This window comes from Microbulbifer jejuensis (assembly GCF_047289955.1).
Lineage (GTDB): Bacteria > Pseudomonadota > Gammaproteobacteria > Pseudomonadales > Cellvibrionaceae > Microbulbifer.
In genome coordinates this window covers 1-57671 of record NZ_JBLBUB010000028.1, presented here as the reverse complement: position 1 = coordinate 57671, position 57671 = coordinate 1, and the positions used below count along the sequence as shown (strand labels likewise).

General features: G+C 50.6%; 25 protein-coding genes and 3 tRNA genes (1 of these 28 running past the window's edge). 10 read left to right on the top strand and 18 right to left on the bottom strand.

Annotated elements, in window-relative coordinates; translation table 11 throughout:
* From ACL7TT_RS16655 to ACL7TT_RS16625, 7 genes are all read right to left on the bottom strand, one after another.
* Positions 1-399 carry the 5' end (the start) of a slipin family protein gene (locus tag ACL7TT_RS16655; RefSeq protein ID WP_413397085.1) on the bottom strand. 774 nt of this gene lie to the left of the window's left edge, so 399 of the gene's 1173 nt are visible here — the first part of the coding sequence; the start codon lies at positions 397-399; its stop codon lies off the left edge, out of view.
* 397 nt (positions 400-796) lie between these two features.
* Positions 797-870 (bottom strand) — tRNA-Ile (locus ACL7TT_RS16650).
* A 120-nt stretch (positions 871-990) separates the two neighbouring features.
* Positions 991-1605 (bottom strand): HNH endonuclease, encoded by a 615-nt coding sequence (locus ACL7TT_RS16645; RefSeq protein ID WP_299947476.1) that lies wholly within the window; start codon positions 1603-1605, stop codon positions 991-993.
* A 189-nt stretch (positions 1606-1794) separates the two neighbouring features.
* Positions 1795-1866 (bottom strand) — tRNA-His (locus tag ACL7TT_RS16640).
* Between the two features lie 22 nt (positions 1867-1888).
* A tRNA-Asn gene (locus ACL7TT_RS16635) sits at positions 1889-1963 on the bottom strand.
* Positions 1964-2835: 872 nt separating this feature from the next.
* Positions 2836-3879, bottom strand: coding sequence for an RNA 3'-terminal phosphate cyclase (rtcA, locus tag ACL7TT_RS16630; protein ID WP_413397083.1), 1044 nt, complete (start codon positions 3877-3879; stop codon positions 2836-2838).
* 288 nt (positions 3880-4167) lie between these two features.
* Positions 4168-5397, bottom strand: coding sequence for an RtcB family protein (locus ACL7TT_RS16625; protein ID WP_413397082.1), 1230 nt, complete (start codon positions 5395-5397; stop codon positions 4168-4170).
* A gap of 212 nt (positions 5398-5609) precedes the next feature.
* Between ACL7TT_RS16625 and rtcR the strand changes: the two genes are divergently transcribed.
* Positions 5610-7217, top strand: a complete 1608-nt coding sequence (gene rtcR / locus ACL7TT_RS16620) for an RNA repair transcriptional activator RtcR (RefSeq protein ID WP_299947483.1) — start codon at positions 5610-5612, stop codon at positions 7215-7217.
* 184 nt (positions 7218-7401) lie between these two features.
* Here the strand turns inward: rtcR and ACL7TT_RS16615 are convergent, their stop codons facing one another.
* From ACL7TT_RS16615 to ACL7TT_RS16605, 3 genes are all read right to left on the bottom strand, one after another.
* Complete coding sequence (locus ACL7TT_RS16615) at positions 7402-10464, bottom strand: efflux RND transporter permease subunit (RefSeq protein WP_413397080.1); 3063 nt, start codon at positions 10462-10464, stop codon at positions 7402-7404.
* Between the two features lie 6 nt (positions 10465-10470).
* A complete protein-coding gene (locus ACL7TT_RS16610) occupies positions 10471-11616 on the bottom strand; it encodes an efflux RND transporter periplasmic adaptor subunit (protein ID WP_413397078.1) in 1146 nt (381 codons plus the stop codon).
* A 108-nt stretch (positions 11617-11724) separates the two neighbouring features.
* Positions 11725-13263, bottom strand: a complete 1539-nt coding sequence (locus tag ACL7TT_RS16605; protein ID WP_413397098.1) for an efflux transporter outer membrane subunit — start codon at positions 13261-13263, stop codon at positions 11725-11727.
* Between the two features lie 996 nt (positions 13264-14259).
* Here ACL7TT_RS16605 and ACL7TT_RS16600 point away from each other — a divergent pair.
* From ACL7TT_RS16600 to ACL7TT_RS16580, 5 genes are all read left to right on the top strand, one after another.
* On the top strand, positions 14260-15339 hold the full coding sequence (locus tag ACL7TT_RS16600; protein ID WP_413397076.1) for an efflux RND transporter periplasmic adaptor subunit: 1080 nt from the start codon (positions 14260-14262) through the stop codon (positions 15337-15339).
* On the top strand, positions 15336-18461 hold the full coding sequence (locus ACL7TT_RS16595) for an efflux RND transporter permease subunit (protein ID WP_413397074.1): 3126 nt from the start codon (positions 15336-15338) through the stop codon (positions 18459-18461). Before ACL7TT_RS16600 ends, ACL7TT_RS16595 begins: the two co-directional genes overlap by 4 nt.
* Positions 18462-18467: 6 nt before the next feature.
* Complete coding sequence (locus ACL7TT_RS16590) at positions 18468-19640, top strand: alpha/beta hydrolase (protein ID WP_413397072.1); 1173 nt, start codon at positions 18468-18470, stop codon at positions 19638-19640.
* A gap of 737 nt (positions 19641-20377) precedes the next feature.
* The gene (locus ACL7TT_RS16585; protein ID WP_413397070.1) at positions 20378-21052 is read left to right on the top strand and encodes a response regulator transcription factor; all 675 of its coding nucleotides are present in this window, start codon (positions 20378-20380) and stop codon (positions 21050-21052) included.
* Positions 21042-22301, top strand: coding sequence for a sensor histidine kinase (locus tag ACL7TT_RS16580; protein WP_413397068.1), 1260 nt, complete (start codon positions 21042-21044; stop codon positions 22299-22301). Before ACL7TT_RS16585 ends, ACL7TT_RS16580 begins: the two co-directional genes overlap by 11 nt.
* A gap of 147 nt (positions 22302-22448) precedes the next feature.
* Here the strand turns inward: ACL7TT_RS16580 and ACL7TT_RS16575 are convergent, their stop codons facing one another.
* The 6 genes from ACL7TT_RS16575 to ACL7TT_RS16550 all read right to left on the bottom strand — a co-directional run bounded on the left by ACL7TT_RS16575 (position 22449) and on the right by ACL7TT_RS16550 (position 43369).
* Positions 22449-22904 (bottom strand): hypothetical protein, encoded by a 456-nt coding sequence (locus ACL7TT_RS16575; protein WP_413397066.1) that lies wholly within the window; start codon positions 22902-22904, stop codon positions 22449-22451.
* Between the two features lie 353 nt (positions 22905-23257).
* Complete coding sequence (locus tag ACL7TT_RS16570; RefSeq protein WP_413397064.1) at positions 23258-24685, bottom strand: cytochrome-c peroxidase; 1428 nt, start codon at positions 24683-24685, stop codon at positions 23258-23260.
* A gap of 816 nt (positions 24686-25501) precedes the next feature.
* Positions 25502-31801 (bottom strand): Ig-like domain-containing protein, encoded by a 6300-nt coding sequence (locus ACL7TT_RS16565; RefSeq protein WP_413397062.1) that lies wholly within the window; start codon positions 31799-31801, stop codon positions 25502-25504.
* Positions 31802-32212: 411 nt separating this feature from the next.
* Positions 32213-32755 (bottom strand): hypothetical protein, encoded by a 543-nt coding sequence (locus tag ACL7TT_RS16560; protein WP_413397061.1) that lies wholly within the window; start codon positions 32753-32755, stop codon positions 32213-32215.
* A gap of 74 nt (positions 32756-32829) precedes the next feature.
* On the bottom strand, positions 32830-41451 hold the full coding sequence (locus ACL7TT_RS16555) for an RHS repeat-associated core domain-containing protein (RefSeq protein WP_413397059.1): 8622 nt from the start codon (positions 41449-41451) through the stop codon (positions 32830-32832).
* 1636 nt (positions 41452-43087) lie between these two features.
* The gene (locus ACL7TT_RS16550; RefSeq protein WP_413397057.1) at positions 43088-43369 is read right to left on the bottom strand and encodes a transposase; all 282 of its coding nucleotides are present in this window, start codon (positions 43367-43369) and stop codon (positions 43088-43090) included.
* A gap of 718 nt (positions 43370-44087) precedes the next feature.
* Between ACL7TT_RS16550 and ACL7TT_RS16545 the strand changes: the two genes are divergently transcribed.
* The 4 genes from ACL7TT_RS16545 (at position 44088) to ACL7TT_RS16530 (ending at position 55641) form a co-directional block, all read left to right on the top strand.
* Positions 44088-45167: an efflux RND transporter periplasmic adaptor subunit gene (locus ACL7TT_RS16545; RefSeq protein WP_413397055.1), complete on the top strand. Its 1080-nt coding sequence runs from the start codon at positions 44088-44090 to the stop codon at positions 45165-45167.
* Positions 45164-48268, top strand: coding sequence for an efflux RND transporter permease subunit (locus tag ACL7TT_RS16540; RefSeq protein WP_413397053.1), 3105 nt, complete (start codon positions 45164-45166; stop codon positions 48266-48268). The genes ACL7TT_RS16545 and ACL7TT_RS16540 overlap by 4 nt, the downstream gene beginning before the upstream one ends.
* A gap of 490 nt (positions 48269-48758) precedes the next feature.
* On the top strand, positions 48759-55151 hold the full coding sequence (locus ACL7TT_RS16535) for an RHS repeat-associated core domain-containing protein (RefSeq protein ID WP_413397051.1): 6393 nt from the start codon (positions 48759-48761) through the stop codon (positions 55149-55151).
* A gap of 4 nt (positions 55152-55155) precedes the next feature.
* Positions 55156-55641: a hypothetical protein gene (locus tag ACL7TT_RS16530; protein WP_413397049.1), complete on the top strand. Its 486-nt coding sequence runs from the start codon at positions 55156-55158 to the stop codon at positions 55639-55641.
* Positions 55642-56274: 633 nt separating this feature from the next.
* On the opposite strand, the gene csrA is transcribed toward ACL7TT_RS16530, so the two are convergent.
* On the bottom strand, positions 56275-56499 hold the full coding sequence (gene csrA / locus ACL7TT_RS16525) for a carbon storage regulator CsrA (protein WP_413397048.1): 225 nt from the start codon (positions 56497-56499) through the stop codon (positions 56275-56277).
* 893 nt (positions 56500-57392) lie between these two features.
* The coding region (locus tag ACL7TT_RS16520; RefSeq protein ID WP_413397046.1) for an integrase core domain-containing protein at positions 57393-57671 on the bottom strand (279 nt) is incomplete at its 5' end.

The following is a 57671-nucleotide window of genomic DNA, read 5'->3' as shown; positions in this document are numbered from 1 at the left end:
GAGTAGCTTTTCATCGATAGCATACGCCTCACTGATATCGATAATATCCAGCCGAACATCCTCAACATCTTTCCATACAGCACGGAATGACCCAGGTGGGATAATATCGACCAAGTGGCCATCCCGGTAGAACAAACCTACTTGATAATCAGTCAGTTCATAGGACTCCAGATACTCTCTCAGTATACTTGAGTGAGTATTTAGCAAAAATTTTGCCTTGGCCGCCGTGAAGACCACATCGGTCACATCGTATGTTTCAATTCGCACACCACCAGTCATCACCTGTACCCGGTGACGACCCGGCTTTAGAACCAACTCAAATCGATTCCGGCGGAATAACAATGCTCGCTCGTTATCCGCAATATCCAAGGTGTTCCACATTTTAAATAGTGATTTCATCATTCTTACCGCGTTCAGATTTCCTTTTCTCAATACCCTTATATAAAGAGCGAGGTCCACCCAGCAAAGCTGCGGTTGATTGCTTGTGCTAAACGGGATGTCAATACAGAGGTTTTCTTGGTTATTCTATGAGGCTCTCTTCCTGAGAACTTACTTGGCTCATGTAATAACATCTTGAAAACATGTAGTGACATCGCACTCAACAAACCCACCACCAACGGCAACAATACCGGCGCCCTATGTCAAAGATCCGGGCAATCGGTTTTGCAACCACTTGCCATCGATTAATAACCCAGAGTCATGGACCTCTAGTAGATTTCAATCAGGGATGATAGTCCTGTGGGGATTTGAACCCCTGGCTCTCGCCTTTACCAATGAGTCGTTTTTTAGACGACGGATACTTTGGCAGGAATTGAACCTGCGCCCGATCGATTATTAGTCGACTGCTCTACCCAACTGAGCTACAAAGTAGGTGTTTAGGCTTTTATCAACTTGGTACACAACACATCAGAGATGCTTGTGCCGTGCAGGCTGTCAGAACCGGCTCCGCTAACTTGATAAAACTTCCCAAACTCTTTTGTGAGAGGACGGCTACGCCGCTTCCCAACATCTTTGCCCGGTAAACCGGGACTGTAAGTACTCCATCTGATCACCTCGAATCAGGCGATTAGCCAAGTACATAAATTCAAATACATTTGGCACAAACGGAATGGCCATTAATTCCATACCTGCTTGTTCAGGAGTACGCCCCCCTTTATGCCCATTGCACCTGACGCAAGCGGCCACAACATTTTTCCAGCTATCAGGGCCACCCTGAACTCTAGGAATAATGTGGTCTCGTGTCAGACTACGGTCGTCAAACTCAAACCCACAGTACATACATCGATGTCCATCACGCCTAAACAACATTCGGTTGCTTAGTGCCGGAGTAAAACTCTTTTTCCCTGTTTTGCCCGTGCAAGCGATAATTGGAGCTAGCTTTAAATGGGAACGCTCACCGATTTGGTTATAGCCACCATTCAAACGAAATGACTCACTTCCCAAGCTCCACAACACCTGATCTTTAACATATAAAGTTGCCGCCTCTTCGCGACTTACCCATGCCTGAGGCAGTCCAGCTTTATTCAATCTAAGAATTCGAACTAGACTTGTCATTTCCTTTCTCTCTTTTTTATCAGGCGTCATCCACACCTTGTTATTTTCCACTCCTCGCACTTTCGCGGAATTTTTTCTGGAGCCCTCGGACTGGATGAAGCTATCCCACATGCATTCATTGATCCTGGAGAGGGCCAAGGATCTCGAACCCTCAACCCGGTGTTTGGAAGGCACCTGCTCTACCTATTGAGCTACACCTGCTAAACTTCTTTACCTCTTTCTACTGCTTTCAAATTATTGGGGTGATGCCGGGAATCGAACCCTGATCTCCTGGTCCACAGCCAGGCGCTCTACCACTGAGCTAACATCACCATTACTCTTCCCATCAAGGAACTGGCTGGTCTGGTAGGGATTGAACCTACGATCTTCCGGTTAACAGCCGGACGCTTTACCACTCAGCTACAGACCAAAAATTTATCTATTAAAAACTGCTTCTCTTCTGCAGAGCCTGCCCCGCGAAGTGTTTTGGGTATCCATACAGTCGCGGCTTACTTTGCTTCCTGCAAACAAAAACCCCGACCAGGATTGCTAGACGGGGTTTTCGAAAATTTCTTTTCTAATTATCCCGACTGGCCGCAGCCTTCCGGGATTTCCGAAGGACTACATACTTAATTTATCCATGACTTGTATTTGTTGATTACAACGATGCTCTGCCTGATCAAGAACTGAAAGTGTATTTACATTAAATGCACGCTCCCCCTGTCCACGATTTTGTAAAAACAAATTCGGGCATTGTTGTTTTGTTACATGCCTATTTATTTGCATATAGTTACTCACCAGAATACAGCTGCTCGTTCGCACCAATCTAAAACCTCATACCTTAAACACCTTTTCTCAGGCATAAAAAAACCCGGTAGTTTATCTCTACTGGTGAGATGGCCTACCGGGTTTAAAAGAGTTTACTATTAACTCTTAAATTCTCAGAAGGCCGTTACGCCTTCCACAAAGAAAGACGCGACTATGTATTGTTGCCCAATCCCTGCCCATGCATGGGAAACGCACAACGTTCCGAACACACGCTATGGTGCGTCATCGGTTGTTGCTGTACTTTTGTAGTGGCCTGTTTCATTGCGCTCTCAACTGTTTTTAAAGCAGCTCTGTTGATTAATTTACAGTTCCAAAAATTATTATCTTTAATTCCAGAAATTTAAAAACCAATCATTTGTTGGATCGCAATGTTAGGCTTCACAAAAAAAATGTCAACCTATTTTTAACAAAAACTTTATTTCCTTTTAAAATTCACAAACGAAATTTAATAATCCAACTTCCACCTAGTGCTTTTTAACCCTCAATTTTCTGACTGACTATAACATCCCAGTCATCATCACCATTCTCAGTGAGAACTATTTTCACATCAGCAATAGCCTTGATAACCTCAATATTGGTCAGAAGGTGCTGACTAGGCTTCAGTGTTTGAACGCACCCACCACCTCCCAGTGCCATCGGCAACACTAGCTGATCGGCCAAATGCTCCCCCACTGGAACACCTGCCTCCAGATAGCGCTTCAACTCTCTGATCGCACGACCCGCCACCCGCTCTGCGCTGACGTTACGCTCCCCCACAGACTCAAATACCTCAGTAACCTCTCCAACATTCACTCGAAGAGAGACCATATTCCCCGGCCCCGCTGAGCTGACGAGCCTTTGATTCAACGAAGACTCAGGCCAATAGCACTTTTTCTTTACTTGGCTTAACTCCCGTTCAGTAACATGCGAAGGGATACGAGCCGACAGCGCTACCGCCTCCATACTGATCACTTCGCCACGCTCCACTAGGGTCAGGGGCTGAATTTTATTCGCAGGATGAATCCTCACACACCAAGCGCCTCCGCCAGCTGGATAAAACCCATATCGTTCGAGATCAACCTCTACGCGGCATCCAATTCCTGACAACACCGGCAAAAAACATTGCTCAATGAAATCGAAGCTCGGCGCCATACCATTATGTGTCCCACCTTCCAGATACAACTCACTCATACCGCCCGCCAACAGCAACGGCATCAGAACTGTCTGAAACACCAAGGTGGTGCTCCCGGCAGAGCCAATCGCAAACCGGTATTCCCCTGGCTTAACCTTACCGGGCTCGAAAGTCACAACCGAAGAGCCAAGCTCATCACCTGTCACTGCTGCACCGCTAATTTCTTTTGCTGCGCGCAAGCAGGCAAGATGCTGTCGCAATAGTCCAGGGCGATTTCTTCCCGCGCGGATATTTTTAATCCGAACCGGCTTACCTAAACACATCGCCAGGGTCAGTGTTGTTCTGAAAATTTGTCCGCCACCTTCCCCTTGTGAACCATCAATTACAATCACTTTATCTTCCTTCAATATTTATCTGGTGGACGTGACGGGATTCGAACCCGTGGATAACAACAACTGGAGTATTACTTCCGGCCTGCAATAGACTTGGAAACGCCCGCCAGCTGACACCCGCGTCAGAGCATCGAGCCTGCATCCTCAACCCTACGCCAAGCGCTGATTGCGTTGTCACCCGTTTTACCTGGCCACCTGCATGTCAATCATTTTAGGTGGTGACACTCCCCCCACATCAGCACGCCCTATAATCTCTGCAACGCTTTTTAGCGTTCGCCATCCCCTGGCAAACTCAGTATTCCTTTACCCTTTCACACACACCACTTGCTTTAGGGTGTATACAACTTCAACAAGATCCTTTTGAGCCTCCATCACCTTTTCAATTGACTTATAGGCTGAAGGCGTTTCATCAATCACACCTGCATCCTTTCTGCACTCTACCCCTGCAGTTGCCTGACGATGCGTTTCCAGCGAGACCAACTTTTTCGCCTTGGTGCGTGACATCACTCGCCCCGCACCATGGCTACAGCTACAAAAGCTCTCTTCGTTACCCAAGCCTCGTACAATGAATGAACGTGCGCCCATGCTTCCCGGGATAATACCCATCTCTCCAGCGCGGGCACGAACGGCACCTTTTCGAGTTACCAGCACATTTTCCCCGTAGTGATGTTCGCGGGAGATATAGTTATGGTGGCAATTGACCGCTTCCATACGTGCTTCAAAGTCCATCCCCAGTGAATCCTTCACTGCCTTGATAACCCGAGCCATCATCACCTCACGATTAATACGCGCAAAGTTCTGAGCCCATTCGACCGCTTCAACATACTCATCAAAGTGATTCGAGCCTTCTGGCAGATAGGCCAGATCCGAATCAGGCAGACGAATATGCCAACGCTCCATATCCTTCTTCGCCATTTCAATAAAATGCGTACCGATTCGGTTTCCCACACCACGGGATCCACTATGCAGCATCAACCACACGTTTTCGTGCTCATCCAAACACATCTCGATAAAATGGTTGCCCGTTCCCAGTGTCCCCAAATGATTGATGTTATTCGTATTCTTCAGCACACCGTGCTTCTCTTTCAACACATCAAACTGGGCTGACAGTGGCGCCCATGCAGCCATCACATCATCAGGCAAATTAGCCCAGGCCCCCTTATCTCGACCCTTGCCCCGTCGACCACTGGTACGACCATGAGGCACAACACGCTCTATAGCATTACGCACACCCGCGAGGTTATCCGGCAGCTGGCCGGCTTTCAGGCTGGTTCGCACCGCCATCATTCCGCAGCCAATATCCACACCAACTGCCGCAGGGATCACTGCCCCCAGCGTCGGTACCACACTACCAATAGTTGCGCCTTTACCCAGATGTACATCGGGCATTGCAGCCACCCACCGATGAATAAAGGGCATCCGTGAAATATTCTTCAGCTGCTCTTTCGCCTCAGCCTCAAAAGGCACACCTACCGTCCAGGATTTGATTGGCACGCCGCCGTCCTGCATTACTTCGTAAGATTGCTGAGTCATGGTTCTATTCCCTTCATTCTCTGCTCTCATTTTTCTTACTATAGGCACAGCGAAAAGAGTGCCAACTTTTACATACAGCCCTGAAACACCTCCTATCTTATTGTTTTAAAACAAGTTTTATTTTTCTTTAGCGCTATTATTGACCTAATGGTCTGCTACCACAAACATCATATAACTATCTTTAAAGATAGATTGTTATTATATTAGATAGTATGAAAACAGTAGCTATCAGTATTCTCGGCACCACCATGGACCGGCGCGGCAAAGGCGAAAAGCGCTGGGATAAGTGGCGACCCACTATTTCAATGTGCCAGCACGACGACTTGCTAATTGATCGTCTCGAGCTGCTCTTTGATAACCACTCCGATAACCTTGCCAAGCAGGTGACAGAGGATATCGCGCGCGTCTCACCCGAGACCGAGGTCGTGCACCACCGCGTCAACTTCAACGACCCCTGGGACTTCGAAACGGTCTATAGCGACCTGCTCGACTTTGCCCGCGGCTACGACTTCAAGCCCAGCAAAGAGAAGTACCTCACGCATATCACCACGGGCACCCACGTTGCCCAGATATGCCTATACCTACTCACCGAAGCGGGCTACCTGCCCGGCCAACTGCTACAAACCTCTCCCGCCAAGCGCGATAGCAACCTGCCGGGCCAATACCAGATCATCGACCTCGACTTATCGAAGTACGACCAGATCGCCTCGCGCTTTCAAAAGGAACACCAGGAAGGCACGACCTACCTGAAAGGAGGCATTGAGACCAATAACGCCGCCTTCAACAAGATGATTGAGCAACTGGAGCAAGTCTCTATCCGCTCTAATGAGCCCATCCTGATCACCGGCCCCACAGGCGCCGGCAAATCCCAGCTTGCCCAGCGGGTGTATGAGCTCAGGAAACAACGTGGCAAGCTTGATGGCCGCCTAGTTGCCGTAAACTGTGCGACGCTGCGGGGTGAAAATGCCATGTCCGCGCTGTTTGGCCATAAAAAAGGCGCATTCACCGGCGCCGCCGCTGACCGACCAGGGTTACTGATGGAGGCCAATAAAGGGTTGCTGTTTCTGGATGAGGTCGGCGAGTTAGGACTGGACGAGCAAGCGATGCTACTGAGAGCAATCGAGGACAAGCGCTTCATGCCCTTTGGCTCAGACAAAGAGGTCAACAGCGACTTTCAGCTGATCGCTGGCACCAACCGTGACCTCACTCAGCAATCCCGCGAGGGGCTGTTTCGTGAAGACCTGCTTGCCCGAATAGACCTGTGGACCTATCAGCTCCCCTCCCTAAAGGAGCGGATAGAGGATCTAGAACCCAATATCGATTTTGAACTGGAGGCCTTTTCCAGCAAGTCTGGCTACCTGGTGAACTTCAACAAAGTGGCCCGTGAAAAATACCTGACCTTCAGCCGTTCACCCGATGCTACTTGGTCAGCCAACTTCCGCGACCTCAATGCCAGTATCACCCGTATGGGCACCCTCGCTGACGGTGGCCGCATTACCGCTGCCGTGGCCGAAGAGGAGATAAACCGGCTGAGACGGAAGTGGCAATCTGCCCCCAGCTCAGATCTGGACCCCGGAGCGCTGATTGTGCAGGTATTGGGGCCTGGCTGCACCAAAGAGATTGATTACTACGATCAATTGAAACTCGCCAGCCTTATAGAGATATGTCGTAACTCCAACTCCATGGCAGAGGCAGGAAGAACACTGTTCAATGTAAGCAGGAAAACCAAGAAATCCAGTAATGACTCCCACCGGGTGAAGCAACTACTGGCTAAACACGGAGTACGGTTTGAGGATATCAAAACGATCCTGAAACACTAATATTTTAACCGAATGGGGGCGGGCTACCCAACCCCCCAAATATGCAACTTGGTAGTAGGCTATTGAACAATGTTCGCTGTGAATGTAACGATAAGAGGTCGCAATCCGACATTTTATGGCCACTATCCCCAGTATTTTACAGATATGACGTAGCGAGGGTGGTAATTGGATAAATACTTGGCCACTATACATCGGCTTGAACTATTTTTGAGCGATCAATTGCGATGAGCATATAGACGTTGGGCACTACAAACAGGGTAAACAGGGTTCCGATGGAAAGCCCTGTGGCAATGACAAGCCCCATATTGAAGCGGGAGGCGGCACCAGCTCCAGAAGCAAGCACCAGTGGAATCACACCCAGGACCATTGCAGCGGTTGTCATCAGGATTGCGCGAAGACGAATTTTTAAGGCGCCAATTATTGCCTCCCTCTTGCCAACCCCCTTATTTTGCTGCAGTTCGGTAGCGACCTCCACGATGAGGATGCCGTGCTTGGAAATCAAACCCATCAAAGTGATGATGCCGACCTGAGTATAAATATTGATACTTGCTCCACCTACTCCGATGTTGATGAAGAATAATGCACCTGCAATGGACATTGGAACAGAGATCAGAATGATAATCGGATCTCTGAAACTTTCAAACAAGGCGGCAAGCGTAAGAAAGATAACGAGAAAAGAAAAGGCGAAGGTTATTGCAAAGGTGTTGGATTCTTGCTCATACTGGCGGGATTGTTGCGCATAATCAATCGTATAACCTTCTGGTAATTCAGCCTTGGCAAGCTGCTGGAGGGTTGAGAGGGCCTCTTCCAACTGCACACCAAGGTTTGGTACACCTGAAAGTGTCATAGAATTCTGCTGCTGGAAATGTGGAATAAACTCCGGCGTTACTGCAGTTTCCAGGGTGGCAATTGTTGAAAGTGGCACAAAAGAATCATTATCTGTGCGGATGTAGGTATTGAGGAGCTGCTCGGGATTAAGGCGATCATACTGAATGATTTGCGGAATGACCTTATAAGATCTTCCATCCAGGTCGAAATAATTTATGTACCCTCCACTCATAAGATTAGTCAGAGAAGAGCCCACATCTGCAAGAGTGAGGCCCAATTCTGCAGTCAAATCACGATCAATGATGATCTGCCCTTGCGGCTTGTCAATCTTGAGATCCTTATCAATGTAAATAAATTTTCCGCTAGCCCTGGCCTTTTCCAGAAAGTCGGAACCCACCAGATTTAGCTGATCGACTGGCAGGGTGGTTTTGATGACAAACTGGACTGGCAACCCACTACTACCGGGTAAGGGTGGGTTTTGGAACATCACATTTTTGAAGCCAGCAATACCCTCCATAGGCACTTGCATTGTATATTGAAGCTCTGTCGCCGTTTTATCGCGCTGATCCCATGAGGTCAACTGAACGCCTGAAAGGGCGCTACTCGCCAGAATAAGCTGAAACATCCCCTCTGTTTCAGGATATTTGGACGCGATGTCATAAATCTGTTGAGAGTAAAGAAGTTTTTGCTCCAAGGTGGCTGATGACGCGGGGGTTGATTGAACCAGAACAATACCCTGATCTTCCTGTGGAGACAGTTCTTTTTTTGAAGTATCGTATAGGAAAGGAATGCTAGCCAGTATGATGAAAGCGAAGGTCAAAACGACAGGCCGATTATCCAGCGATTTATCCAATAAACGCAGATAGAATTGTCTAAATTGATCATAGACACCATCCACTCTGCGCACCATCATAGAATCCCAGCCAGAAGGTTCCTGAGATCTGGGCTTTAATATTTTTGAGCTCATCATTGGGGTAAGTGTTAGCGCAACTATGGCCGAAACACTCACTGCGCCAACAACTGTGAACGCGAATTCCGTAAAAAGCGCACCGGTCAACCCACCTTGAAAACCGATAGGTGCGTACACAGCAACAAGTACCACCGTCATTGCAATAATCGGTCGCCCCAAATCCTGCCCTGCCTGAATGGCCGCTCGCATTGGCGTGCTTCCTTCACTGATGTGGCGTTCCACATCTTCAACGACGATAATCGCATCATCCACCACCAAACCAATAGCCAACACCAAAGCGAGCAGCGTGAGCAAGTTGATGGAATAGCCCAGCATCAACATAAAAAAGAAGGTACCAATCAGGGAAAGTGGGATTGCGACAATTGGAATGGCAACGGTGCGTGTGGAGCCTATAAACAGGAACACCACAAGGGTTACAATCAGCACCGCTTCAACTAATGCGCGGATCACTTCATCAATAGCAGCGTTAATGAAGAGACCCGAATCATAGACGATGCGCGCTTCCAGGCCCGGCGGCATAGTTTTTTGTACAACTGGAATGAGATTTCGAACCTCTTCTAACATAGACAATACATTTGCCGCTGGAGATGCTTTTACACCGATGTAAACCGCCTGCTTGCCATCGAAGAGAACGGCGTTATCATAATCTTCTGATCCAAGAACCACTGTACCGACATCACGCATGCGAACAATGGCGCCGTCGACCTGTTTCACTACGAGTTGACGAAACTGCTCAACATCCGTCAAATTGGTATTAGCAGTTAATTCAACCTGCACCATCTGGCCTTTGGAATTGCCAACCCCGGAAATAAAATCATTATCAGCCAGTGCATTAGCGATATCTGTGCCTGTTAATCCGTAGGCAGCCAGCTTATACGGGTTTATCCACGCTCGGATTGCATAGCGTTTTTCTCCTATGAGTTCAGCTGTCTGCACGCCTGCAATTGCCTGCACCTGAGGCTGGACAACGCGAATAATATAGTCCGTCAATTGGTTTGGATCGATAACCTCAGCGGTGAAACCAATATACATAGCATCAATCGTTTCACCAATTTCAATGCTAAAAACGGGGTTTTGCGTCTGCTGAGGCAACTGATCTATGACGGAGCTGATCTGAGCTGAAATTTCCGTTAGAGCCTTGTCTACATCATAATTGAGTTCCAGGTTGATGGTAATTGTGCTAACTGTACTGGCGCTAGTCGAGGTCATATAATCTATACCCTCAGCCTGCGCGATTGCCTCCTCTAAGGGAGTGGTAATAAAACCTGCGATGGTTTCAGCGCTAGCCCCATAGTAGGTGGTGGAAACAGTAATAACAGCATTTTCGGTTTTAGGATATTCAAGCACAGGCAATTGAAAAATTGCGCGCAAACCAAGTGCCAGAATCATCAGACTGATGGTTGATGCCAAGACAGGACGGCGAACGAATATTTCAGTAAAATTGCTCATCTCTCTCTAATGCTCAACCGGCTTTGGATCAGGGTCGTTCTTTGGCAATACCGAATTATCTATAGTGACAGCAGAACCATTGTGCAATTTGATCTGCCCAGCGCTGACAACTAACGCATTCTCCTCAACTCCTTTGATGACAACAACCTGATCTCCGCGCTTTGCTCCGGTTTGGATAAAACGTTCTTCAGCCAGATATACAATTTTACCGTTGGTTTTTCTCGCAGTCTTCTTGAGCACATACACTGTCACCCCATAAGAATGGTAAGTGACGGCTGTTTGAGGCAACGTTATCTCTTCTTTGGGGGCTGATATCACAAGGTTGACATCAACAAACATACCGGGAAGCAGTTTTTTATCAGGATTTTTGAAACGCCCCCGAATGAGCGCATTCCCGTTGTTGATATCAACTTCGGAGTTGATGGCTATCAGTTTGCCCTTAATGACTTTTCCGGGATAGGTGTCTACAGTTATCTCTATCTCCTGTTCTGCCTGCACAGTGCCCAAAAAGCGCTGCGGTATATAAAAATCAACGAAGAGTTCATCCAGTTGCTGCAGAGACACATAGGGTGTGCCTACATTGAGGTATTGCCCTACACTAACAAGACGGATACCCAATCGCCCATCGAATGGAGCTTTAATGTTCATTTTGGCAATCAAAGCGAGCTGATTTTGTACCTCACCTTCAAGATTCTTCAGGTTTGACCAATCCAAATCAATCTGCTGCTTGCTGACTGCATTGACTTTGTATTGCTCCAAATCACGCTCCAGCGTCTGACGTGCGTACTCTTCCTGTGCTTCCAGAGATAGGAGTTGCGCGATTTCTTGTGTAGTATCCTGCTCAATAAGGACGGTGCCTTGCAGCACGTCTTGGCCCGAGGAGAAATTGATGCGGGTGACATTACCAGCAACCTGAGGCGATAGGTCTGCTCCTTTTATGGCAACAAGGTTGCCGATGGCGGTAATTTTTTCAGTCCAGCGTTGCTTGCTGGCTGTGTATGTGGAAACAACCTCAATCTTGTTCTGTATTTCTGTGACGGCCCTGCCAGCGACCAAAGACTTGTATTGCTGAAAAGCATAAAGGCCGCCAAAGACAATACCGACGCAGACCAGCATAATCGTCATATTTAGTTTTTTTAAAGGTTTCTTCACGGTACTTATAGCTGGTCGACTATGTAAATTTATTTTCAGTTAAATAAATCAGTATGTAATACTAACGATGGCTACTCCCCTGTATGAGCGTAGGGGAGAAATTACTGTTTAAGGCCCTTGTATCCGGTTTGGTGCTGACAGTGGCCTGTTCCACCACCCTCCGCCCAGCGCGAAAAACAGCGCGACCGTATCTGAAAAGCGAGCCGCTTGTGCCTGAACGAGATTGATCTTGGCCTGCTGATACGTTTGAACGGCAAGCAACAGCGTAGTGAGATCAATTGCACCAAGAGTGTATTGCTGCTGCGTAAGTGTAAGGCTGCGCAGTGCTGAGCGCTCTGCAGAAAGGCTTGCTTTAAGCGTTAAGGCATCCTTTTGCACTGCACTAATGGCATTGGCGACATCACTAAATGCAGAAACAACCACTTCACGATAGTTCGCAGCGGCGGCATGGAAGGCTGCAATAGCGGCTTTACGCTCGCTGTTCAGTGTTCCGCCATCAAAAATCGTTTGGCTCAAAGAGGTTGTGATGGACCATACGCCAGTACCCGACGAAAACATTCGAGAAAACTCTTCAGATTCGGTGCCCACATCCGCCATGATCATGATGTTGGGCAGCTGGTTCGCCAATGCCACGCCAATATTGGCACTGGCTGCCCATAATTGAGCTTCTGCAGAACGGATATCTGGACGCTGTATGACAAGTTCAGATGGCAGGCTGAGAGGAAGCTCTCTTGGCAGGCTCAGGTCAGATAGCTCAAACTCCTGAACGACCTTTTCGGTTGGATAGAAGCCACCCAGAGCAATGATCAAATTTTTCTGAACGACCAAACTCTGCTCTAAGGGAGGGAGTGTGGCTTTGGTTTGCTCCAGTGTAGCCAGCTGCTGTAAGACCTGACTTTCATCTACACCACCCAATCTGAATTGTGTGCGAAGGATAAAGAGTTGTTGCTCCTGCACATTGATAATTTCTTTGGTTGCACGAATCTGCCCTTTGATTGATGCCTCCATGATAACGGCATTGAGGAGATTTGACACGAGTGCTAGATGGGCTGCCTCTACTTGGAATTGTGCGTACTGAACATTAGCGACTTGCGATTCAATATTGCGTCTAATACCACCCCAAATATCTAAGGTGTACGATAAGCTCAACGACGCGCTGTACACACTGAAAATCGGACTAATGTCTGCAATAACCTGGCTTGCTGCACCACCTTCCAAAGCAAATTTCTGACGAGTAAAACTCGTTGAACCAATGATAGTGGGATATAGGGCACCACCCGCGGCATTTGCGGTTTCTTGCGCTTGAACAAGGGTAGCTTCTGACTGCGCAAGCGTTGGGCTGTTCGCGACAGCAATACGAACATAAATGTTCAAGGGCTCTGAGCGGAACAGTTCCCACCAATCGCCAGGGACATCTCGACTGCTGGAAAAGGATTGTGATGCACCGCCCTGCACGTTCGAGGAGACCGTTGCCTCTGGATCATTACGGGTAAATTTGGCTGCGGGAGAAAGCTCTGGTCTCGTGAAGTCAGGACCGACCATACAAGCGGACAGCGTTGCAAAAATGATAAGTATATAGCTGCGGTAAACCTTGGGTGTAGAGCCTCTCCTTGTTCTGCTTCGAAACCCAGACCTGAAATTCAACATGATTTTCACCAGTAGTTCTAGGTACAATGTTTGTCAACAAAACTGTGTGTGCCGCCGTGCTTCGGCACGTACAATTCTGTTGATGTAGAGGAACTCTTGGTTAAATATCACCCCTTCATCATGCCCCCAGCATCTCTGGCCAATAACCGCATGAGTAACATTTGGCGGTTTTCTGGACAAAACCCTTTAACAGGTTGTTGAAAAACTATTTTTCGCCGTCTACTAACCCGAAGAGGGATATTCGGACTGCAAATCAAGTAGTTACTAGTAAAGCAGGAGGGAAGAATACCCCTCTCTCAGGATCGTATGAGGCATGGATGCCGATTACGAGCGTACAAGGATGTATTCACAGCATGTCCTGGGGGAGGGGTATTCTTTCCTTCCGACCCGGTAGTAAGTGCTTGATTTGTTGTGGAGCCTGTTAAATAACTCTAAATTGGTGCCAGGAACCATTCATACCTGACCTTATCTTATAGCCTGGATTCAGCAACTGTGGTCACGTAACATCAATCTCTTAGCGTCAGCCTGGCTGTTGATGACCTCGTAGAATACGATCATCAATAGCGCTCAGACCCACTGCTCAGGCGGAATGAAGGGCCTGCCATTATCAAACCTGAATCCTTCGACAGTAACAGAGCAGCATTGTCACCTTGGTTTGTGGTGTTACTACCAAGCAGGGCAGCACTATCTCTGGAGTGGCGCAAAAACCGAGTTTTAGCTTCCCTGCGCAACCGGAAACTGAGAGAAATCGGTTATGCAGGCTGGCGATAACACTCACACTTCATATTTCAGTTTCGCGCTGTCCAGAACTGTCTGCTGGTCACTGAAAAGCGATTAGCCACTTCCACTACCCTTTCCTAGACCATGCCAACCAGATTGCACTGAGATTTAGGCACAAACACAAGGGTGGATAGCCCTGGGTGAAATTCTCCTTTATTAACTCCTCCTTAACCACTGCGACGGTAGGCTAGGCCCCTGTTTCAGGAGTCTCGAACTATGATCTATCGCCCACTGATACTCACGATGATATTACTGACATCGGGGCAGGTGCTCTCCCAGCCGTCCCCCACTCCGGTCTTTGTCGCGGAGGTGAAACGTGTCGAATGGGTTGAGCCAATCGAAGCTTTGGGAACCCTGCAAGCCAATGAAAATGTGCTTATCACCTCGACGGTCACGGAAAAGGTAACCCGGATCAATTTTGAAGACGGCGACCGGGTAACCACCGGCGATCTGCTGCTTGAAATGGATGCTTCAGAAGAACAAGCACTGCTGTCCGAGGAGCGGTCTCGACTGAGTGAAGCGGAGCTGCAGATCAGGCGACTCAACCCGCTGATTGCCAAGGGCAGCGCTTCGGAATCGGCACTGGATGAGCAGTTACTCAAGAAGCAGACTGCCCAGGCACGCATGGAGGCCATCCAGGCGCAGATACGCCAGCGGCGAATCCTGGCTCCTTTCGACGGGATTATTGGTCAACGCAATATCAGCGTTGGGGCACTGGTGCAACCGGGAACTGTGGTTACCACCATCGATGACGACCTGACCATGAAGCTGGACTTTTCAGTGCCGGCGCGTTTTCTGTCGCTCCTGACACCCCATTCTGAGGTAACGGGAACCACCGCCGCTTGGCCGAACGAAGTATTCCGTGGCAGCCTGAGTAGTGTTAACAGCCGAATTGACCCGGTCACCCGCTCCATCTCCGTCCGCGCGATACTGCCAAACCCCGACCACAAGCTGCGCCCGGGCCAGCTGATGCGGGTGCGCCTGCTGCCACCGCCCAGGTCGGCGCTGGTGATTCCGGAGGAAGCGCTGATGAGTCGCGGCAGGCAGGAGTTTGTCAGGCGTATCACCACTAAAGACAAGCGCACAGTGGCCACACAAGTTGCAGTGACCATTGGCACCCGTCGCCAGGGCGGCGTGGAGATTCTGGCGGGCCTCGCAGAGGGGGACCAGGTAGTAACTCACGGCAATATCCGCCTCAGGCCCGGAGTTGCAGTCGAAGTGAAAGCTGTACAGACAGATGACAACCAATTGGTGGACCTGCTGGCACAGCCGCACTCTGGGGAGCTGGCACCGTGATTTTGTCTGATATCTCTGTCAAGCGGCCCGTTTTTGCCAGCGTGCTGTCGATTTTACTGGTGGCATTCGGGTGGGTCGCGTTTGAGCGTTTGTCCCTGCGTGAATATCCGCATATTGATCCGCCGGTTGTCACCATCGAGGTTAATTATCCGGGTGCACCAGCCAATATTGTCGAGACCCGCATCACCGAGGTGGTGGAGGAACGCATAGCGGGTATAGAAGGTGTGCGGTTTATTGAATCCTCTTCCCAGGATGGCCGGTCCCGCATCACCCTGGAATTTTCCATCAACCGCGATATCGATGCGGCGGCCAATGATATACGGGACCAGATCTCCGGTATTGCCGATGACCTGCCGGTGGATGCCGATCCCCCGGAGGTACAGAAAGTCGACAGTAATGACGACGTGATCATCTGGCGGAATTTAACCAGTGACAGCATGACCGTACAGGAGCTGACCGATTACGCACAGCGCTTTCTGGTTGATCAGTATTCCACTGTGGATGGCGTTGCCCGGGTGCGTATCGGTGGTGGCCAGGATACCGCCATGCGCATCTGGCTGGACCGGGAGGCAATGGCGGCCCGCAATTTAAGTGTTGGCGACATCGAGGCTGCACTACGCGCCGAGAATGTGGAGTTGCCGGCGGGCAGACTGGAATCTGAAACGCGAATCTTTCGCGCCCGGGTTAACCGCCAGTTTATTGAGCCGGAGGATTTTGCCTCCCTGGTGGTTGGCCGGGGTGGAGATAATTACCTGGTTCGCCTGGGCGATATCGCTGAAGTTGAACTGGGTGTGGTGGAGGACAGAACCTTTTTCCGCGGTAATGGCGTGCCCATGGTGGGCATCGGGATTATTCGCCAGTCCACCGCGAATACTATCGAGGTGGTCGACGGCGTACTGGAATTGACCGAACGTCTCAACCAGAGTCTTCCCGAAGGCATGTCGATCGAGGAAAGCTATAACGCGGCGGTGTTTATCGAGGCATCCATTCACGAAGTGTATTTCACGCTCCTGGTTGCCATCGCCTGTGTGGTCCTGGTTATCTACCTGTTTCTCGGCCGGGTCCGCGCCATGTTAATCCCCGCGGTAACGGTACCGGTTTCGCTGGTGGCAACCTTTATTGCCATGTATGCGTTTGGTTTTTCCCTGAATTTACTCACCCTTCTGGCACTGGTGTTGGCCATCGGCCTGGTGGTCGATGATGCCATTGTGATGCTGGAAAATATTGTCAGGCGCATGCAGGAATATGGCGAGCCGCCATTGATTGCCGCCTACCGCGGCGCCAAGCAGGTGGGGGTTGTGGTGATCTCCACAACGGTGGTGCTGATTGCAGTCTTTGTGCCTATCACGTTTCTCGAAGGAGATATCGGCCGGCTGTTCACCCAGTTTGCGCTGACCATCGCCGCCGCTGTCAGCCTGTCGTCACTGGTGGCCCTGACACTCTGTCCCATGCTGGCTTCCAAACTCCTGAAATCCAGCCACAATGACGCCCAACCCGGCCGCCTGGTCAGGTGGGTGGACTCGGCCTCAACCCGATTGCGCGATCGTTATATCCGCCTGTTGAAGCTGGCATTGCGACGACCATTGATTGTGTCCCTGGTGGTCGCCCTTGTGGCCGGGGTGAGCATTCTGGCCTACCCGCGTATAGCCCAGGAATTCACGCCCTATGAAGACCGGGGGGCATTTTTCCTGATTGTAAATGGCCCCGAGGGCGCCAGCTATGCCTTTATGGAAGAGTATATGGATGAGATTGAACACCGCTTGATACCCTTTGTTGACAATGGGGAAATCAATCGGTTGCTGGTCCGTACCCCCCGCTCTTTCGGCAATATCGAAAATTTCAATTCCGGTTTTGCTATCGCGGTATTAAATGACTGGTCCGAGCGCCGCCCCGCCAACGCGATTATGGCCGATGTAAGTGCTGCCCTGGCAGATCTTCCCGGGGTTCGCGCTTTCCCGGTGATGCGACAGGGGCTGGGTGGCGGCGTCAGCAAACCGGTACAGTTTGTTCTTGGAGGCAGTAATTATGATGCACTGGCCGAATGGGTGCAGATACTGCAAGAACAAATAAACACCAGTAATCCTGGACTGAGCGGCGTCGATACCGACTACAAGGATGTCCGCCCACAATTGGACTTCACCGTTGACTACGACCGGGCGGCAGACCTGGGGGTGAGCATTACCGAAGTGGGGCGCACCCTGGAAACCATGATGGGGGGGCGCAGGATCACCACCTACCTCAATAATGGCGAAGAATACGATGTGATTGTTGAGGGCATGCGGGATAACCAGCGCTCCCTGACCGACGTCAGCAATATCTATGTGCGTTCAAGCCGCTCCCCGCAACTGATCCCCCTCTCCAACCTGGTGGATATCCAGGAGTATGGCGCGGCCGAAACCCTGCCCCGCTTCAATCGCATTCGCTCCATTACCCTGGAGGCAAACCTGAGCGAAGGTTACAGCCTGGGGGAAGCCCTGAGTTACCTGCAACAGCTGGTTCGCACCCATTTGCCGCCCGAGGCTATGATCGACTACAAAGGGCAGAGCCGGGATTTTATTGAGTCAGGCAGCTCGATTTTATTTGTCTTTTTACTGGGATTGTTGGTGGTCTATTTGGTCCTGGCCGCTCAGTTCGAGAGCTATATCCATCCCCTGGTGGTGATGGTGACCGTGCCCTTAGCCTTGGCGGGCGGATTGCTGGGGCTCTATTTCACCAACAATTCGCTGAATATTTACTCGCAGATCGGCCTGATTATGCTGGTGGGGCTGGCGGCCAAAAACAGCATCCTGATCGTGGAATTTGCCAACCAGTTGCGCGATCGGGGCATGTCGTTCGACGCGGCCCTGATGGAAGCCTCATCCACCCGTTTCCGGCCTATCCTGATGACCGGGTTGACGACCATTGCCGGCACCATACCGCTGGTCCTCACCAGCGGCGCCGGCGCGGAAACCCGGATCGCCATTGGCACTGTCGTGCTGGCGGGTGTACTGATGGCAACGGTGTTTACCCTGTTTATCGTCCCGGTTGCCTATCAGTTCATCGCCCGTGGAACCGGCTCGCCAGGCGCCATCTCCCGCGCCATCGCCGAAGCCGAATCACCCGCGGTGTTGCAACAGGGGTAAAAGGTGATGCGACTATACATCCTTGGATTCTGTCTGATCCCCTTTCTGGTGAGCTGCCGTGGCGTCCCCACACACCCGCTATTGACCCCGTCGGAGGCAAGTCCCGTCACCGACTACAGTTCCTTCGAGCAATACATCGCACAAACTGAACAACTACTGGCAAGGCACCGGTACTTCCTCACCGGGGATGTGCAGGCGGAGATCACCGCCAACCTACCCTTCGAACGCTTCCCGGACCAGCCCCTGCAACCGACACGCGGTGTACTGCTGGTCCACGGGCTCGGGGATTCGCCCTGGTCCTTTGTGGATATTGCCGGGTCATTGAGCCGGCAGGGCTTCCTGGTGCGCACCCTGTTGCTATCCGGCCACGGAACCCGGCCCGCAGATTTGCTTATTGCCGATCACGATAGCTGGCAACAGGAGGTCCGCCGACAGGTTGCGCTGCTAAAGGCCGATGTTGAGGAAGTGTATCTGGGAGGATTTTCGACCGGTGGCAATCTGGCGTATCTTGAAGCGGCTGCAGATCCGGTGATCAAGGGCCTGATACTGTTTTCACCGGGATTTCAATCCGGCCAGCCGCTGGCAAGGTTGACACCGCTGCTCAGCCGCTTCAAGCCCTGGCTGATTGTGCCGGACCCCGAAAGGCTCACAAACTATACCCGTTACGCCAGTATGCCCACCAACGGGTTTTCCCAGTACTATAAAACCAGTGCCAAAACATTATCCAGCCTCAGCAGGGAAAAGTTCCGGCGGCCGGTGTTTATGGCGCTGAGCGAACACGACAGTGTCCTGCACAGTGCAGAAATACACAGACTGTTTGTTGAGCATTTTACCCATCCGCAAAGCCGGTTTATGTGGTTTGGTACCTCCCCGCCGGGCTTGGCAGATGCGCGCACCCTTTTTATTGACAGCAGGGTTCCCGCCCTGCGGATCAGCAATATGTCCCACATGGGTATGCTCTTTTCCCCGGATAACCCCTACTACGGAATCCATGGCAGCGAGCGTATTTGCCACAATGGGCAAGAGGCTGAGGGGGCCGGCAATGATTGTCGCAGCGGTGGCGAAGTTTGGTACAGCGCATGGGGCTATAACGAACCGGGCAAGATCCATGCGCGCCTGACATTCAATCCCTATTTTGAGGGGATGATGAAAGAAATAAAATCGACTTTTACCCTATAGCTGCACAAAATCCCTCGCTTTATCTGGATTGGATGGAACCTTCCCTGGCGAAGGCGCCTTTCGGTGCGTCTCTGTGTATCGATGAACGTGGTTAGACCTTGAAAAGGAAAAAAAACCAGGTTTTTCTGCTGGGATAGACGATAGGGCTCTTGTGAATGCCCCCAGTGGGGGCACTGAACCAACAAGCCGGTATTGGTCTGGAACATGCTCTCTCGGGCTGCGCACGGCTGCCGGGGTAAGCCCGGATTTGGTCAAATTCTCCGGCGACGGGATACCAGGACCTAATCAGCGGATACGTGCGTGGTATGAGTTCGGGAACAGGTTTCTGCAAAATCCCATTTCGAGAACCCCATTCCCTGGAACAAGTGGTTTTACTCTCTGTTTGGCAAAGCTCTGAGAAATTTTAGGCCAAATGGTTCCAGCACTGATAGGCCCTATCCCTGCTGCCGGAAAATTATTGTGAAAAAATATGGTCTTATGGACATCTATCAGCAGATAGCCTGGCGATTGGTAACTGTAACTGTCCTCCGGGAATGAATCCGGGTATCTGTGCCGAGTGACCGTGGATTTTCCGATTAAGGCAATGGGTTTATGGAAGCAACAGTCAGTAGCGCTTTGGGCAGGGCATGTCCAGGTAGATAGCACCGAAAGATATATTCGCAACAGACTGTGAGAAAATTGTGGGTAAAACCATTGAAATCGTATCTGGCAAATCGCTATTGCACAGGAGTTCACACATGACAGTGATTGTGGTTGAAGATGACCGTGCTTTGGCAAGTACCATCATCGATTATCTGGAAATCGAAAATATTGTCTGCGACTACGCCAGCGATGGTGTCAATGCCCTTGATCTGATTCGCGCGAACAGCTATCAGGTCATCGTTCTGGATATCAACCTGCCCCGTATAGATGGTTTGCATGTTTGCAAACAACTGCGCGCCAGCGGCAATACCACCCCGATCATTATGCTCACCGCGAAAGACAAGCTGGATGACAAATTGAACGGTTTTCGAGCGGGAACGGATGATTACCTGGTCAAACCCTTTGCCATGGATGAACTGGTTGCACGAATTCGTGCCTTGAGCGGCAGAGTGAGCGGACAAACCACAAAGATATCCGTGGGGGACCTCACCCTGGATCTGGACCAGAATATCGCCAGCCGCGGGGAGCGTGTCCTAAAACTTTCCCCAACCGCTTTTAAACTGCTCGAAATACTCATGCGGGCAAGCCCCAGGGTGGTCAGTAAACAAGTCTTGATCCACTCCGTTTGGGGGGACAATGACACAGAGGTCAATAACCTGAAAGTCCATATCCATCATATACGAAAGCAGGTCGACCAGCCGGAGCAAGTTCCGCTGGTCCACACAATCAAGCCCTCAGGTTATGCCGTGAAGCCCGCCTATGAAAATTAGGACCCGCCTCAATGTCGTTTTTACGGTTACCTGTATTCTCGCCTGCCTGGTTATGTCGCGGATATTCTTTGTATTGATGTTCGATTATTACAAAGAGGGTACTGCAACCGCCACCAAAACCTTTCTTGAGGATGCTGCCAGTCAAGACGTATCCGGGCATACAACCCAGTTCGAGATTTATATCCGCAAAGATTGGAATCATTTCCCGGAAGACTTCAAGCAACATGCGGGAAAGCTCCCATCGGCAGAAGGCGATATGATCAAGTTCAAGGCTGATACACCATTACTTCATGTTCCCGACAAACTTTATTATGTACTACTCACACGGAATAAATCAGGGGATAAAGTCTATGTTGGCAAGCGGGTTGACTGGCACAAAACCGAAATCACGGTCGGCAACCTCAGTGTCTATGTCTACTGGAGACTGTTATTACTCAGTATATTCTTCTCGGCAATTTTTGCTGTTTTCCTGCTATTTATCCTGAGAACCATCGTGTCGCCGCTGGAATCCCTTAAAGCCTGGGCCCAGGAAATTTCTGCTAAAAGTATTAGGGATAAAAAGACATCCTACCCAAAATTTCGCTATAAGGAAATTTCAGATATCGCTGAAATTATCACTGACAGCCTGGCCAGAAGGCAGGAGAGTATCGACAGGGAAAAGGAATTTCTTGAGTTCTCAAGCCATGAGCTGCGATCTCCATTGGCTGTTATGAAGAGCAATGTTGACTTGTTAAAGAAGCTCGACCTCCATTATCCAGACAAGCTGGATATTGCACTCAGCCGCCTGGATTTTGCCACTACCACCATGTCACGCCTGGTGGACACTTTTCTCTGGCTGAGCCGTGGCGACAACCAGCCCATTGCCCCGGAGATCATTGACCTTGAGGCACTGGTTACCCAGGTGGCCTCCGAAATGCAGTACCTGACCAGGGGAAAGCCGGTATCGATACAAATCAACACCAGCCCCTATGAAACCTCACTCCCCCTAATGCCGTGTCTTATCCTGTTGAGAAACCTGGTTGGCAATGCTTTTCAGCACGTATACGAAGGAACCATAGTGATCCATCAAGAGGCCGATTCCATTCGAATAGTAAACAGGCATCACGCCGTAGCCAGCGGGCATAATTCCGGATTTGGCCTTGGGCTCAGGCTGGTTGAAAAGATTTCGGCTCAATACGACTGGGAGGTGGATATTGTCAAGTCAGACGCCTATTTTCAGGTTTCGGTCAGGTTTTGCCGGCCCATTTGAGCGTTAAGCGCTGATCCCGGCGCGCGAGCCCTGAAGCGCCCGGTGTGGCCCTCTGGCTTCCGCCACAAGGTGTGAGACCGATATAGAGTACACAGGGGCGGGCCGAACTGATCGCAACGGCCTGCCTGAACCACTCTCTCAGCTGTGTCACGGCGCAATGAGTTCCCACTGTGATCGCTCCAGTGAAATCTTGTCGCAATCATCCAAAAACAGGGTTCTCCACCGGTCCCGGCTGCTCAACGTTTGAGCCGACCGGTTGCCAACAACCACACAAAGATTGGAGTCACCAAGTTCCAGTTGTTTATTGTGATTAAATGTAAATTGCTTTTGCATGGAAGGGCTGGCGAATACCCCGTGTTCTACACAGGGTTTCAGCATCAAGCTGGTACCAGGCAATACCGTAGTTCCGGTTCCCATAGCGGTGACGCATTGGTTGAAAGCCGGGAAGAACAACATGTTGTCTTTATTATGTTTCACCAGCCCATCGGGTGCGGCTCCTTCCTTGCAGTTATGTGCAACAAGCGGCTTGTCTGCCCGAAAATGGCCCCTAACCCCCTGCACATCGAAACAGTACCCATCATTTGCGCGATCAAGCCTGTCCATCAATCTCAGGTACTTTGGCTCCTCCGCGACGGCCTGGGCCCAGCCAAGCAGTAGAAATGGCATAACCCAGGTGAATGACCGCATTGTATGAATCATTGTTTATGGCAATCCTTCAGCAAAGTAATGAATGCGACACTCCGGCCACCGGCCAGCCAGAGACAAAACAAGATTACAGCAAATGATCAGATCGCCAAAAACAGTTTCTCTGCCGGGTTTTTCAACACTTGGAGAAACTGGCAATACCAATATGCAACTGCTGATGCTCGGTACTCTGCAGGAGGTCACCAGCCGCTCTTGATGGCGTGCGGATGGTCATTCCCCCGCACCCTGGGTGACCGGTACAGCATTGGAGATTACAGGGGGTTGCTGTTCTCATCGATGGCCTCTACACGCAACCCATCCGGGTTGGTATCGCCCGCATCCGGAATCCACTGGCCAATACATGCGCGGTCCGCAATACAGGGATCTGTCAAAGTCGCTAAAAACGCCATCAAGTCGTCAAATTGCTGATTATTCAAATCCACATCTTGCAGACTTGGGAGACCCTCGGCACGATTCTGCAGAAGCGTGTTGATTGCCAGTTGGGTTTTTTCCAGCATATTGGCTGCCTGAATCGTTGCATCCAGCTGTGTCCAATCATATCCGTCCAATGCCGCCTGCGGATTCAAATGGTGGCGCACCGCGTTTTCCAACGTTGTATATGCCCCGGCATGCCCCCAGGGGCCGGTCGCCGTGGTGTTGAGCAGTGTCGGTGTGCGGAAGGCATATCTGTCCTGCTCATCCCCGGTTTCCCTGAAGCGGCCAAAATCCTCATCGCCATACACGCCATCCCCTTTACCGCGACCTATCTGCGGCATAGCCACCACATGGAACTGCTCATCGGTAAAGAAATCGCCCGAGTGGCATGAAGCGCAATCGGCCCCACCCTCGTCGACACTGCGAAAGAAAACCAATGCACCGCGTTTGGCACTATTGCTGATGGCTGAGCTGTCACCTTGCACATAGGCCTTCCAGGGTGTCTCTACAAATACCTGGGATTGCTCATAAGCGGCTATGGCTTTGGTGATATTTTCAAAGGTGATGAGTTCTTCTGCGCTGCCCCCGACAGCGTTGAAGGCCGTTTGAAATTCAAACAGCCATTCGTTTGGCAACAAGGCCCCGCCCGGTGGTGTGCCATAGCCGCCAATACGCTGCGCCAGAAACGCGCGCACTTCGGCATTGGTGGTGCCGGCCATCAGGCCAAAGTCTTTCATTTCTTCTGGCGAAGTCACCGGGAATCGCGCTTGTGCAACCGTGAGATTGTCCCCCGCCTTGGGGTCTGCTTCACCAAAACGCACATCCGGTGTGCGGATGCCCCTATTGTCATCACCGTTAACGCCTGGCGTTTTCCCCAGGCTTTCAACCCGGCCATCGTGAAACAACACCTGGTCCCACAAACCAATATTAAAGGTGGACGGTGCGTTTCTGGGGACGGTTGGGCCACCATCAAAGTGTTCTCCGGCCATGCTGTGAAATCGGCCCGGACCCAAAAGATCCTCAATCTCAGCATCCACCCCAACGGGCAGCGACAAATTATCACCACCACCCAGTACAGGATGATGGCAGCTGACACAGGCCACATCCATATCCCCGCCTAATGCTTTGGAGAAAAACAACTTCATCCCCAATTGGACAACAGGGTCGTCAACAACCGGGAGGTTGCGCCCTGCTGCGGGGTCACCACTCAAACCCATGGAGGTAACCAATTCGCGCACTTCAGAATTCAGTTGCTTATCGATCAAGCCCTGCCCGGCGTTTGAGTCTTGCTGATCCCTTTTCTCACAACCTGCTGTCACTACTGCAAAAAAAACAGCAAGCCATAGCATGCTGAATTTATTTTGAAAATATCTTGAACCGCTCATCATCTTGTTCTCTTACTACTGTCTTCTCTTCTTTTGTTCTTGTTGCTCGCGCATTTCTGCCTGGTGCAACCACAAGGCAAGATTGGATATTTTGTCAATGCTATTTTGGTTACCCGGCGCTCCTCTAGCCTAAAGTGTTACTTTGTTTATGAAATACCCAGGGCCTGTTGAATCGCCTGGTAGAAGCCTCCCCTGCCGGTGCGCTATGGCGATACCCCGGCAATTGGCATGGCCTAGGTTCCACTTACCCGTTCAAAGGTGTTTCCTGAGTCTATCATTTGGGCCATAGCAGAGTTTGTGGCTGTAATCGTTTGTAATTCCCATGGCCACTCCTTTTCCGTGGAGGGCGCAGTCTGTGCGGTGTCAATGATCTCCACTTGCCTGTGGTGTGCGGAGCCGTTTTTGGCGGCTCACAACGGTATTTATCTGCAAGGATCGATATAGAGAGCGCATACACTATTGCTGGGTGCAGGAATTTCCGCGGCAACCTGCCTGCGGACGATGATTCCGGCGGTGAGCGTCTAACAAGAGTTATTGAAATTTGGGTTGCAGGTCTGGCAGGCGTGGTAGACGCGGCATAAGTCCGTGTTATTCGACCCGCGCACCTGGGTGATGGCCGGGCAATCCGGGCGGTTGCCCGCCGCCCGGATCGGTGTTTTGACACTCCCTGCCCCTTGCACTGGTAAGCCTCCAGACTCAGTACACATAGACGGCGCCAGCATTGTAATTAAAAGGATCATCAGCATTATTGCTCTGATCATTACCGATTCCGGTGGCATCGCTGTCTTCATCGGGTGCACCCACGGCCAGGGTATTGCCGTCTCCACTTAAACTCACCGAACTACCGAATTCGTCGCCGATGTCCGTATTGCTGGCCTTGACATAGGCCTGCTCGAACCAGCTGCCCGCGTTGTGACGAAACACATAGACAGCACCGGACCTGGAGGCAGCATTATTTAGTGAATTAGCATTGACTCCGGTGGTGCGGCTGTCTTCCTTGATTGCCCGCACCGCCAGGGTGTTACCATCGGCGCTTAGGCTAACAGCCGCACCAAAGCCATCGTCTGTATCCGTATTGCTGGCCTTGATATAGAACTTCTGATCCCAGCCAGTACCGGCATCGCGACTAAACACATAGACAGCACCGGATCTGAAGGCATTATTATTTTGTTGGTCTGCATCGATTCCGGTGGCATTACTGTCTTCACCCTCTGCCCCCACCGCCAGGGTGTTGCCATCGGCGCTCAGACTGACGCTCGTGCCAAAAAAGTCCGCTTCACCGGTATTGCTGGCCTTGATATAGGCCTCCTGACCCCAGCCAATCACAGCATCGCGGCTAAATAGATAGACAGCGCCGCTCGTTTGCGTTTGGCGAAAATCATTGCCTTGGTTGCCATTCACCCCGGTGGCGGGGCTGTCTTCACCGGTGGCCCCCACCGCCAGGGTATTACCATCGGCGCTCAGACTCACAGCTTGACCAAATAGATCGTTTGCCTCGCTATTGCTGGCCTTGATATAGGCCTGCTCGGCCCAGATACCGTTATTTTGGGCAAACACATACACAGCACCAGAGTCGCGGGCACCGCCATTGCGCGGCCCCTGGCTGCTGATCCCAGTGGCCTGATTGTCTTCACGCCCTGCCCCCACCGCCAGGGTATTGCCATCGGCGCTCAGACTCAGGGAACCACCAAAACTCATGCCGGCATCCGTATTACTGGGCTTGATATAGGCCTGCTGAACCCAGCCATCTTGATCGCGGGTAAAGGTATAGACGGCACCGGCAGCTGGAAACGGGTTAATCTCCTGGCCAGTGCCGTTGACTCCAGTGGCATTGCTCTCTTCACCCAATGCCCCCACCGCCAGGGTATTGCCATCGGCACTTAGGCTCACAGCCCCACCAAAGCTATCGCCTGTATCCGTATTGCTGGCCTTTATATAGGCTTCCTGGATCCAGCTGCCGTCCTGTTGAACAAATAGATACACAGCGCCGGCATTAACGGCAGCGTTGTTGCTCTGACCAGCCGGGTTGATACCCACAGCATTGCTGCTTTCACCGGGAGCCCCCACGGCCAAGGTATGGCCGTCGGCACTCAGGCTCACAGAGAAACCAAAACCATCACGCCTGTCCGTATTGCTGGCCTTAAAGTAGCCGATACTGCCCACCAGGGTGCCGCTGACCGAGATGGGATCCGAGTCGATACACAGCTCCCCAGCACCCCGGCCGGCACAAGCTTGCAGGATATATTGCGCATTGGTACGGGCGTAGAGGGGCACTTCCAGTGCCAGGGTACCCGTTGTCACCTCTTCGCCAACCGGGCTAAAGCCGGAAATACCATCGGGGTTTTCCAATAGCCGGTAATGGCTAGCGCCGGCAACCTCGGTCCAGTCAAAACGAAAACGCTTGACGGCCTCAAAATTCAGCGTGACATCCTGTACCTTTTCCAGGGAAGGCACAGTGAGCGTCACCGTATTGCTGACAATCCCCTCCTGACTGGCGGACACCGTCGTGCCACCCACGCCCACAGCAGTGACTTCACCCTGGCTATCTACGGTGGCGATGGCGTGGTCATCGCTATTCCAGTTGGCACTACTGGTGAGATCGGCGGTACTGCCATCACTAAGGGTACCCTGGGCGCTTAATTGCAAGCGGTTGCCCCTGGCCAGGCTGACCGTGGACGGTGTCACCTGGATGGCGGTTAATACGGCAGCGGTGACTGTGACCGCCACAGTATTACTGACAATGCCATCCTGGCTGGCAGACACCGTCGTATTGCCCAGACCCGTTGCTATCAGTTTGCCCTGAGTGTCTACGCGGGCAATCGCCGTATCGTCACTGCTCCAGCTCACACTGTCGGTCACATTAGCCGTAGTGCCATCGCTAAAAGTGCCCTCGGCGAAGAGCGGCTCGCTGCTGCCCAGGGCCAGGCTGGCGCTCGCCGGTATCACTTGGAGACTGGTTAACGCCGCGGGGGTAACCGTAACTGCCACCGCATTGCCGGCAACCCCATCCTGACTGGTGGACACGGTCGCGCTGCCTTCATTGACCGCCGTCAGTTGGCCCCCGCTATCCACCGTAACAATATGGGTATCGCTACTGGTCCAGGCAACGCTATCAGTCAAATCCGCCGTAGTGCCATCACTAAAGGTACCCTGGGCGGTGAGCTGTTGCGTGGTGCCCTTGGCCAGACTATTGCTCGCCGGCGTGACCTGAATCGCGGTTAATACCGCACCGGTGACAGTGACTGTGGCGGTGTTGCTATCAATCCCCGCCTGGCTGGCAGAGACAGTCGCATTGCCCTCATTGACCGCTGTCAGTTCACCACTGCTATCCACCGTGGCAATATGGGTATCGCTACTGCTCCAGGCAACACTATTCGTCAGATCGCTAGTGGTGCCATCACTAAAAGTGCCCTGGGCCGTTAGTTGTTGCGTGGTGCCCTTGGCCAGAGTGTTGCTGACCGGCGTGACCTGAATCGCGGTCAATACCGCACTGGTAACAGTGACTATGGCGGTATTGCTAAAAATCCCATCCTGGCTGGCAGAGACAGTCGTATTGCCTTCACTGACTGCCGTCAGTTCACCCAGGCTATCGACCGTAACAATATTGGTATCGCTACTACTCCAGGCAACACTATTCGTCAGATCGCTAGTGGTGCCATCGCTAAAAGTGCCCTGGGCGGTTAATTGTTGGCGATTACCCTTGGCCAGGCTGGCACTGGGTGGTGTGACCTGAATCGCGGTTAATACCGCATTGGTGATAGTGACTGTTGCGGTATTGCTAACAATTCCCTCCTGACTGGCAGAGACAGTCGCGTTGCCTTCATCTACCGCCGTCAGTTCGCCACTACTATCCACCGTGGCAATCACCGTATCGCTACTGGTCCAGGCAACGCTATCAGTCAAATCCGCCGTAGTGCCATCACTAAAAGTGCCCTGGGCGGTGAGTTGTTGCGTGGTGCCCTTGGGCAAGCTATTGCTGGCCGGGGTTACCTGAATCGCGGTTAATACGGCACCGGTGACGGTCACTGTGGCGGTGTTGCTAACAATCCCATCCTGACTGGCGGACACGGTGGCATCGCCTTCATTCACTGCCGTCAATTCACCACTGCTATCCACCGTAGCAATATGGGTATCGTTACTGGTCCAGGCAACGCTACTGGTTAAATCAGCCGTGGTGCCATCACTAAACGTGCCCTGGGCCGTTAGTTGCCGCGTATTACCTTTGGCCAGACTATTGCTGGCCGGCGTGACCTGAATCGCGGTTAATACCGCACCGGTGATGGTGACTGTGGCGGTATTGCTAACAATCCCTTCCTGGCTGGCAGACACGGTGGCGGTGCCTTCGTCTACCGCCGTCAGTTGGCCACTGCTATCCACCGTAACAATATCGGTATCACTACTGATCCAGGCAACACTACTGGTTAAATCAGCGGTAGTGCCATCACTAAAAGTACCCTGGGCGGTCAATTGCTGCGTATTGCCCTTGGCCAGGCTGGGCGCAGGTGGTGTCACCTGAATACTGGTTAACATGGCGCCGGTGACATTGACCGTCACGGTATTGCTGACAATACCGCCCAAACGGGCATAGGCCGTGGTGTTACCCTCTTCCACCGCTGTGAGTTGCCCCTCCATATCTACAGTGGCGACAGCGGTATCGCCACTGTGCCAGTTGACACTGGTGAGCGTGACGATAGTGCCATCGCTGTAGCGGCCCAGGGCGGTGAGCTGTTGGGCATTGCCTTTGGCCAGGTCGACGGTGGCAGGCGTTACTTGAATCGCGGTCAATACGGCGGGGGTGACGATAACTGTTACGGTATTGCTAACAACCCCCTCCTTGCTGGCAGACACGGTGGCGGTGCCTTCGTCTACCGCCGTCAGTTGGCCACTGCTATCGACTGTCGCAATATGGGTATCGCTACTGGTCCAGGCAACACTAGTAGTGAGATCAGCCGTCGTGCCATCACTGAAGGTGCCCATGGCGGTAAGCTGCTGGCGGTTGCCCTTGGCCAGGCTGGGTGCGGGCGGTGTCACTTGAATCGCAGTTAACACGGCACCGCTCACGGTGACTGTCACGGTATTGCTGACAATACCCTCCCAACTGGCAGAAATGGTCGTAGCACCTTCGTCCACCGCGGTCAGCTCACCCTGGCTATCCACAGTAGCAATCGCGGTATCGCCACTGTTCCAGGCAACTGCATTGGTCACATCATCGGTGCTGCCGTCGCTATAAGTACCCATGGCGGTGAGTTGCTGGCGGTTGCCCTTGGCCAGGCTGGGTGCGGGCGGTGTCACTTGAATCGCAGTTAACACGGCACCGCTCACGGTGACGGTCACGGTATTGCTGACAATGTCACCCCAACTGGCAGAGGCCGTGGTACTGCCTTCCTCCACTGCCGTGAGTTCCCCCGATCTGTCCAGGGTGGCGACGGCGGTATTGTCGCTGTGCCAGTCGACGCTGTCGGTGATATCGGCGCTGCTGCCGTCGGTGTAGCGGCCCAGGGCGGTGAGCTGTTGGGTATTGCCTTTGGCCAGGTCGACGCTGGCCGGCGTCACCTGAATACTGGTTAACTCGGCGCCGGTGACCGTGATCGTCACGGTATTACTCACCATACCCGCCGAACTGGCAAAGGCCGTGGTGCTGCCTTCGGCCACCGCCGCGAGTTCACCCAACATATCCAGGGTGGCAATGGCGGTATCGCCAATATGCCAGTCCACACTGTCGGTGAGATCGACACGGGTGCCGTCGCTATAGGTGCCCAGGGCGGTGAGTTGCTGGGCGTTGCCCTTGGGCAGACTGACCACGGCCGGGGTCACCTGAATGCCGGTCAATACGGCACTGGACACGGTCACTGTCACCGTATTACTGAAGATAGCGTCCTGGCTGGCAGAAATGGTCGCATTGCCTTCGTCGACAGCAATCAGCGCACCCTGGCTATCCACGGCAGCAATCGCCGTATCGCTACTGGTCCAGGCGACGCTATTGGTCAGATCCGCAGTGGTGCCATCGCTATAGGTGCCCAGGGCGGCAAGCGGTTGGACGTTGCCTTTGGGCAGGCTGGCGGTGGGCGGTGTGACCTGAATGCCGGTTAAAATGGCACTGGTCACCGTGATGGCCACGCGATTACTGACAACATCGTCCCGGCTGGCAGAAATGGTGGTATTACCCAGGTCCACTGCGGTGAGCTCACCCAGGGTGTCCACGGTGGCAATGGCGGTACTGTCGCTGCTCCAACTGACGCTGTCGGTAAGATCCAGTGTGCTGCCGTCACTAAAGGTACCCAGCGCGGTGAGTTGTTGGCGGTTGCCCTTGGGCAGGCTGGCGCTTGGCGGTGTCACCTGAATGGCGGTCAGGACGGCATTGGTGACGGTGACCGCCACACGATTGCTGACAATATCGCCCAGGCTGGCCGTGACGGTGGTGCTGCCGATCGCCACGGCCCTGAGTTCGCCCAGGGTATCCACGGAGGCGATATCGGTATCGTCACTGGCCCAATTGACGCTGTTGGTGAGATCGGCGGTGCTGCCATCGTTATAGCGGCCCAGGGCGGTGAATTGCTGGCTGTTGCCCCTGGGCAGCTCCACCACCGCCGGTGTCACCTGGATACTGGTCAAGACCGGGTCGGTGACGATAATGGTTACAGCATTGCTGACAATACTGCCTAAACTGGCCGTAATCTGTGTACGGCCCGCACGGATCGCGGCAACATTGCCATCGGCATCCGCAGCCACTATCGCCGTGTTGTCACTGTGCCAGTTGACGCTGCTGGTGAGATCGGCGCTGCTGCCGTCACTGTAGCGACCCAGGGCAATCAGTGCCTGGCTGTCGCCCACGGTCAAAGACACCTCGGCCCCGATGTCGGTGGCGCCCTCGGCAGTCAATACCTGGATGGACTCCAGCGTGACCGCGGGGCGATTCCACTGCTCGGAATCACAGCCGGCCAGCATCGTGCTGATCAGGGTGGCCAAAGTGACGAAAAGAAATTTGGTAAACGACATTGCCGGTCCTGCGGTGCTCACGGTGAGCAACACTTTTTCTGGTTAATTTTTGTTCTACACCACCCATCGGGTGCGGATGCGAATACAGGGGTTCCTGGCCGCGAATGATGACGCAGTCTTTATCCACAGTGTTTGGGAGCTTGCCTGGAAACAGGCGAGATTAAGAAGATCACAAGACCCGGATTCCAATAGTCGATTATATTGGAATTCAAATTGGCCCCGCAACCCGGGCCGCGTGTTAGGGTGCGGGTGGGGTGTTTGCTGTTGGCCGCTGAAAAGGTTTGTAAAACAACAAACCCCGGCAAGTTGTCACTGCCGGGGCTTTGGCGCCACTTTTAGACCGGTTGGCTCAGGAAGTCTCTTACTGGTGGCTGTATAGAAACAGCTTTAGGGGCTCTTCAATGTGTAATGTCAAGACTTGACCTCTTCATGGTACAAGATTGGAGAAATGGCCTTTTTAATTTCTTTTTTTGGTATTTTTACTGTTTTAGACTCGTAGCCACCAAGCATAGACTTTAACTCCAAAAAGAGACATATATCTCGCGGATTTTTAACAAGGTCAAAAGCCTCTAGCGTAATGCTGCCACCGTCAATTTCCGGGGAGTACAGTCCAATTTTTATTATATAAATGTAGTCCCCAGACCTATTAGTGTTCAGGCTATCTATTGGTGCATTGCTCAGCAAAAGATCATCCAACGATTTATCGCCTATAAAAACACCCCCTCTTTTCAATAAAACTTCCTCATTCGGATTTTCACAGAAATAAACATTAGCGCTTACACGAACCCCCTTTTTTTTGGCAAAAGAAAAAATATTTTCCTTAGAAGCCAGCTTCACCATAAGTCTCGGGATATAACCACTTCTCAAGGTATATTGCCCACGATCTATTTCTTTTCCAGTTACTTCAGGAACCTCAATAAGCTCCACCCCAGAAAAACGAAGGTCACCGGGCATCGTCGATATACAACCCAGAAGACCGAACGACAGCAAAATTAGAGCAGGAATTCTAAATAGGACTCTGGTCATAATCATGGCCTGCAATATTTAATACAGATGGACATATGATTTAGAGAGCTAGCCGTGTGGTTGGTTGCATATCCATCAGGGCGAGAATTCCATGCACCACCAACGGTGGCTATGAAATTACTCTGGTGTGACCACATACCGCCAGTTGAATCATAGTTATTCCAAATCACTGCATTGTTTGCTATCGCCTGCATACTGGGCCTAGTCCACCCAACTGGATCAACGGTAACCAACTTGTATACTTGTGAACCACCCGCAACTATATGCGAAGCTGTATCAGCACCATAGCTATGAGCTACAACTGTAACCCTGCCTTTGTGATCTGAAATATAGGTTGAAAGAGCATCGGAGTCAGTCCATTCAAAATACTTAGCACTCTCTTCGCCATATTCTTCAATGTATGCTTTGTACTTATCCTGGACAACAGGGTCGCTCAACCCGCTCCCATCCCCTGCACCGCCCACAAACGCCACTTTATCGCTCCCAGTAATATTGGGTTTTTCGGTGGGCGGTGTTCCTGATCGAGCTATCGAACCCATTGCCATTGCAAAGGCCGCGGTCGCTGCCCCATTGGCAAATTTGCCCCCGGTTGCCTTCGATATAGACCCCGACACCAGCATCCTTGTCGCCAGTTGGGTATCTTTGCCAAACCCGCCGCCGACACCGGCCGATACAAATCCGTGCCCGAACTTCCCGCCTCCAATCACAGACAGTACACCGCCAAACGTGCCCCGCAACGCAAATGCGGTTGGACTCCAGCCGCCCGGCATACCCGCGAATGCGCCCGCGGAGATGCCCCCGAGGACCCCGTTTTTGAAAGCTAACGCCCAGCTACCGGTAACCTGGTAGGTCTGCACGGCATTGTAACCAGCCAATACCGCCGGGCAGGCGGCCTGTGCCATTATACAAACGCCCACCTGGACTACAGCGTTCAGTGTAGGGTTCTGTGACAGCTTATAGTGTATGGCCCGGCCATTCAGCCAGCGGTCCCGAAAACGCGTCCACTTGCTGTAGCCGCTGGGGTCGGTGTAACTGAGGGGGTTATTGTGCACGTAGGCGTAGCGGTTGTAGCCCTGCACACTGGCCACATCATCAATCACGGGATCGGCGGAGACAAACCTTGAGAGTGTTGGGTCGTAAACCCGACCATTCATGTGTATCAGGCCCACGGCGTCGAGCATTTCGTGGCCGGTATAGCCCCGGTTACTGGTGAGGTGATTGAAGCTGCCCACCCCAAGTGTGGCGATGATATTTTCCGGTGTGCCGAGCTGTTCCCAGGAGAACGGGGCCCTGCGCTTGCCCCAGGGGTCAAAACTATAGACCAGCTTATTGCCCAAGTGGTCTTTTGCCACCTGGCCGGCTTCGGTGGTAATCACATCCAGGCTGCCTTGCAGGTCCTTGAGCAGGTAGCGGGTCTCTCTGCCGGTAACCTGATCCGATTGATCCAGATCCACAGTTTCCATTGCCACTCCGGCAAGGCTTCTGCGGTAATAGGCTTTGACAAAGCTGCCATTTCGGGTCCGCTCAATGACTTTTTCAACACCGCCGAGCTGTAAGGTGGTGACGCTGCCATTGCCGTTGTCATCCACCCGCTTGTAGCGGTTGCGGTCCGGGCCGTAGAGAAGGCGGGTACTGTGGCTGCCCTTTTCAATCAGGGTGGGCTTGTCGAAAACGCTGTATTGCAGGATGCGACCGCTGCCGTCACCCACCAGGTTGCCATTGTTGTCGTACTGGTAACTGATGCTGCCGATGCTGGTGCCGGTGACGGCGTGGGGCTGTGGGCCGTTGTAGCTGTAGTTGCCCACACCGGTCTTGAAGGTGATGTTACCGCCGCTATCGTACCGGACCTCCTGTACATCTGCCTGGCTTCCGCTGTTATAGAGGTAGGCGTAGCGCAGGCGGTTGAGATCGTCGTACTGATAGACTTCTTCCAGACTTTTTTGGTAGCTGCCATCGCCGCTCTGATCGGTTTTCGACATCAGGTTGCCAATGGTGTACCAATCATAGTGCAGGTTCTGTATCTGACCGATGCCGGGGGCAATATCGGTGAGAATATCGGTAAGACGATGGCTCCGGGGATCGTACTGATAGGTTGTGGTGAGACCGTTACCCAGCCTGACCTCCCTCACCTGGCCATGGGTGGTCATAGCTTCCACAGTGTAATAAAAACCGCTTCCGACCGGGGCCCGCAAGTCGCGCACGCCCTGTTTGTAGCCATAGGCGTTGTAAACGGTCTCCACACCATAGAGGTAGTCGCCCTGTTGGCCCACCTGCTGGTTGCTGGCGTCGAAGTTTTTTACAGCACGGCTGTACTTGTCGTAGGTGACTTTTTCGAAGAAGTCACCGTCACCGCCGATCAACCCCAGGGAAGTGGTGGTTTCCCCCAGGCGACCGTACTGGTCGTAATGCAGTAACTTGAGGTGACCGAGATCTTCCAGGTTGGGGCTGCAGCCACCTTGAATGGCCACCGGCGCCTGGGCGACGGCCACCAGTTTGCCATCGAACCGGTAGAGGGAATCGCAGCCCGGGTCTTGATCGTAGTACCAGCGGGCGAACTGCTGCAGGTCACCGTTTTGGCTGAGCGAGTCGAAGTTTTTGTAATCCGCACGGGTGATCATACGCCCCAGGGCGTCGTAGGTCATGGCGGTACCCTGAGCCTTGGCATCCCTCTGCCAGTGCAGTTCGCCAAAACCGGTGTAGCCGTAGGTCCAGGTACCCTTGTCCGGGTCGATCATTTTGTCTTTGCGGCCCAACTGGTCGTATTCGATACTGGTGAGTGCCGTCTGCAGGCCGCTGCTGTCGAGTACCTTGACGTTTTTCAGCTTGCCGTCAGCGTAGTAGCTGTATTGCAGCTTGCCACCGATAGCGTCCGTGATTTCAACCGCCTCACCGAGGAGATTGTTTTGCGTGGTTTTACTCTGGCCACAATTGGTCACTGTGATCGAAAGCTCATTGTAAACCGTGGCAACATCGCACTGGCCGTCCGGTGCATCCACCAGGGTGGTACGGCCGAGTAAATCATAGTGGTAGAAAGACCAGCGCGGATTGCTGCCGGTGTGGGGTTCCGACACCGCCTTGACCCGCGACTGCGCATCGTATTGGGTATCCACATAGATCGGGTTGCCGTTGAAGCCCTGTGTCTGTTTGCGAACCTCCCGCCCCAGGCGGTCGTGATAGGTGATAACCCGGGTCTGGTCGATACCGGTCGTGGTAGATTTGTAATGGGCAGGAACACCGGCCACCGTGGGACAAGTCACGGTCGCACTGCACAGTGTTTTCAGGGTGGTGCTGTGGCTGCCGGTTTCAACATATTCAAAATAGGCATCGCCATATTGTGAATAAGCGCGGCTGGTGGCCACGCCACTGATATCCAGTGCTTTCCCTGCTGCACCGAAGGCATTGAAGTCCTGTAGCTGTGCGGTGGTCTGGTTCAGGGCGTTGATCCGGGTGGTCGCGTAGCGGCCATAGCCATCGTAAAGCGTCCGGGTCATGCGGCTGTTGCCAACGGCATCCGTGACTTTGACAGAGGTTCGATTGCCGAAACGGTCGTGTTGATATTGGGTATGCAGTTCGAGCCCGGTGCCCTTTGCTACCCATTCATCGGTGAGCAATCCGGTGATCGGATCGTAGCCGAAGTCTGCCTGGCGGGTAATGGCGGGCGCTGCCAGCCTGCCGAATCGCTCGGTGGTGACCGTGCTTTTGATTAAGCGCCCCGTGTGCCAACGGTTGCTGTCCACCACATTGTTATAGTTGTTCTTGGTGGTCTGGTTTTGCAAGCGGTTGCCTGCTGCATCGAAGTTTTCAACGATCACCTCGGAGACATTGCCATACAGCAGGTCGGCCGTTTTGGCACGGTCGTAAATGGTCTGGGTGGCTTTATTGCCGAGGTAAGTGCCATCAAGCTCGTACAATTTATCGATGGCCTTACTAATATAGGGGAAAACCGTTTTACCGGTTGGCGCAAACGCATCCAGTTCGTTCACTGAGCAACTGATCAAAATTTGGCTGGTATCGCTACAGGCAGCAGGAACGGCAATATTGCCCAGGCTCGGTTCGATGACCTTGGCCGTTTCCTCTGGCATGCCGATATAAGGGTAGTCCTGGCGGTAGTAAGTGGTGGTCTTGACCTGGTTCTGCGGATCGTAACTGGTGACCTGCTCGAAGCCCAAAAAGCCGCGGCCCCCGCCCTGCATGCGACCCTTGGCGTAGTGATAGTGCACTTCTACCGTGTTGGCGTCATTGTTGGCTGCCGGAGCATCCGAGGTAGCCTTCTGTACCACATACATGGGGGAGTAGAGATCGAATACCGGCGAACCATTACCGTATTCCAACCCGGAAGCGCCCGTGGTGCGGGTGTAAACATTGCTGGAAGCGTCATTCAGGCGGGCATACCGGATCTCGGTTTTCACCCCGAAACCATCGGTAATACGGCTCAATACATCTATTGGCTTGTTTTTGTGCTTGGGCTTGAGAATGCGCAGGTACTTCTCTGCAAACGGCACCCGGTTGTCGCAGGGATTACCCGAGGTAACGTCCTCAAGTTCCGAGCAGATTTCCAGAATTTCCCCACGGCCATCCCCATCCAGGTCCAAGGTGTAATGAAAGATGTCGGTCTCGTGCACACCCCAGGCAAAGCCGGTATTCAAGGAAGTACCAAAACCGGTGGGCGTGTTGAGAAGAACATGCAGGGTGCCAAAGCTGCCGCTGACATCTTTTGGATACAGGATATCTGTAAGGCCATCGTCATTCCAGTCATAGAGTAGAGGGTCTTCATCGACCTGGGAGGCCAGCGTTCCGGCACGAACAAAATTATCACCCGTAAAATGATATAAAGCCCATTGGGATTCATCATCTGAGCGATACAGCATATCTACCAGGCCATCCCCGTTAATATCTGCAAAACGCTGTTCTGATTTAAAAGCCTGCCAGTGCTCTTGCTGCTGGAAGATGACACTGTGGCTGCCTGTTCCGGATGAGATAAGAATGGCGAAATGGTTCCAGATCAAAACCGGCGTATTGTTTGGGCATTCAAAGTGGGGGGGATCACATATCCATTTGGTGGTTACAATTGCACTGAAATCCGCAATGCCGTCATTGTTCAAATCAGAGACAATATCATTGTCCCTAATTGAGATGGCAACTCTCTGCCGGTCATAACCGGGGGGATAGGGAATCTCAGGCAGGTTCAGTATTTCCCGGGTCGTCTCTGCAGAGGCAAACTGGAGACCTCCACCCGGTTTCCGCTCCGTGAGCCGGACAACGGCGGCCACTTCTGCTTCATCACCGTACATCCCGTCATCGGCCTGAATTTTTAAATAATCCGGCAGTCCATCCCCATTAAAATCATACATATTGCCTTTTTGATCGGGCTCATAGGGAATTGCGGTGGTGAGTTCGGTGCCGGAGAAGGCACTACCCAGTGATAGATTCACTTTCCAGGCGCTACCACTGCCTGCCGGTACGTGTAGCAGATCACTTTTGCCATCATCGTTGTAGTCCACCAGATGCCATTCTTTGTGGACATTGGAGCGCGCGCGGATCTGCGTATTCTGTGGGTTCAGGCCCCCATTGCCATCACCCAGGGCAATACGAAAATAATAGCGGTCATCATCATTGGTCCATGGATCTCCCGGCGATAATTTAATCCATACCAGGTCCTGTATGCCGTCACCGTTGATATCACCAGCCTTACCGCCTATAAAGTTACGGGAGAGCAAACTCGTATTGGGTGCATCGTCGCCAACTCCCATTGCGGTCAGCTCGGTGTACTTAAAACTGGTCGATGGCCGACAATTGTCACCAACACATTCCTCGATGGCCGCCATGCGCAGGCGGCCAGTGGCACCGGTCTCATAGGTGGGTACATAACGGCGCAGCTCGGTGCCATTGGCTTTAGAAGTGACGGAGGTGAGACGGCGTGTCAGGGATTTACTTTCGCCAAAAGCATAGCCATAAAGTTTGTCACTGCGGCTGCTGTCATAAACAAACCGGATCTCGTTGAGTGGGGCATCACTGGCATTGGCTGCATAATAAATAGTGTCAATCACATGTTCGCCAGTATCCGCATCCTTCAGGTAACGATATTGAATATAGTTACCCGCGCTGTCCTCTTGCCGATTCAAATGCCAGACATTGGCGGTATAGGCGTCTTCGCTCAAGCCGTAGTAGGAGATGGAACCATCCTTGCGATAAACCTCGAAGCCTTTGCCAGTGCCCACATTGGTGGAAACCAGTTTCACACGTATAAAGGAATCCAGCGAGGGTCGATACAGCGAGCCTACGCTACCCAAAGTACCGCTGATCAGTTTGAGGCGATGACCATCCAGGCAATACCGATCAAAGGCACTGCCGTTGACATTGTCCTCTTCCTGCGTGCGGCGACAGGCAGTGATTGCGGAGAGACCACTGATGCTCCACCCCATACCCAGAAGGCCATTGCCCCTTTCACTGTTGTAAGACAGTGCTACCGAGGGTACGGCGCCGCCGGAGGCGGGGCCGGTTATTATGGGAACGGTGTAGTTGGCCGCTCCGGATTCGGTGACCCGGAACTCACCGCCAACGATGCCTACCCGATCCGATGCCAATACCCCAGTAGCGGTATTGGGCAGTGCGGTCTCCCTGTGTGGCGGTACTTCAATAGCCACCGGCGGCTCGGATATTGCGACCTCCACAATGTCGGAGACGGTGTCTCCGGAACAGGGGGCATAGGCGGAAACCTGATTACAGGCGCGTACTTTGAAGGCATGGAAACCATCGTTAAGGGTATAGTCCCGGGATAAGCTCTGTAAATCCGTATGGGCACGCTTGTCGCCTTCATGCCAGGTGATGGGACCATCAGATGCATTTGCGCTACCGGGGATCACTTCGTAGTATTTTACATTGCCGCCGGCAGCCCCCCAGTTGAGATTGATGAAACCGGTACGGGTAAAAGTGGCCGATGGCTTGACTTCTCCCGGAGGGCTTGGACGCTCGGCAACAATCACACTGACGGCACTGCTGGTAGGGCAGTTGTTCTCACGTGAGCAACGTAAATTGAAAGCTTTGACCGTATAGGTATAGTTACCATCACTGCGCTTGGGAAGGGTGTAAGTATGCGGCGCATTGGGTGTTTGCGGGTCACTGGCCAGGGTTTTTGCTAATTGCCCGTTCTGATAGATTTCGTATTGATAGACGTCTTGGTTTTTTAAATCCGTCCACCGCAGGGAAATAACGCCGTCATCATCGTTGGGCAGTGACTCTATCGCCGGTTTGGTGGGTATAACCTGATTCCACACCTCAAGGGATACCGGATTGCTCCAGCTGCTGCTACAGCCGGCACTGTTACAGTTCTTGGTGCGAAATTCCCATGTTCCATCCCCCAGCCCGGTTACTTCGAAAGAATGGCTTGCCGCGGTGGAGTAATTACCCTCCCCTGGCCAGCTACCACTCTGGCGTTTTTGCCAGCGCACCGTGTTGATGGGCCCGGAGCTGTTGGAGGTAATAACAGTATTGCCATCATAGGAAACGGTGTGCTGAGCAGAGACTGTCGGCTTGCCCGGTGCCAGCACGATAGTAATTGAATCGCTTGCACGCCCTAAATCGATACATTCACTACTGGGGCATCGATAACTTTCCAGGCGATAGTGATAGGTACCACTGGCAGGCACTGTATCGATATAAACGCCGTTTTCCACTCCGGCGGCCCGAAACAATTGCTCGCTGTTGCGGGACAGCACGAGATATTGTCCTCCCGCCCATTCGGCATCCCACACCAGTGTCACCTTTGCGCCCTGGTGAGATTGTATAAAGAAATCAGGAAAATCCGTATTTACCTGCTTGAAGCCAGTAAAGTTTCCACAGGACCGTACCCCCGAATAAGTACTGCATGCGCGGACCCTGTAGGAATAGGTTCCGCTTTTCGTTTTGGTATATGACCTGGATGTCCCACTTTGAGTCCAGCTTGCGGAAGTTTCACCGGTTTCCTCGACTCGGTAGGTTATATCGCCATCTCCGCTAACGGCATTCCAGCGAATCGCATAAATGCCATCTGCGGATGACGAGGGTACAGTGAAACCGCCAGGGACCCCGGGTGCCTTGGAAACAATCAGGTTATCGGAGGTTTTATAATTCCCGGTTACACCGTTTTTAACCGCAGCAACCCGATACCGATAGGTGCCGGTTGAGCGTCCAGACAGGGTCTTACTGGTTGAGGAGCCGGTGTAAACCGTAGACCAACTGCCACCGTTTCTCTGCTCCCGCAATATATAGCTGTCGCGCCCGGATACGGCATTCCAGGAAACTGTGAAGCTGCCGCTGGTTGAAGACCCGGGCAGGTTAATGGCGCCTGGGGTTCTGACAACGGTGATCGCCTTGCTTGCCGTATAACCACTACAAGCCACATAACAGGCTCTGACTTGATATTCGTACACGCCGGAAAGGCGGCCGGAAACCGAGGTTTGTCTGCCGGAACCACTATAAACCGTAGCCCAACTCCCTGCGTTTTTTCGCTCTCTCAGTTGGTACTTACCCGGATTTCCAGGGGCAGCGCCCCAACCGATAGTAAATGCACCGGTTTTATTGTTGGCAGCAAGCGTGATCCCGCCGGGCTTTGGGATACTGACCTTGACCGTATGGCGACCACTCAATATCCAGGAACCTCCCGGATTATTGAATGTGCCCTGCGGTTCTGGGTTCAGCCTCTGCGGAGCCAGTGGTACATTTGCACCAATTTTATTGTCACTCCCAGGAATAGAAGAAAGCAGGCAGGTTGGGCACGGGTCGTACCAATTCTTGTAGTAAAATTCCACTTTGTAACTGGCGGAATTGGAAACTGAAAAAGTAAAACTGCCCCCTCTTGTGCTCGCGGTATGGGTTGACTTTAAACTGCCATTGCGAAAAAGCCGGAGTTCAGCAGCAACCGGGGTGGCGGAAGGATTTACAGAGTAATGGATTGTAAACTGGCCGGTGGTGTTACTGGCAGGTCCGCTTACATCAGCCAACACTGTGCCAGATATCAGCCCAAGGGCCAATATCACAATAGATCGTACTACAAACACCTTACCCACTCCAAAGCTTTCAAGCTGTTATTTTTTACGTACCCAATCCAGCAGGGTGGTTAAAATCAGCCTGTTTGGAGTGAACCGCGCTGTAATTTTGAGCTTCCCAAATCACCATTTGGGAACCATCTCTAGAATTTTTGGCTTTATGAATTGAATACCCGGAAATTCCCGCAACAGGAAAAGTGAAGTGGTACAAGCGTACGCTTTACAGGCCCTTCAATTACCGAAACAGCAGAACCCCTGGCAATCAGATATTTCAATTCAGCAAACGCAAACTTATCAGATTTTTTTCATTTTACTTGCTATACAGATATCAAGGAAATGAAATAAGCGCCAAATTTTATGATCCCTCGCATAACAGAGTATAAATATTGTTACTCCTAAGAAGCCGCAACAGTTTGCAGCATTGTTTGTATTGCTTCTGTAAAGGGCCAGCCTGGGAAGGGATGCTGAAGTGCTGCGCAGTCAGAAAATGCTGTGCGTGGATGCGATACCACAGAGGCAGAGAACGGAGCAGGCACTCCAGCACTGGCGATAACAATACAGCGAAATAAGCACCGAGCCATACAGCGGACGCAAGCGACCGCAAAAAAAAGAATAAGCAATTATGCCGATCCGTATCGGATCTCACACGGGACACCTTGATCCTGTCAAAGACCACCAGAGAAATTTCTGAGTCTGATCAGCTCCGCCGCAGTGATCCAGTGTGGTGGTGAGGGGATTATCGGTATGCTGACGCAGGTCGAGCAACAGGCCATGCGTTGTATCCCGAAAACACAGACTACCCAGGAGGCGAGCCTGCACGGATACCTGCAGTGGAGGCGCTCGCCCCTATTGCGCCCACGGCCTCACAAGGCTGTTGCGGTACCTGCCCCCCCACTTACAGCATCTGCAGTTCATCACGGTCAAAAAATTAAAGTTTTCCTGAAATCCAAATAAATTTCGTTCACACAGGTTTTATTGCCCTACATTCCTTATGATGTGGACACTCTTAGCCAGTGAAGGCTGACAAACCGCCGTATATTGTACGCCAAGTTCATCATACCAACTTTGAAGGTCACTCTCACAAATGCAATGACTATCAAAAACATACCTCCTTGTTCGTTTTTCATAGAACCAAGCCGTGCTCAATACGCGCCCGGACCCTAGGTTTTTTTCAGTTTGCTCCCTTCTCCCGTTCACTCAGCGGCCTGTGGCGACAAATTTTCTTGTAACCATGGTTTCAGTAACCCATGGCATTCAAAATGATTGCACTGTTTTCGCTGTAGTAGTCACTATCTGCCCAAACATTCTGAGAGCTGTTCTCAATCAGCAACTCATGGAATACATTGGAGTCGTGGACTGCAACCGTAGTCACTGTATAGCCGCGTATCAGTTTGTGCCGGTTGTCTACGCAGGCGTGATTCTGATAGCCGTAGTGCGTTTCGTTATTTTTCTTAGCCCAGTGGACACCCAGATCCTTTGATCGCAGAACGTTTGGGGTATCCTGAAACCCTTGCGGCACCTTGCCTTCCTTGATCTCCTTATTTTCTTCACGTGTATTACGCTATCATGGAGCCTCAACACAGCTGACATCAACGGTTTGCCCCTTCCTGGCCTTGTATCCTCTGGCATCCAATTGCAGGTCAAAGTCTAGAAACAAGGCCTCCCAAGTCTGCAGCGACCAATTGCCCCCGGAATACCCAAATGGTTTTTGCATCCGTGTCTTGCCCTCGGAAGTTACTTCGAGGAAACAGCAGAAACTATAACGATCCCGGATTTGAAACTCCAACTCGTCGTCCGGCAAATTATACAGAACTTTAAACATCATCAACGCATCGAATGGTTTTCTGCCAACATTATTCTTACAGTACTTTGTGCGACTTTCGCTCTAAGTAGTACGAAAGTCCCCCTCAATGAACCAATCTGTTTAGCTCGACGAGAGGATCGCGTTCATTCAGCTTGTGATGACGGTCTTCGAGATCAAAAAAGCTGGGTTGCATTACGCTATGACCTTGGATTTTTCCTGGATGTTAGTATTATATCAAAAGTTAGTTAATTTTAACGATACTCTCCAGAGGTGGATGAGCGCTCCAAACCGTTTTGTGATCGGGGCGAGAACCGGCAGCTCTCATTTTTTTCTCAATCACACAGAGGCCATCGCTGCGAATTTTCTAATTTCCGAAGTGGCTTCGCTTTAGGGCATCAGTTCCACTAACCTAATAGCTAAGCAGGAGATAAAAATGCTAAAAAAAGAACTGGTCAAGCCAATCATGGCCGGTTATGTGCTGATAACGTTGACACTCAGCTCGATTGTGCAAGCGGCAGTCAATGTCCACGTCATAGTTGAAAAGGCACAGGAGTGGCAACAGATCGAAGAGACAACTCTCTATTGCTCGGTCAATGCACCCTTTGTCCACCAAATTTCCAGTCATACTCAAGCTGAACTGACCGATGTGCTACCGACCGGCTCGACCGTCAAGGCCGGTGAATTGGTGGCAGAGCAGGATGGGTATTACCTTGCCAGTGAGCTGGCAGTCATCCGCACCGATCTCGAACTCGCCGAAACACAGCTCAAGCACGCTGAGGAAGAGCTTGTCAGGCTCAAGACCCTTAGGAAAAGTGAGCTGGTCTCCAAGTCCCAGTTGAATGAACTTATGCTCAGCGTCAATATGCACCGGCTCAATAGGCAGCGATTGAAACAACAGTTACAAACTAACAAGTACCGCTTCGAACATCTTAAACACTATGCCCCGTTTAGCGGCCAAGTGTTGCAAGTAGATGCAAGTCCTGGAGAGCGGTTAAATGCAGGCCAGAGAATAGCGCAACTGCTGCCACTGGAAAAAAAACAACTGGAGTGCAAGATTCCCCAAGAGCACGCGCCGAAAGCAACATCACTGGACAATTTTGAGTTTCGGATCAGGGGTGAGCTCATTCCACTCCGGGATATCGGTAGAACAGTGGATACCGACACTCAAAACCTGACGTTGTATTTTGATGGCAATGGTGAAAGATACAAAGCCCTGTTGGTGGGGCAACGATTCCGGCTTTCCATGCTGAAACGGCTAGAGAGTATCCAAAAAACCGAGAGTATTACCCGGGTACCCTCAGACGCCGTCAAACTGGAAGGCAGTACATATCAAGTCTGGGCTGTAGATGGGAATAACACAGTGCATAAACTCCCAGTGCGAATACTCGATACCTTGGCAACCCATTTCGTTGTCCAATCTGAAATCAAACCGGGGGATTTGCTTGTTATGGTTGGACACGAAGGGTTACAGGAAGATCAGGAGGTAGTACCTTTGAACAAGGGCAAGTCATGAAATTCATAGAGAACTACAGTTCGGCAATTATAAGCTGCGGCTTCTTGTTGGTCGTCCTGGGTGTTATCGCTGGCCTAAAACTACCCAACTCCTTGTTGCCGGTCATTGATCGCCCACAAATTTCCCTCGCAACCTCATGGCCTAGCAAGACAGCAACCGAAATAGAGCAAGCGTTAGTTGCCCCTCTGGAACAGGAACTGTCCACACTCGGCTATCTGAAAGAAGTACAGACAAATGTTAATAACGGTTTCGCATGGACCACATTGACCTTCCACCCCAATGCCAACATGGAGAAGATGTACATTGATACACTCTCCCGTATCAATCAGGTTCCAAATTGGCCGCCCCAGGTTCCGCTGCCTCGCGTTTTTAACTATAGCAACGGTGCCGGAGCTACACTCGCTAGCTTTTTTCTCTACTCGAAGACTTCGGCCAGCAAAGCTGAACTCATCCAGGCGTTTCGGACTCATGTTCACCCTGCATTCAGTAAAATTCCCGGTGTGGCCTCGGTTGTGGTCGCCGGTACACCCATGGAACAACGTGTCGATATCGAATTCGATCCCAGCAAGCTCGCCAGCCATTCACTGACCATCGATGACGTGCAAGCCCGCCTTCAGGATCTTATGGATCGCTCCGGTGGCACTCTAACAATCGGGTCAAGAGAATACGGTTTGCACTTCAAAGGACAGGTTCCGCTTGAGCAAATGAATGACTTACCTATCGCCACCAGTGGTCCGCATATAATCCATTTGGGCGACATTGCATCTGTGCATACCCGAGTCGTCTCCGATTGGAGTTTCTTTGCACTCGAGGGCAACCGTTCATTCTATTTCTATTTACAGCCAACCGAAAACATCAACGTTCTAAACACCATCGACAGCATCAAACAGGTGATCACGGACCTGAATGATGACGACTTGTCAAAGTTGGGGATGGAAATTTCCATTAGCCGCGACGACTCGAAGAGCATCTTGGACTCTCTTAACCTTGTGTATGGAAGTCTGGTGATGGGTGCTCTCCTCGCTTGCATTGTCCTTTACTGGTTCTTGCGTGACTTGCGGGTGTTAGCCTTGATTTTTGTGAGTATGCCAGTCTGTATCGCACTTGTTGTCCTTGGAATGTATGCGGGCGAGAGAAGCATGAACGTAATCTCGCTGGCCGGAATAGCGTTGTCGATCGGCTTGTTGGTTGATGCAGCCATCATCGTGATCGAAAACATTCGGCGCCTTCACGGAGAGGGACTAGGGCTCTCCTTGAGTATTCGTCGGGGTACACAGGAGGTCACCACCGCATTGATCTCCTCGACTATCTCCAGTGTTATCGTATTTCTTCCAATCCTTGCCATGCAATCGCCGACGGGGCAACTATTTAAGGATCTCGCCTACACAATCTCTAGTGCGCTCTTAGCTTCATTGGTTTTCTCCTTGGTTCTCCTCCCCGCAATGGCCAGGTATTTTTTAAAAGAAATATCGCCGATGAAATTGCAGATCACAGGTGGAAATTCTAATCGAATCCTATCCCAAGTAGCCAGGTTGTCGGTATTACCAGCAACTCGCTCCCGGTGGGCATGCATAACGCTAGCTCTCGGTTTACCAGTCGCCCTTTTCGTTACTTACCTTGCTGCGCCACCTATCGACGTATTGCCGGAGCCCAAGCAAGCCATGATTTCCACGTCTATTAATTTTGAAACGCCCATGGCCATGGATGTCGTCGAAGAAGAGGTCGCCAGGGTGATTTTGGATCGGATCGAACGCAAGAAGGATACCCATAATTTACAGTTTTACACCTATGGAATCATGTGCTACCCAATGATGTGCAATCTCTACTTTTACACTCATGAGGATTGGAATTTTAATGATTTCAAAAACTGGATCGAAAAGGACATCGTGCATGGCTTCGCCGGAACTAGAATATTCACCAGTCAAGGCCGATTGCTGCAATTTGCAATGCCCAACAGCCGCATAAGCCAGCTCGATATCAAAGGGTCAGAACTTCCGATCCTTCAATCCGCGGGACGCGAATTACTCTACCAACTCCGATCTGAGTTCCCAAAGGCCCAGATTCTGGAGGGTACGGCCTTGAGTGACCGTGGAGTGCGAATTGAATTTCAACCTGATCAGGAGCAGTTAATATTTTTCGGAATGAGCCTTTCCGAATTCAATCATCATCTTGTTGCACTAACTGACGGGATTTATTTGGGAAACTTCTATACGGGCACCAACACGCTTCCATTCTATTTAAAATCTAAAGATCCCGTGGATCTGGAACAACTTCTTGATTCGGAGATAATGATAAACGGGCACGGTCTCGTTCCTCTGCGACAATTGACCGATGTGAGAATTACTCTGACGCCAGACACCATACTCCGCATTGATCGGGATGTCAGCGCCTCCCTAAATCTGACGCCCCCTCCAGATATTGCTATGAAAGATTTCGTGGATAGCGTCAGCCAAAGCGTCGATAGATTTATGAAAGAAGGTGAATACAGCGACCTGCACGTACAGTTCCGAGGCAGTGCCAATGAGCTCAAGCTATTTCTCCAGGAATTTTTGTATATATTTCTTGCAGCCCTGGTGATTCTGGCGATGCTCCTGTCTTTCACTTTGGGGTCAATTAAGTTAGCAGTAGCTGTACTGCTAGCAATACCATTGTCTTTCCTCGGGGGCATGCTAAGCCTTAATTTACTCAACTTTTTTGTACCGCAGAACCTGGATGTAATTACGATGATTGGATTTGTTATCCTGATGGGGCTTGTGGTAAACAATTCGATTCTTTTAGTAAGTCAATTTCAGGCAGCCATGAACGGGGGGGCAAACCAGTTCGATGCGATTAAGAATGCAGTTAATTTGCGTATTCGCCCGATAATGCTGACTACCATGACGTGTATATTCGGTAACTTACCTCTCGTCCTGAGCCCCGGTGACAGCGCAGCCATCTACCGTGGTCTTGCAACCGTGATTACCGGCGGTATGGTGTTTGCCGCTCTGCTGGTGCTGAGCTTTATGTCAGCCTTGTTGTCGCTTCCGGTATTTAATCTTAGTCGGAGCACTCTCAGGCTCAAAGAAAGACAAAGAATATTGAATGTCAATGCCGTGGCTTGAGGGAAATATATCTATAGTATTTGAGAATTCTACTTTACAAAAACATAATTTTGTTGTTTATAGTTTCCAGTCTCCTAGTGGCCGGGAAAATACAGAAAACTATTTCTACACAGATATTATTTAAAGGATATCTATCAGAATATAGTTTAATTGAATCGAAACAAGAAGAACAAAAGAAAACTTATTGTAACTTTTACCGTCAAGTTAGACGCTTTTGACTAACCTTTGCTGATTCATAATCGCAGGACACTAAAAACAAATTATAAAGTTATATTTTCTATGCTTGCGCGCACATTAAAGCATGTCAATTCAGCTCGGAACTGGTTTTTTATAGATGCTATATTTGCAGATTTTCCATCCCCAAAGGTGCAGGACAGAATCCAAATGTGTGCATAAAAATTCAGATTGACACTTACGGAAAACAAAAAATGAGGGATATTATATAGATAAATATTTCTTTCTTTAATTTTATAACAATGGATTTAAAATAATGTTTAATAGATTTTTGATTTTATTAATACTGCTTATCAGTTTTATAACGAGTACCGCCCACGCACGACCAAAAGACCCGGAACCAAACTGCACAGGAAATGCACCTAAAATTAGCAGTGTTGAACTTCCAACTAATGATTCAGACGGAAACTACGCCTTAAAATTTTTTCTGAACAACATTTATTACACGGCTTGCAGTGAAATAGACGTGCAGGTTAGCACCAACGGCTCAAACTATGTTTATTATACAAACGGTTTGCCCGGCAGCAATACTATAAATATTAGCAATGCTGCGTCTGCGGCTTATAAATATAGAGTTCAACATTATTACGCCGGTAGCGGCCACAGCAGCTATAACTGGGTTTATTCCAATGAATTAATAGTATTGCGCAAACCCAATAAAACCGGCGCAACCAGCTTTAGTAACATTGAAGGCGGCACAGACAGAAATGGGGTGTTTAGCTTAAGCTGGGGCGCTTCTCAAGCAACACCGAATTTCACGGGGTATCAAGTCCAACAATGCGCCGGAACCTGCACCAGTACTTCGGGTTCATGGTCGCAAATCTACTCTGCGGCAGATAGAAATAAAAGAACTATCCGCGTGCCCGATTCTGGGACCATTTCTAACGGGAAATATAGGTATAGGGTAAGATCTTATATCAAAGTAAAAAGCCACTTTAAATATAGTGACTGGCAATACAGTAGCTATATTAACGTAAACCGCAAACCCGACGCTATCACAAATTTTACACAGCCTAGCGGTGGCACGCAAAGCAGTGATTTTCAAGTAGCTTGGAGCGCACCCCCTGGCGTTTTTGATCCAATCACCAAATATCAAATTCAGTGCGACAAAGACGGCGCTGGCTTTACGTTCAATAATTGTGGCGATGACAATACAGGCACAACAACCACCCACCCAGTTAGCTTGCCCTTGGGCACCTCTGGTACTTTCAAGTTTAGGGCTCGAGCTGAAAATGCCGCAGGCTGGGGGCCTTGGACGCCTGCAGCAAACTATAAAACCGTTTCTGTCAATATCCCGCTACCTACTCCAAGTGGCGTTACCATAAGTACGCCAGAATCTAGCGAGTTTGGCGACTATGATATAAGTTGGAATGCTTCAGGCGGTGTTACCGCTTACGAGTTACAGCGCTACTGTAAAACCGGCGTCGAAGCCTGCGGCGATGACGGCTGGCACACTGTGCAGTTAAACAATGCGACCGCTAAAACCTATGAAGCGCGCGGCCATCTTGCCGACAAATACAAGTACCGGGTGAAAGCCTGTAACGACGGTTCCTGCACGGGCTGGAAAACTAGCGACTGGGTTAAAGTGCATAACCTGGACGGCATAGCGCCAGCGGTAAGTCTAGCTACCGCTACCATTCCCGGAAAAATGGCATATACAACCAACGTCACCAGGACCGGCGACGCGGTTATAAAAATACCTGTAGAAGTCGCACCAGGGGTTAATGATTTTACCCCAGCTGTAAATATTACCTATTCCGGAGCACGCTTTAGGAAACGAAAAAATGAATCTTTGCCGGAGGATTATTTAGGCTATGGTTGGAAAATCGGTGGTTTTGGCTCTATACGTCGTTGTGTGGTAGGCCGGCCTAATACAGACAAAATAGAATTGACCCTTGACGATTCTATTTGTCTAAATGGCGAGCCTCTTATTTTGGTTAATGGTGATCAATGGGCAAGTGGCAGTACTTACCGAACCGCTAAGGATAGTTTTCACAAAATAACTATAAAATATGATCGCGGTTTATGGTTTCAAGTTGAAACACCAGACGGCACAATACAAGAATATGGCAAAACCAATGATAGCCGGTTAAGAGTTGGTAAATCTGTGTATTTCGGCTGGACTTTAAACAAAGAAACGGATACTTTTGGTAACATTATTGAATACAAATATCATCGCGATACGGTAGAGGGGATAAATTACCCACTAGAAATTACCTATGGCAATAATTCAGATTCGCGCATAGTGTTTGAATATGGAACGCGCAGCGATGCACCACCGCAGCCGCTAGACTCTGAAGAAATACAGCAAGAGCAATTGGTTTTACTGCATCATATAAAAGTACTGTATGACGATAAGCCAGTTAGAAAATATAAACTTATCTCTGAAGATGAAGGAGAAATAGAAGACTATAGAAGGTTGAAGCACGTTCAAAAATGCGCATTTGACGCAAACGGAATTAATGAGCAATGCTTAAACCCTATGTCATTTGACTGGCACGTACCAGAAGAAGCCAACCCAATTAATTTTAGCACCGGGGTTGCCAAGGTCACTGATTCATTAGGAGAACAGACCAAATTTTTTCATACTATGCTGAGGGCTAATTCTAATGATGGCTTCTTTTCAGAAGAACCTTTTGGCCAAAGCGTAACGCCAGGCAATGGAATCCCTCTGGCTGCCGTTAATGGAAATTACAAAACTGTAATTACTGAGGTTTGGCGTTCTGATGGCAATGTTGACGGGTGGCATAAAACTAACTATGCCTATCAAGGCAACGGTTACGTCAGTAAAAACAGACGTGGATTTTTGGGCTATTCAGCACAAAGAATCCATGACCGTAGCGCTAATATTGTTACCTATCGCCAATTTCGTTTAGATTACCCCTTCATTGGGCGGGTTGCGCGTGAAATGCAATACGTTGGGCTTTACCCCGCTAGTAGTGAAATGCTGGCAAAGCGCCAATTACGCTACGGAAATTTAGATTTATCAATTGGAGTAAACTCTACTAAATATGTTTATATTAAACAAAGTTTAGAATGGATTTTAGAAAACGGGCAAACACTAGGCTATAAGTTTTCTACAAATACGCCGCAAAAAGCCGCCTATGGAAATGATGGAGAATTAATACAAAATCTAGTAAAAGCAGACCGCTATGCTTTAAGCGCTAACGCGCCGACAGGTCAGAATTTTTGGGGTGACGTACAACCTGTTTCTGTTACCGGAATACGGCGCAGCATAGAGAACATAATAACCTATAACAATAGGCCAGCTGACTGGTTGCTCAGTTTTAAAGAGGCAGAACAGGTTAGCTACCATAACGGTCCGCTAAGTAAAGCGGCTGATATTGTTCAAAATGTGGTGTATACCCCTTATCAAAATTCAATGAAAATAGCCACATCCACACGCTTTCCAGAAAATGCAAAATACGAGTTAACAACAAAATATAGTTATGATGATAGCGGTAATATTTTGTCAGAAACCATTACCGGCGCTGGCATAGAAGAGCGCACATCGACAATAGATAATTACATCGATAAACGCTTTCCAACCACTTTAACCAATGCTTTAGGACAAATTACAGCGCTTGAATATGATAAGCGTTTCAATCAAGTCAAAGCGATCACTGCAAACGGGCAAACCACAAGAATACATTTTGATAATTTTGGAAGAGAGAAAAAACGCATCAATCCTAATGGTGTTGGATTCAGCACAACGCGGGAATTCTGTACAGCCGATTCTTGCCCTGTTTATGGAGGCCAGCTGGCTGCCTATCAAGTTACTTTAGATTCACCGATAACCCCCAGCAGTACCACTTATTACGATATTTTAGGCCGGGCTATCCAACAGGATACACAAGCCTTTGATGGGGTGGATACAATTAGAAAGGAGATTAATTATGATTCACTGGGGCGCAAATATTTAGAGACTACCCCTTATTTTGTCGGCAATCAAAAACCGCTAACAACTTATCAATTCGATATTAGAAATAGAATCACCCAATTAGACCGCCCGGATGGCTCCCAGGTTCGCACCAGCTATACACCCGCTAACAATGGAAGTTATACGGTTAGAATTGAGGAGGACATTTTGAACAGCGCAGGGGCGCTTCAAGAAACACAAATAAAAATAAATACTTTAACTTTCCTTGGTGATCTAGCGCTAACGATTGAAGGTGTAGGAACAGCCGAACGGGTGGCCACTAAATACACTTACAACGGCTCAGGTTTATTAACTTCTACCGTGGTAGATAACGACAATTCAACAAAAACCATTTTGAACTATGACCCCGCCGGCTATCAAAGTGCAATGACAGCCCCGGATACCGGGTTAATTTCCACTATGTACAATGCTTTAGGCGAGTTGATTAGTTCTACTAATAATAGCGGGCAAATTGTAGTCAATAGCTATGATAAATTAGGCCGTTTGAGGTTCAAGGAAGATGACCAAGGAATAGCAGAATGGACCTATGACCCGATAAACGGCGCAGGCCTGTTGGGCAGCCGCATTTATACCAGGGGCGGTAACGAAGTTTTCAAAGAGGTCAACAGCTATAACGCCGATGCCCAATTAGATAGCATTGATACAACGCTGCGGGCTGGCGGATTGGTGCGCACCTATCAACAAGAGTATAGCTACGATAGCCGGGGCCGGTTGGCTTCTGTGACAAGCCCTGACGGTGCGGCGGTGCATTACCAGTACAACGGCCGGGGGTACCTCCAGAAGCTTACAGACGGTGCCAACACGCTAAAGACTTTCGATAGCATGAACGCGCTAGGACAAGCCCAAAGCGAAAGCTACGGCAACGGCATAGCCACAACCAGAGCCTATAACCCCAATACAGGGCGGTTAGAAAGTATCGCCTCTACTGGCGCTCAGGTAGTGCAAAATAACGTCTATAGCTGGCGCAGTAACGGCACTTTAGAAAGCCGTACGGTATCCGGGGCCGGTTCTACGGTCAAGCGTGAGGAATTCAGCTATGACGGTCTCAACCGGCTGGAAACGGCGCAGACATGGTTAGACAACACTAGCCGGCGTACTTTGACAACACTTTTTGATAGGTTGGGCAATATCCAAAGTAAAACCAGCAGTGTTGCCGGTGATACCCAGGTAACAGGCTATCAGTACGGCCAAAACACCAACGCAGGCACCCACGCGGCCACCTCAGCCACGATTGACGGGACTAGCTATACCTTCCACTACAACCAAAACGGCGCGGTTATACGCTATGACGCGGCAACCGGTGATGATAAGTGGATTACCTGGAACGCGCGGCAGCTGCCAACAGAAATAACTGTAGGCAGTAGCCAGTCCACGCAAAATCCGACAGCGCGCGACCGTTTCCACTATGGCCCAGATGGCCAGCGCTTTTACAGAGAAAGCAGCTATTGGGATGAAAGCGCACAGCAATTAGTGACCGACAAAACCTTTATTGTTGGCGGGTATGAGGACTTCTTACCGGGTAATGATCCAGATTACAGACGTATACAAAAAACCAGGGTGAACGGTGATATATTGCTATTTAGCATTACTGACAATGCGGGGTTAACTGTTAATACGGTTGAATACTTGCACTTAGACCACTTGGGTTCTGTTGAAAAAGTAACCGACGCTGACGGGAATATATTATTAGGCGCACTGGCCTATGACCCCTACGGCAGCCGCAAAAGCGGCGATTGGTCCGGGGAGATTAGCAACGCCGATTTAAAAGCCTTGTTAGCCGCCCAGGGGCTTAGTACTAACCGGGGTTTTACAAACCATGAACAGTTAGACAGAACTGGCCTTATACACATGAACGGGCGCATATATGACCCCGTTTTAGGGCGTTTCTTGAGCCCTGATCCCATTGTGCAGGCGCCGGCGTTAAGCCAAAGCTGGAACCGTTATAGCTATGTGATGAACAACCCCTTAAGCGCTAATGACCCCACCGGGTTTATAATGGATGAGGTATCGGTTACTGGCTATTATATTGAGCCGGATTTTTCGTGGTTATGGACTAATTCCATTTTCGGCGGAAATGGTGGCGACTATAACTGGGGTGGTATTGGTTGGGAAGGCCTCAGTATTAGCAACCCACTGAGCGCTCAAAAACATAAAGATACTGAGGAAGCAAAGGATAAGCTTAATGACCAGGGGCAGGAGCTAGAAGAAGTCGTAGTAACTGCTAATTGCCAACAAATACAAGCGGCCGGCGGCACTTGCGGCGGTAATAGCAAGCGTAAATGGTGGCAGCCCTGGGGGACTCCAGGGGCGCGCAATCCATGGGCGCGTCCTGGCCATGGAATAGCTATTGGTATTGGGTTTGATGCTATATTTGGTATTTGGGGAAAAGCTGGCGGTATTGGGTACTATAAAATTGATTATGACGGTGACGGTATAACTGATGAAAGCGGTTTTTACTCGTATGGGTCGGAAAGTGTTGCCGGGCTTGATTTTGGTATTCAAATCGAAGGAGCCAATTTTTTTAACCCGGAATCTTTTTTTGGTAACAGTCAGGAAATAGGCGGAAACTATAAAGTGTTTGACGTGACTATTTCAAATACTCAACCCGGGTTTTTAGTTGCTCCTACAGATCATATTGTTACTACTGGTTTAGGCGGCGGTTTACCGATTGGCTTACATTACGCGGATATAACCACAACCAAATGGTGATAACGTGAATAATAGCGTGTTATCTTGCAAAATGACTGAACTATTGTATAAGTTTATAGCTTATATAGCTGTCGGGGGCGCTTTATTAATTTTATATATTATGCTTGCAATATATTTATTTAATTTAGCCATAGGTCACCAAGTCGAAATAATAGTTGACCTTTTTGAAAACCCTGCCATATATGTACTTTTAGCTATTATGACTGCCAATCTAATTATAGACATTTGGTTGTTTAAAAATTTAGTATCTGTTGAAATAGATAGCACTGATGTTATTTTACTAGACCACAAACAGGAAAATAATATTAAATATCTATGTGAATTTAGAGTATTAAATTTTACCTTTTGTTTAATTGAAGTAAACGACAGTGTAAAAGCCTGGATTCCTAAAGGCAGGTATTCTGCCTTTGACTTTTGGTTTCTCCCAATATTTTTTAGAAGAGAACCAAAAAACGAATCTGTAAAGCGCTTTATATCCTGTCTATCTTAGTTTAGCATTAAATAGCGGGCCAAACGGCCCGCTGTTCATAAATAAAAACTATAAAATTTTATAATAATTTATTATTAGTCCCAGATTCAACCTGTAAGTGCATATCTTAAGGACACCTCTATAAATCCACAAAAACAGCAAAATTCAGAGCCTTCGATGATTCCTTTTTTCGATCGCAACCTCATTGAAGGTCGCAAAATCCGATATTTTATGTATTTCAGAACTATTTAATCCGCCGAGCCATGGAGTCACTCCAGTAAGTCGCCGTACCGAGTTAGGTATCGACAATCTCGTCTATTGTGCGAGTTGGGCTGACGGACAATGGGGTCAATGGGAAGGGGTGCATTGCATCAATGCACCCCCTGGATGAGAGCCTTTCACTCAGGTTGGCGCCTCAATTCAATCGTATTTCCCGTGGATTATTGCGACAAGGAGATGCCATCGATTCCGGGAATGATCCGATGCGGTGGTGAAATGGCGATTCGTATGCTGGCACAGGTCCAGCAAAAGGCCATGCGCCCCATCCCGAAAAATACGATACTCAAGGGGCGACCGCCTACCCGGATGCCCACGGTGGAAGCTTTCTGGCCTTTGCTGCTTATAAGATTGTGGCCTCACAGGAAACATTCAGGTTTATGGCGGACCCTCCCCACTGAGAGAGGCAACTTCTAAAGGGTTTCCATTTCCCAGCGCCCGCTCCTTTTGGATACGTAGATACACTTCTTCCCGGTGCACGGGCAGGGATTTAGGGGCCGCGATGCCCACCCTGACCTGGTTACCCGTGATACCCAATACGGTGACGGAAACATTGGTTCCGATTCTGAGATTCTCGCCGGGCCGGCGTTTTACAACCAACATAAGCCTTTCCTTCCGGGTTGCAGATCCCGGTTTGACTTTTTGTGATGGGCGTATTTGAACAGTTACAGTGGAAAGCGGAGGGGCGCGTGAACGGTAGGCGGTAAAGCAGAACCGGCGGACGCAATGCGCCCAGGGCCCGGGTAACTGCGCCAGGCGCTTTAAGGGGCCCCGCTTTATTGAAGACGAGCGGGCTTCTAGCGTATTATCCATATAGCCATTTTGATACTTGCTTATCAATTTGGTTAGCTGGCCCTTTGGTGTTTGCCCACCTTGGGTCAGCGCCTTTTACTTACGCTTAGGTCACGTACCGTTCTCCTGTTGTCGGGAAGGCTCTTTGAGAAAATGCCCGGGTTGGAAACTGCCCGGGCTTTTTGGGCCCCTTGCGCTACTGGCTTGCAAAAACCGGCCCAAATACCGATAAAAGTCTTAGGATTCTACGCCGCTTTGACACGAAAGAAAACGCAATGCAATCCAATAAGATCATTTGGATGCCTATATTTCTTACCGCAAGGGGCCGGAAAAACCGCAGTGCCCTTTTAAAAAGGACCGGTTTCACTGGCCTGCATTACAATGGCAGCCATAACAAGGTACTGACCATAGCGGCTGTGTTTGATAGCACTGTTTGAATTCCTCGAAACGTGAGGCATTCGTGTGGTTGTGCCTCAACCGTGCATCCGCATTCTCTACCAGAGGCCGATTTTGCTAGAGTTCCCTACCGAAATCCGCGTTGCGTTGCGCATTGCGGGCATCCCCGCCTTGGCACCCTGTTGCGCTTTAGGGTAACGTTCATGCACGGAAACCCATTCCATCGCCGGATCTACAACCAGTGCTTAAAAGACTGTCTGTCTCTTGCCTGACGCGGACCAGGCATCGCTGCACTCGTACTGTAGTGGTCAAGTATTTTTGGCCACCGTCTTTTGAGCATTCCAATATTTTTCTTCAGCCACATTCGGCGGCAAACCGTCGTTGTTCTGGTGTGGCCGTATCTGGCTATAGTAGCCGATGATGTAATCGTTGATCGCCTGCTTTGCTGCCGGGAAGCTCGAGTAGCCAGTCTCCGGTACCCACTCCGTCTTCAAGCTCCTGAAGAAACGCTCTGTCGGCGCATTATCCCAGCAGTTCCCACGGCGACTTAGGCTCTGCTTCATCTGGTAGCGCCACAGCAATTGCCG

Coding starts and splice junctions, on each gene's coding strand:
- ACL7TT_RS16625 (WP_413397082.1), bottom strand. CDS start 5,397: ATGACTCAGCAATCTTACGAAGTAATGCAGGACGGCGGCGTGCCAATC.
- rtcR (WP_299947483.1), top strand. CDS start 5,610: ATGAAAACAGTAGCTATCAGTATTCTCGGCACCACCATGGACCGGCGC.
- ACL7TT_RS16615 (WP_413397080.1), bottom strand. CDS start 10,464: ATGAGCAATTTTACTGAAATATTCGTTCGCCGTCCTGTCTTGGCATCA.
- ACL7TT_RS16605 (WP_413397098.1), bottom strand. CDS start 13,263: ATGTTGAATTTCAGGTCTGGGTTTCGAAGCAGAACAAGGAGAGGCTCT.
- ACL7TT_RS16600 (WP_413397076.1), top strand. CDS start 14,260: ATGATCTATCGCCCACTGATACTCACGATGATATTACTGACATCGGGG.
- ACL7TT_RS16590 (WP_413397072.1), top strand. CDS start 18,468: ATGCGACTATACATCCTTGGATTCTGTCTGATCCCCTTTCTGGTGAGC.
- ACL7TT_RS16585 (WP_413397070.1), top strand. CDS start 20,378: ATGACAGTGATTGTGGTTGAAGATGACCGTGCTTTGGCAAGTACCATC.
- ACL7TT_RS16580 (WP_413397068.1), top strand. CDS start 21,042: ATGAAAATTAGGACCCGCCTCAATGTCGTTTTTACGGTTACCTGTATT.
- ACL7TT_RS16575 (WP_413397066.1), bottom strand. CDS start 22,904: ATGGACAGGCTTGATCGCGCAAATGATGGGTACTGTTTCGATGTGCAG.
- ACL7TT_RS16565 (WP_413397062.1), bottom strand. CDS start 31,801: ATGTCGTTTACCAAATTTCTTTTCGTCACTTTGGCCACCCTGATCAGC.
- ACL7TT_RS16560 (WP_413397061.1), bottom strand. CDS start 32,755: ATGCCCGGTGACCTTCGTTTTTCTGGGGTGGAGCTTATTGAGGTTCCT.
- ACL7TT_RS16545 (WP_413397055.1), top strand. CDS start 44,088: ATGCTAAAAAAAGAACTGGTCAAGCCAATCATGGCCGGTTATGTGCTG.
- ACL7TT_RS16540 (WP_413397053.1), top strand. CDS start 45,164: ATGAAATTCATAGAGAACTACAGTTCGGCAATTATAAGCTGCGGCTTC.
- ACL7TT_RS16535 (WP_413397051.1), top strand. CDS start 48,759: ATGTTTAATAGATTTTTGATTTTATTAATACTGCTTATCAGTTTTATA.
- csrA (WP_413397048.1), bottom strand. CDS start 56,499: ATGTTGGTTGTAAAACGCCGGCCCGGCGAGAATCTCAGAATCGGAACC.